We start from the raw sequence: 56,968 nt of genomic DNA, 5'->3' as shown, positions 1-56,968 counted from the left end.
GAGGTGGACGTCACGAAGGTGGCGCAGTTCCGCGACGCCCACAAGGCGGAGTTCCTCGAGAAGACCGGTTCGAAGCTCTCGTTCATGCCGTTCTTCGCCCTGGCGGCGTCCGAGGCGCTCAAGGCCCACCCGAAGATCAACTCGACCGTGGAGGGCGACGAGATCGTCTACCCGGAGTCCGAGAACGTCTCCATCGCGGTGGACACCGAGCGCGGCCTGCTGACCCCGGTCATCAAGGACGCAGCCTCGCTCGACCTGGCGCAGTTCTCGAAGTCCATCGCGGACCTGGCGGAGCGCACCCGGAACAACCAGCTCAAGCCCGACGAGCTCGCCGGCGGTACGTTCACGCTGACGAACACCGGTTCGCGTGGCGCGCTGTTCGACACCCCCGTGGTGTTCCTGCCGCAGTCGGCGATCCTCGGGACCGGCATCGTCACGAAGCGTCCCGCGGTCGTGAAGGTCGACGGCCAGGAAGCGATCGCGATCCGTTCGTTCGTCTACCTCGCGCTGTCGTACGACCACCGGATCATCGACGGTGCGGACGCCTCGCGCTACCTGGTCGCGGTCAAGAACCGCCTGGAAGCGGGCAACTTCGCCCCCAACCTCGGGTACTGACCCCAGCACCACGGCCGACGGCCCCGGTCCCCCTCGTGGGGAGCCGGGGCCGTTCCCGTTCCCGCTCCGGTTCGTCGGCGTCCGGGGGGGCGTCCGGGCGCGTCAGCCACCACCACCCGCACCGGTCCCGGCGTCCGTTCCGGCACCGAGCACGGACACCGCGGCGACGACCGTACCGATCGCGACGACGACACCGACCACGGCGCGGCGGAGCGGCAACCGCCGACCAGCACCGAGCGGGATGCCGCGCTCGACGACCTCGCGCAGTCGAGCCGCCGGGCCCGTCGTGTCGACCGGCGGGTCTGCCTCGACGAACACCAGGTCAGCCGGCGGCGGGGCCCACCGGAACGGCCGCGGAGGCGCCGCACCCCGGACCGCGTCGAGCGCCGCGCACACGGTGCTGCGGTCGCCGTCGAGCGCCGCGAGCAGCGCAGCGTCCACCTCGTCGCGACTCGGATCGCGCGGGTCGACACGGTCCCAGACGACCCGGGCAGCGAGTACGAGGACCCGTGCAGCATCGTCACCGGGCAGCTCCGTGCCGTCGCGGACGGCTCCAGCCGGGCGATCGCACAGCACCACGGCGCCCGCGTCGTCCACCAGGACGTCGTCGATCCCGGCGACGCCGAGCCGCACCGCGCCGTCCACGGCCGCGACGAGGAGCTCGAGCAGCGGCACGCAGAGGGTCACCGCGACCCCGGTCGTCGGGGTGCCGAGACGGTCCAGCGCCACCGGGAGCGGCGTGCCGCGTGGGCGGTCGAGCAGGGTCACGAGCCCGCCGGCCCCGGTCCGGCCCACCGCCTCGACGGGCACCAGGTGCCGGTGTCCGGTGGCGCACCGGTCCGCGGTCCAGGCCGCCACGGCAGCGTCGTCGGCCGGCGCGACCCAACGGTCGCTGCGGGCGTCGTCGACGCTCTGGTCGGTGCTCGGGTCCATGGTGACGAGCGTGGCGGAGGCGAGCCGGGCCTCCTGTCCGTCCTGCCCGGTCTGTGGACAACGCGTGTTCGCGCACAGCCGGACCGACTGCGGTCTCCCCCGGACCGCGGAGGCCGTATCCTGTCAGCATGGCACGCAGCACTTCCACAGACACGAAGGCGAAGGAGCCGGGGCGTCTCAAGCAGATGTTCCAGGTCTTCCAGATGACCCGACGGGCCGACCCGTCGTCCGTCTGGTGGTTCGCCCTCGCATTCGTCGGCCCCGTCGTCCTCGGCATCGTGCTGGCGCTGGTGCTCCCGGGCCAGAACTGGCTCGCGATGATCCTGTGGATCGTCGCCGGTGTCCTGATGGGCGTGCTGCTCTTCCTCATCGTCCTCGGCCGGCTGGCCGAGCGGGCGGCGTACTCGCAGATCGAGGGCCAGCCCGGCGCCGTCGGTGCGGTGCTCTCCAACTCGCTGCGTCGGCAGTGGCGCTCCAGCGAGATGCCCGTCGCCGTGCACGGTCGCTCGCAGTCCGCGGTCTACCGCGCGGTAGGGCGCCCCGGCGTCGTCCTCATCACCGAGGGCCAGCGCGGCAACCTGAAGCGTCAGGTCGACGAAGAGCGTCGCAAGGTGCAGCGCATCGTCCCGAACGTCGCGGTCCACGTGGTCAGCGTCGGTGACGGCGACGACACCCTCACGCTGCACAAGCTCCCCCGTGCCATGAACAAGTTCAAGAAGTCGCTCAACCGCAACGAGGTCCTGGCCGTCGCGAACCGCCTCGACTCGCTCACGCAGAGCCCAGCCGCGGCGATCCCGAAGGGCATGGACCCGATGCGTGCCCGTGCCGGACGTCCGCGCTGACCCGTCCCCGAACCACCACGCAGAACGCCCCCGACCGTGCCAGGTCGGGGGCGTTCTGCAGTCTGCGTGCGGTGCGGTGCGGTGCGGTCGGTGCGGTCGGTGGCGCAAGCCGGGCGCACCGTGCGCCTTCGGCCACTTGGTGCGAGGTTGCCCGCTCGGTGCGAGCCTGTCGCGCTGCACCGAGCGGGCAACCTCGCACGTGCCGACGAACCTCGCACGGTGCGCAGCAGCACCCCGCCGCACCCCGGCGACGAACCTCGCACCGTGCGCCGCCGCACCCCGCCGCACTAGACGCCGGTCAGCGGCGGACGAGCACCGTGCCGGCGATGCGGTCGTGCGCACCGCGGCTGTCCCGGTCGATGATGAGCGCCGGCACCACCAGGCAGAGCAGGACGGTCCGGACGACCGGACGCCACACCCCCACGTAGCCCCCGCGCATCGGCACGACGCGCAGCCCGACGCAGATGTGCCCGAACGACCCGGACAGCAGGCAGATGAAGAGCACCTGGAGCGCGGCGAAGATCGCCAACTGCACCCACGAGTGCGCGATGTCCCCGGAACCGTTCACCGGCGACCAGACCCCGGTCACGTAGGCGATGAGGTCAGCGAGGGCGCCGTCGATGAGCAGGGCGACGATCCGCCGTCCGATCCGCCCGACGCTGCGGGGTCCTTCCTCCGGCAGACCGAGGTCCTTGCCCGGCCAGCCGTCGGGGTGCTCGGAGGGCGCGGACGGACTGGAGGAGCTGCGGGCCATGCCCCCAAGCGTAGGCGACCTGCCGCCCGTAACACGCCCGAAACAATTCAGTCACGTCCGGGAAACCCCGTGTCAATAGCCTCGTCGGAGGTGCCTTGATCGGTACCTCCGACATCACCCAACCCATTGGAGATCGGCCCCCATGTTCAGCGATTCCTCCGAGGTCCTGGCCTTCATCAAGGACACCGACGTCAAGTTCCTCGACATCCGATTCACGGACCTGCCGGGTGTGCAGCAGCACTTCAACATCCCCGCCTCGACCGTCGACGAGGACTTCTTCTCGGTCGGCCAGCTCTTCGACGGCTCCTCGATCCGCGGGTTCGCGTCGATCCACGAGTCCGACATGCAGCTGATCCCCGATGTGACCACCGCCTACGTGGACCAGTTCCGCGCCGAGCGCACGCTCATCATGATCTTCGACATCTACAACCCGCGGAACGGCGAGATCTACGGCCGCGACCCGCGCCAGGTGGCGAAGAAGGCCGAGAAGTACCTCGCGTCGACGGGCATCGCGGACACCGCGTTCTTCGCCCCCGAGGCCGAGTTCTACATCTTCGACGACGTCCGCTACTCCGTCACCCAGAACGAGTCGTTCTACGCGGTCGACTCCGAAGAGGGCGCCTGGAACACCGGTCGTGACGAAGAGGGCGGCAACCTCGCCAACAAGACCCCGTACAAGGGCGGCTACTTCCCCGTGTCGCCGGTCGACAAGACCGCCGACCTGCGCGACGACATCACCCTCAAGCTGATCGACGCGGGCTTCGAGCTCGAGCGCTCGCACCACGAGGTGGGCACCGGCGGCCAGCAGGAGATCAACTACAAGTTCGACACGATGGTCCACGCCGCGGACGACATCCTGAAGTTCAAGTACATCGTCAAGAACACGGCGGACCAGTGGGGCAAGGTCGCCACGTTCATGCCGAAGCCGCTCTTCGGCGACAACGGCTCGGGCATGCACACCCACCAGTCGCTCTGGTCGGACGGCAAGCCGCTCTTCTACGACGAGAACGGCTACGGCGGCCTGTCCGACCTGGCCCGTTGGTACATCGGCGGTCTGCTGAAGCACGCTCCGGCGCTGCTCGCTTTCACCAACCCGTCGATCAACTCGTACCACCGGCTGGTCAAGGGCTTCGAGGCCCCGGTCAACCTGGTCTACTCGGCTGGCAACCGCTCGGCTGCGATCCGCATCCCGATCACGGGCACCAACCCGAAGGCCAAGCGCATCGAGTTCCGCGCGCCGGACGCCTCGGGCAACCCGTACCTCGCCTTCGCCGCGCAGCTGATGGCGGGCCTCGACGGCATCCAGAACCGCATCGAGCCGCACGAGCCCGTCGACAAGGACCTCTACGAGCTCCCGCCCGAGGAAGCAAAGGGCATCCCGCAGGTCCCCGGCTCCCTCGACGAGGCGCTCGACTTCCTCGAGGCGGACCACGAGTTCCTCACGAAGGGCAACGTCTTCACCGAGGACCTCATCCAGACTTGGATCGACTACAAGCGTGAGAACGAGATCCTCCCGCTGGCACAGCGCCCGCACCCGTTCGAGTACGAGCTGTACTTCGGCGTCTGATCCTCGCTGACACACGAAGGCCCCGCACCGTCAGGTGCGGGGCCTTCGCCGTGCCGGTCACGTTTCGGGGTGGGCGACACCTCACGGGCTGCGCCGGCCGTGAGGTGTCGCTCAGCGCGTGACGACGCGGCCTCCGTGAGCGCGGGGTACGGACGCGACCGCCTGGAGGCCCGGTGCCGGTCCGGCGGGCCGGCACCGGGCCTCCCGGCTGGTCGCGACGCACGTTCCTTCCCATCGCACCCGGACTGGGAAGCCGAATCGGGCGTACCTGGTCGAAACTTCCGACCAGGTACGCCCGTTTCGACCACCTGTGCTCGATCCGACCCGGCACCGCGCACACGGGAACGGGGCCCGTGCCGCCCGGCACGGACCCCGCTTCGCGAACGGTGACTAGCGAGCCGTGGCCAACGAGTCGTTCGTCCCCGCTGCGACGCTCACGGGTGCACCCGTGACCGGCGTGGGCCGCCCCAGGGAACGGACAGTCCACCCCGCTTTGACCCAGTCGTGGACCGGGAGGCAGTTGCGCGCATCGATCACGACGCGGCGACCGACGAGGTCACCGAGAGCGACCGGGTCGGCGGTGATGATCTCGTCCCACTCGGTGAGCACCAGGACGACGTCGGCGCCCTCGATCGCGTCCGCCATCGACGCGGCGTAGCTCAGCGTCGGGAACGAGCGCTTCGCCGGCTCCATCGCCTCGGGGTCCCAGAGGGTGACCTGGGCGCCGCGCAGGTGCAGCGCGGCGGCCACGTTGAGCGCCGGGGAGTCCCGCACGTCGTCGGTCAGGGGCTTGAACGCAGCGCCGACCACGGCCACGCGACGGTTCAGCACCGATCCCCCGGCCGAGTCGATCGCCATGTCGATGACCCGCTGTCGCTGGCCCATGTTGATCTCGTCGACCTGCTGCATGAGGCCGACGACCTGGCCCGCACCGATCTCGTTCGCGCGGTACATGAGCGCCCGGATGTCCTTCGGCAGGCACCCGCCGCCGAACCCGAGGCCGGCGTTCAGGAACTTCCGGCCGATGCGGGCGTCGTGCCCGAGGGCATCGGCGAGCGTCGACACGTCGGCGCCCGTGATCGCGCACATCTCGGAGATCGCGTTGATGAACGAGATCTTCGTGGCGAGGAACGCGTTGGCGCTCACCTTGACGAGCTCCGCGGTGGCGAGGTCGGTAGTGATGACCGGGGTGCCCTCGCTGATCGGCGCGGCGTAGACCTCGCGGATGACGGCGTCGGCAGCCTCGGACGCGCCGCCCCAGACCAGGCGGTCCGGGTGCAGGGTGTCCTCGACGGCCTTGCCCTCGCGGAGGAACTCCGGGTTCCAGATGAGCTCGGCGTCGATCCCCGAGGGGGTGAACTCGCAGACGATGCCGCGCAGTCGCGCCGCAGTGCCGACCGGGACCGTCGACTTGCCGACGATGAGTCCCGGGTGGGTGAGGTTCTCGGCGACGCCGCGGGTGGCGCTCTCGACGTAGGCCAGGTTGGCGGCGTGCGAGCCCGCCTTCTGCGGAGTGCCGACGCAGACGAAGTGGACGTCCGCGGCGGCGACGGCCGAGGCGATGTCGGCGGTGAACCGGAGCTTGCCGCTCGCGACGTGCTTCGTGATGAGCTCGGGCAGGCCGGGTTCGAAGAACGGGACCTCGCCGGCGGACAACGCGGCGAGCTTCGCCGGGTCGACGTCCACGCCGATGGTCTCGAAGCCCATCTCGGCCATGGCGGCCGCGTGGGTGGCACCGAGGTAGCCGGTGCCGATGACGCTGATGACGGGTGCGGGACGGGTGTCGGCCTGGTCGGGCGACTTCTTGGACGCGGTCATGGCGTGACCTCCTGCAGGTCGTAGTCGATGTCGTTGCGCTTGATGCCCTCGGCGAAGGCCGCCAGGGAGTCGGCTCGCGAGTTGAGTCGCCAGTCGTTCGTGGTGCGTGTGCCGTCGACGATCGTGGTCGCGGTCTCGCTGAAGTACGCGAAGCCGATGATGTCCGAGTTGGCGGGGTCGGCCAGGGCGTCGAAGAGCGAGTTGATCCACTGGGTCTTCTGGGGGTTCGAGACGCTGCCCCCGGTCTCGGTGGCCCCGATCTCGTTGAGCACGATGCCCTTGCCCGGCGCGACCTGCCGGATCTGGGCGAGCGTCGCACCGAAGGTGTTCTCGAAGGTCGGCTGCTCGGTGGCGTCACGGTAGTAGCCGCTCATGCCGACCCAGTCGACGTACTCGGCACCCGGGTAGTAGTTCTGCATGTACTCGAGCGTCTGGTACTTCGCGTTGCCGAGCTTGTCGATGCGCGACGGCGACCAGTCCCAGATGGCGTACTGGTTCGCGCCGTTGGCCTGGAAGACGTTCCAGACGTGCTGCCACATCGCGGTGTACGAGCCGGCGGCGTTCTGCTGCTTCGCGGATTCGGACCAGTTGTACCACTGGCCGTTCATCTCGTGGTCGAACCGGATGACGAGCGGCTGGCCGTTCGCCGCCAGGGCCTTGGCGTACTGCGTCAGGTAGGCGTCGAACTTGCCGGAGATGACGTCCTCGTTGGTGTAGCCCTCGACGTACGGCTCGTCGTTGCCCGTCTTCGCGGGCACCGACTCCCACGTCATCATCGGCAGACGACCGTTCGCCCACGAGCGCTGGACCGCGTTCTGGTTGAAGTCCTGGTCGAAGCCCTGGAAGAAGCCGACCATGTTCGTCGCCTTCCCCACCTCTTGCGAGACCTGGTCGTACTCGGACCAGTTGAACGGGGACTGCGCCGTGTACAGGCCGTACCAGCGGGACTGCTGCCCGAGGATGTCCGCCTTGGTCGGGACCGCCACTGGCGTGGTGCCCGGGTCGGTCGACGGGCCGGGGTTCGGGTTCGTGACCCCACCGGAGCCACCACCCGAGCCGCCGGAGCCGCCACTCGAACCCGACCCACCGGCCGAGCTACCGCCGGAACCGGAGCCGGAACCCGACCCGGACCCGTTGTCGGAGACGGCGGACCCGCCGGTCCCGGAACCCGAGCCGGAGCCCGAGGTGCCGGCCCCGTTCGCACCGGAACCCGACGCGTTGACGGAGGACGAGCCTCCCGAGCCCTTCGCGGAACCGAGCTGGGACTGGAGCGACGCGACCTGCGCCTTGAGCTCCGTGATCTGGTCGCCACGCGACCCGGCCTGGGCGGTGCGGGAGTCGAGCTTGCCCTCGAGCGCCCAGATGCGGTCCTGGGCAGCGTCGAGCTGCGTCTGCAGTTCGGCGGCCGACACCTTCTTGGCCTTCGGGGCGGTGACCCCGAGGGCCTGGTGCACGGCGGTGGAGACGGGGCCGGCCGGGGAGACCCAGACCGACCAGGTGATGAGCGCGAGGGCGAGCACGATGGCGGTCGTGCCGACGGCCGTCCAGCGGGCGTGCTTGCTCGACTGCGCCCACCAGGTACTGGAGGAGCGGATGATGTCAGACAATGAGGAAGGCCTCCAGGACGAAGATCGCGATGCCGATGCAGTACGGGATCGCGGCGTACGGGTTGTACCGGCGGGCCTTCACGGGGGCGGTCCGTGGGGCTGTGGGCTGCACTGCTGCTGCGGCAGCGGCCTCGCGCCGGGTCGCGAGCACGGTCGTGGTGGAGTTGGTGGTGGCGTCGGCCCCGAAGAGCTCGTCGAACGCGCGATCCACGGCCACCTGGTCACTCCCGAGCGGCACGCGTCCGTCGACGGCCCGGGCACGGTCCGCGGCGTCGATCGGGCTGACCGGGGTCTGGGTGCCGAAGGACGACGGCTGCGCGGCGTCGGACGGGTCCTCCTGCATCGGACCGCCGGCATAAGCGCCGGCGCGGGTCCCCCAGCCGGACGCGTGCGCCAGGCGGAAGAAGCCGATGAGCCGGATCGGCATGAGGAAGAACGTCGACACGATGATGAACATCGGCAGGCGGAAGAAGTCACTCGGCTTCTCGGCCAGGTGGCGCATCTGCCGGATGGCCATGCTGAGCACCGACGAGACGACCATCAGGGCGGCGACGTAGACGAAGCCCGTCGAGAAGCCGTACTGCGACAGGATGCCCTGGTACAGGTTCTCGCCCTCCCCGGTGAAGGCCCGGTAGATCCAGCCGGCGATCACACCGAAGAGCATGAACGGCAGGATGATGTCGGTGATGAAGAACGCCGCGAGCACCGGGGCGTGACCGAGCATCCACGGCAGCATGCGCAACGTGTTGTACTGCGAGCCACGGGCCCAGCGGAGCTGCTGCTTGAACAGCTTCTTCACCTGCAGCGGAGCGTCCGTGTAGACCAGCGAGGTGTACTGGTAGACGGTCCGGTACCCCTCCTTGAGCGTGAGGTTCGTGAGCGTGCGGTCGTCGGAGACCTCGAGGAACACACCCATGAACTTCTCGTGCATGAACTTGTCCATGACGCGCATCAGGATGCTCCGCCGGAAGGCGATCGTGCGCCCGGGCAGGCAGCCGATCTGCCCGAGGACGCTCTGCGCGGGCATCGAGTAGAGCGCTCGCGAGTTCTCGAGCCAGTCGGCCCAGCGGGTGATCCAGCTGCGCTCGGGTTCGAGGATGCGCTGCCGGGTCGTGACACCGCCGACGGACTCGTCGGCGAACGGCTTGAGGAGTTCCTCGAGCGCGCCGGGGGTCCAGACGGTGTCCGAGTCGACGAGCACCGTGATGTCGCCGTTGGACATCTCGGTGCCGACCTTGACGGCGTTGCGCTTGCCCGGGATGGGCGTGTGGGTCCAGCGGACGAGCGGAGCGAACTCGTCGCAGACGGCTTCGAGCGCCTCGTTGCGGGCGCCGTTGATGACGACGATGATCTCGCCGGGTCGCTGCTCGACCATGCGACCGATGACGTCGCGGAACAGGTCGAGCGGTTCGTCCACGACGGGGACGACGACGCTGGTGGTACCGACGAAGGTGCCGGTGAACGGGCGGTAACGGGCGGAGATGACGACCTTGACCAACCAGAGCAACCAGATCACCGCGGAGTACACGGCGAACAGGTAGAACTCGGGGTGGCCTTCGACCATCTGCCTGATCTGCAGAATGAAGGTGAACACTGATCCCTGCTTCAACGTTCGAGGTGGAGATTCCGCGACGTTGGGGAATCAGGGTCGGTTCGGGTGACCCCATTGACGCAGAAACCTGAACCCCAGCGCAACGCGACCCCCGTCCGGGGGCGTTTCGAACGCGTTACGGGGTACACACTTGTCCCCATCTCCACCGGGACCGGTGGTCCCCCCTCGTGCTGACAGCACTCCTGCGGACCGCGTTCACCCTGTCACTCACCCTGGTGGACGTCGAACACTGCCGGGAGGCGCGGATCACCACCCCGGGAAACCCCTGTTCACGACATGGTCACCGGGCGAGTCGGCGCGGACCTCTGGCACGTCTGCCGGCGGCCCGGCGCGTGATGGTCACGGCGCGGTAACGACCGGCCCGTCTGTCCGGATCGGGGTACAGTCCGAAACGAACGGGGGACGGTGAGCGACACGGGGAATTAACCTGCGACGACTCGTCACCTTCGCGTCCAGGGAGCACGCCCGGGCGTGTCGGTGCGGCGTCAGGCGCCGTAGAACTCGCGCTCGAAGACCTGTCGTGCACGTCGGGTGACGCCGAGGTAGTCCTCTTCGAGCTCGCTCGCCGAGCCGGGCGGGTACTCCATCAGCCGTGCGACGCCCTCGAGCTGGACGCGGTCGACGGGCAGGACGTCGGTGGTCTTCCCCGACCAGAGCACCAGCGCACTGCGCGTCCGCGAGGCGAAACGCCAGGCAGCCCCGAGCCGCTCGCCGTCGTCGGCACTGACGAACCCGGCGGCCACGGCGCCGTCGAGCGCCTCGAGTGTCGAGGTCGTGCGGAGCGCGGGGAACTCGAGGGCGTGCTGCAGCTGCAGGAGCTGGACGAACCACTCGACGTCGCTGAGCGATCCGCGCCCGAGCTTCAGGTGACGAGCCGGATCGGCCCCGCGTGGCAGTCGCTCGGACTCGACGCGGGCCTTGATGCGGCGGACCTCGCGCACCTCGTTCTCGTCGATCCGTTCCGGGTAGCGCGTGCGGTCGGCCAGGTGCTCGAAGTCCCGGAGCAGCTGGGCGTCGCCGACCGCGCCACGGGCACGGAGCAGCGCTTGCGCCTCCCACGTCAGCGACCACCGGGCGTAGTAGGCGCCGTAGGACTCGAGGGTGCGCGCCACCGGGCCGTTCTTCCCCTCGGGGCGCAGGTCGATGTCGAGGTCGAGCGGGTGGACGGTGTCCTCGGTGAGCCGGTTCAGCTCGCGCACGATGGTCTGTGCCGTCCGGGAGGCCACCTCGGTCGCCAGGTCCGGCGCGCGGTACACGTAGAGCACGTCGGCGTCGGAGCCGAAGCCGAGCTCACGTCCGCCGTAGCGGCCCATCGCGATGATCCCGAACTCGAAGTCCGCGGGGGCGTCCCGTCGGGCGAGCGCGAGGGCCCCGGCGAGCGTCGCCTCGGTCACGTCGCTGAGTGCAGCGCCCAGGGCGTCCACGTCGAGGTGGCCGAGCACCGCGGCCATACCGAGGCGCAGGGTCTCGCGGCGGCGCGCCGAGCGCAGCAGGCTGGCCGCACCGTCGACGTCGTTGCCGTGCCGCGCGGTCGTCGCGGTCATCTCGGCGAGCAACGAGTCCATCGGGCGGGCACGCAGGAGCGACTCGGGCTCGTCGAGCCAGGCGACGGCCTCCGGGAACCGCTCGAGCAGACCGGACAGGAACGCCGACTCCGACAGCACGGTGGTCAGCGAGTGCGCAGCCCCGGACGAGTCGCGGAGCATCCGGAGGAACCAGCTGGACTCCCCCAGGGTGTCGCTGAGCCGTCGGAACGCCAGCAGGGCCCGGTCGGGCGCCGGCCCCTCGGCCATCCACCGCAGGAGCACCGGCAGCAGGTTGCGCTGGATCGCCGCACGTCGGCTCGTGCCCTGTGTGAGCGCCCGGATGTGCCGCAGCGCACCGGGCGGGTCGACGAACCCGACGCCTGCGAGCCGGTCGACGACCTGGTCGTCGGTCAGCACGATCTCGCCCTCGGTCGTGGCGACGGCGGACAGCAGCGGACGGTAGAACAGCCGCTCGTGCAGGCCGCGGACCTCGAGCTTGACCGCACGCCACCGGGTCTCGAGGGCCGAGGCCGAGGTGGCCAGACCGCTCGACCGGGCGAGGACGCGGAGTTCTTCCTCGTCGGTCGGCATCAGGTGCGTCCGCTGCAGTCGGCGGAGCTGGATGCGGTGCTCGAGGACCCGGAGGAGCGCGTAGTCCGGACCGAAGTGGGCGGCCTCGGCGCGTCCGACGTACCCGGCGGCGGTCAGGGCGTCCATCGCCTCGAGGGTGGAACGGACGCGCACGGACTCGTCGTCACGACCGTGCACGAGCTGCAGGAGCTGCACGGTGAACTCGACGTCGCGCAGGCCGCCCGGACCGAGCTTGAGCTGCCGGTCGACCTCGCCGTCGGGGATGTGGTCGGTGACGCGCTCGCGCATCCGCTGCACCGACTCGACGAACCCGGGGCGCGCCGACGAGCTCCAGACGAACGGTGCGACGGCCTCGGCGTAGCGCGCACCGAGGTCGGCCGAGCCGGCGATCGGCCGGGCCTTGAGGAGCGCCTGGAACTCCCACGACTTCGCCCAGCGCTCGTAGTACGCGACGTGCGAGTCGAGCGTGCGGACGAGGGCACCGTCCTTGCCCTCCGGTCGCAGGTTCGCGTCCACCTCCCACAGACCGGGTTCGGCGGCCAGGTCGGTGATCGCGTGGGTCGCGGCGATCGCGATCCGCGTCGAGATGCGGACGGCACGGTCGGTGTCGATGTCGTCGGTGGCCTCGGTGACGAAGATCACGTCGACGTCGCTGACGTAGTTGAGCTCGCGTGCGCCGGCCTTGCCCATCGCGATCACCGCGAGCGGGGTCGCAGCGACGTCGGCGGCCGGGAACGGCACCTCGCGCCGGGCGACGTCGACCGCGGCGTCGAGCGCTGCCCCGGCCAGGTCGGCCAGTCCGGCAGCGACGGCCGGGAACGCCTCGGTCGGCGACGAGTGCAGCACGTCGTACAGGGCGATCTGCGCGAGGTGCCGGCGGTACCGCACCCGCAGGCACATCCGTGCGTCCTCGCCGGTGGCGCCGTCGATCGCCTCGAGCAGGGACGCCGTGTACCGCTCCTGCGACCAGGGTGCGACGACGGGCTCGAGCAGCAGTGCGAGCTCGGCAGGACGACGGTGCAGGAACTCGCCGAGACCGACCGAGGCGCCGAGCAGGCGGATCAGCCGCTCCGTCGCGGCCTCGTCCGTCAGGACGGGGCGGAGCTCGTCCGGAGCACGCTCCAACAGCCGTTCCAGCAGCCGCAGCGCGCCGTCGGGATCCGCGGTGATGCCCCAGAGCGCCGGTGTGCCGCTGACCGGCAGCGGCACGACGGAGCCGAACCGCGCCTCCAGGTCGGCGATCCGCTCCAGGCTCTCCGACAGCTCGGCGAAGCCCAGGCGGGCCAACTCGGAACGCGACGACGTCGTCCGACCGGTCATGTGGTGCGCTCGCTCAGAGGGCGCCGAGGTTGGTGTCGAGCTCGAACGGCGTGACCTGGTCGCGGTAGCGCTTCCACTCCTGGCGCTTGTTGAGGAGCACGAAGTTGAACACGTGCTCGCCGAGGGTCTCGGCGACGAGCTCGGAGTCCTCCATCAGGCTGAGGGCGTGGTCGAGGCTCGACGGCAGCTGGCTGTACCCGAGGGCACGACGCTCGGCGTCGGTCAGGCTCCAGACGTCGTGCTCGGCCTCGGCGGGCAGCTCGTACTCTTCCTCGATGCCCTTGAGCCCCGCAGCGAGCAGCAGCGAGTACGCCAGGTACGGGTTCGCCGCCGAGTCGATGCCGCGGTACTCGATGCGCGAGGACTGCCCCTTGTTGGGCTTGTACAGCGGCACGCGCACGAGCGCCGAACGGTTGTTGTGGCCCCACGTCACGAAGGACGGGGCCTCGTCGCCACCCCAGAGGCGCTTGTACGAGTTCACGAACTGGTTCGTCACCGCGGTGATCTCCGGTGCGTGCTTGAGCACACCGGCGATGAAGTGCTTGGCGGTGCGGGACAGCTGGTACTCGCCGCCGGCCTCGTAGAACGCGTTCTGGTCGCCCTCGAAGAGCGAGACGTGCGTGTGCATGCCCGAACCCGGCTGGCCGGAGATCGGCTTCGGCATGAACGTCGCGTAGACGCCCTGCTCGATAGCGACCTCTTTCACGACCGTGCGGAAGGTCATGATGTTGTCCGCCATCGTCAGTGCGTCGGCGTAGCGGAGGTCGATCTCGTTCTGGCCCGGGCCGGCCTCGTGGTGGCTGAACTCCACCGAGATGCCGAGGTCCTCGAGCATCCGGACGGAACGGCGACGGAAGTCGTGCGCGCTGCCACCGGGGACGTTGTCGAAGTAGCCGGCCTGGTCGACGGGCTGCGGCCCGCCGTCCTTCCACTCGCGGCTCTTGAGCAGGTAGAACTCGATCTCGGGGTGCGTGTAGAACGTGAAGCCACGCTCGCTCGCCCGGGCCAGCGTGCGCTTCAGCACGTTGCGCGGGTCGGCGACTGCGGGCTGGCCGTCCGGCGTCGTGATGTCGCAGAACATCCGCGCGGTCGGGTCGACCTCGCCGCGCCACGGCAGGATCTGGAACGTCGAGGGGTCCGGGTGCGCGAGCACGTCGGCCTCGTACGAGCGGGACAGGCCCTCGATAGCGGAGCCGTCGAACCCGATGCCCTCGGCGAAGGCGCCCTCGACCTCGGCCGGGGCGATCGCCACCGACTTCAGCGTCCCGATGACGTCCGTGAACCAGAGTCGGATGAACTTGATGCCGCGCTCCTCGATGGTGCGGAGCACGAAGTCCGTCTGCTTGTCCATGCACGACCTTTCCGTGTATCGGGTGGCCGCGGGCGGGCCTCGTCCCAGGCTAGTGGTCCCGCGGCGTGCGCGGGGCCGTGCGACGCGTCAGTGGTCCGTCACCGTGCCGTCACCGGTGCGTCACTGGTCGTCGGCGTCCCACTTCTCGTTGTTCGCCGCGATCCGGTCGAGCGCGTGCTGCGCTTCCTCGCGCGTGTCGAACGGGCCGATGCGGTCACGCTGCGGGGACTGCGGACCCTGCTCGACCTGACCGGTCTTGTCGTTGAACCACCACTGGGACTCGATGCGTTCGTCGCTCATGCCGCCCACCGTACCCAGGTGACGGCCTGGAGGCCCGGTGCCGGCCCGGCGGACCGGCACCGGGCCTCCAGGCGGTCACGCCCACCCCGTCGGGCCGCACCGGAGGGCGGTCACGCCCACACCGTCGGGCCGCACCGTAGGGCGGTTGCGCTCGGCGCGTCGCGCCGCGGCTAGAGTGGTCGGCATGCCCCGGGACGAACACGGACACCTGACCGCCGGCCGCGTCTCCCCGCTCCGGACCGTCCCGAAGGACATCGAACGCCCGGAGTACGTCGGCAAGGTCGAACCGCACGAGCACGGCCTCGGTGACACGTACTCCCCCGACGAGGTCGAGCGCATCCGCACCGCCGGCCGCATCGCGTCCCAGGCCATCGACGCCGTCGGCGCGGCGATCCGTCCCGGCGTGACCACCGACGAACTCGACCGCATCGGCCACGACTTCGTCGTCGCACACGGCGCCTACCCGTCGACGCTCGGGTACCGCGGCTACCCGAAGTCACTGTGCTCGAGCCTCAACGAGGTCATCTGCCACGGCATCCCCGACGACACCGTCCTGCAGGAGGGCGACCTCGTCAACATCGACATCACCGCCTACAAGGACGGGATGCACGGCGACACGAACCGCACGTTCATCGTCGGACAGGCGTCGCAGGAGGTGTCGGACCTGGTGACGCGGACCGAAGAGGCGCTCCGACGCGGCATCAAGGCCGTGGCCCCCGGCCGGCAGGTGAACGTCATCGACCGCGCCATCGAGGCGTACGCGAAGCGCTTCGGCTACGGCGTCGTCCGCGACTACACCGGCCACGGCGTCGGTCGTGCCTTCCACTCCGGCCTGATCATCCCGCACTACGACGCGCCGCAGTACGACGACGTCATCGAGCAGGGCATGGTGTTCACCATCGAGCCCATGTTGACCCTCGGCGGGATCGAGGCCGACATCTGGTCCGACGACTGGACGGTCTCGACGCGCGACAAGTCGTGGACCGCGCAGTTCGAGCACACCCTCGTCGTCACCGAACGCGGCGCGGAGCTCCTCACCGTCTCCTGACCGGATCCGTCTCCCTGACGGGACCCTCTTCCTGACCGGGCACTCCGGCAGGCAACCGAAAGGCACGACAACCTCATGACCTCCCTCGCAGTCGGCGTCGACATCGGTGGTACGGGCATCAAGGGCGCGATCGTCGACGTCGCGTCCGGTGAACTGACCACGGACCGCATCAAGAAGGCCACCCCGGAGGGCGGGAAGCCCCACGACATCACCGCCGTCGTCGCCTCGATCCTCGACGAGCTCGCCCCCGCGGCCGACGTCCCCGTCGGCGTGTGCTTCCCCGCGATCGTGCGGGACGGCAAGACCATGTCTGCTGCGAACGTCTCGAAGAAGTGGATCGGCTTCGAGGCCGAAGCGCTGTTCGAGAAGGAGCTCGGCCGCGCGATCCACTTCGTCAACGACGCCGACGCCGCCGGGTTCGCCGAGCAGCAGTTCGGCGCGGCGAAGGGCAAGGACGGCCTGGTGATCGTCACGACGCTCGGCACCGGGATCGGCAGCGCACTCATCAACGACGGTGTGCTCATCGTGAACTCGGAGCTCGGACACCTGGAGATCGACGGGCACGACGCCGAGTCGCGCGCGTCCTTCGCTGCCAAGGAGCGCGACGACCTGTCGTGGAAGCACTGGGCGAAGCGCCTGCAGACCTACTACTCGACGCTCGAGGCCCTGCTCTCCCCCGAGCTCTTCGTCGTCGGCGGCGGCGTGTCGAAGCAGTACGAGGAGTTCCTGCCGCTGCTCGACCTGCAGGCGGAGATCATCCCCGCGACGCTGCGCAACAACGCCGGCATCATCGGCGCCGCGACCCTGGCTGCCCGGAGCGCCTGACCCGGCGATCGGTCGGACGGTCGAGCCCGCTCACACCGGCCCGCACCGTGCGGCGTGGGAGTCGTTCGGTGCGGTTCGACGCGCCCGGCCGCTGGCGCCGAGGTTCCACGACTCGCCGTATGCGGTGCGCCGAGGTTCCACGGAGCCCCCTCGTGCGCGCCGACATGCCGAGATCTCGGAACCTCGGGGCACGGGCGGGGGCGCGGGCCGGCACGGGCACGGGCACGGGCACGGGGCCGGCACGGGCACGGGCACGGGGCCGGCACGGGCACGGGCGCGGGGCCGGTAGACTCGGACCTGCGAATGGGTCGGTGAGACGGTCGCGTCACTCCCCCGGGAGTGCCGAGGAACGTCCGGGCTCCACAGAGCAGGGCGGTGGGTAACACCCACCCGGAGCAATCCGCGAGACAGTGCCACAGAAAGCAGACCGCCGGCGGCAACGTCGGTAAGGGTGAAACGGTGGTGTAAGAGACCACCAGGGGTCCGGGTGACCGGATCCGCTCGGTAAACCTCGCCCGGAGCAAGGTCAGACAGAGGACGCTGAGGCTGCTCGCCGAGTCCTCGGGTAGACCGCTGGAGGCCGACGGCAACGTCGGTCCGAGAGAGATGGCCGTCACCGCCGTGCAAGCGGCGGGACAGAACCCGGCGTACGGCCGGCCCATTCGCCCCACTTCCACGAGACCCGTGCTCGACGCACGGTGCGGCGCTCGCGATCCCGTGCGAGGTTGCACGCTCGGTGCAGCGCCACAATGCCGCACCGAGCGTGCAACCTCGCACCAGGCGACGGACCCCGCACCGTGCGCCCCCGCGCCGCCACACCCCGTGCCGCCACATCCCGCACCGCGCACCACAGACGGGAGGCGCGGTGCCAGCTGGCTCCGCGCCTGCCGCCGGCAGCGTGCGAGCGCCTACAGCCCGGACTCGGCCGTCCGCACCAGGATCGCGTCGCTGTCCGGGCACAGCACCACGTCGTCCGGCGCGGCCCGGCGGATGTCCTGCAGGTCGGAGTTGTTCAGCGCCACGCCCGACGCCGTCGACACCCCACCCTGCAGCAGCGACGCACCGAAGCCGTAGCGGGCCCGCTGCCGGTCGTAGAGCGCGAGCAGCTCGGCCGGCACCTTCGCGGCGACGTCGGCCCGGGCCTGCTCGGCAGAGGCACGGTCGGACGACAGCCGCGCGATCTCGGCGTCACGCTCGGCGACCAGGCCGGAGCGGGCGGCCTCGACGTCGGCGAGCTGCGCCTCGATGTCGCCGACCCGGGCGCGGAGGCCGTCGAGGTTCTCCATGACCTCGAGCTCGGCGGTCTCGAGGCCACCGATGCGGCGCTGGAGCGACTCGAGCTCGTTCTGGAGCCCGGCCGCGTCCTTCGAGTTCGACACGTTCTGCAGCATCGTGGTGTCGCGCTCGACGCGGGCCTGCGCGGTGGCGGTGTCGGACTCGAGGCGGGCGAGTTCGCGTTCGGCGTCCTCGACCAGGCCGGTGGCGGCGACGAGTTCGCTGCGCAGCCCGGCGGCCTTGGTGCCGAGTCCGGTGAGCTGGTCGCCCTTCTGCAGCGACGTGATGCGGTGCGCGATGCGGGTGACGTCGTTGTCGAGTCGTTGGACGTCGAGGAGGATGACCTGGTCCTCGGGTGCTGCCTTCATGGTCAGACTCCTTCAGTGGGGGTGGTGGGTTCGGCCGCCGGCAGGACGGCGAAGTCCCACGGGTCGGTGCGGAGGTCGCTCACGGTGACCCGGACGCCCGCGGTCTGGCGCAGTTGCGCGGCCGCGACGTCGAGCCAGAGCCACTCGGTGGCCCAGTGCGAGGTGTCGATGAGGGCGGGACCGCCGCCGAGCAGCGCCTGTTCGCGGAACTCGGACGCCGGGTGGTGGCGGAGGTCGCTCGTGATGTACACGTCGGCAGCGAGGACGGCCGGGTGGCCGAGCAGCGAGTCCCCCGCGCCGGCGCACAGTGCCACGGTGCGGACGGGCTGGTCGAAGTCGCCGGACACCCGGACCCCGGTCGCGGTGGGCGGCAGCAGGTCGACGAGCTTCCGTGCCAGGGCGCCGAGGGTCGTGCCCTCGGCGAGGACCCCGACGCGGCCGATGCCCGTCGCGTCGTCGGTGCCGGCGTCGAGCGGTCGCTGGTCGGTCAGGCCGATCCGGTCGGCGAGCACGGCCGAGGTCCCCGTGGTGACGACGTCGGCGTTGGTGTGGGCCGCGATCAGGGCGCTGCCACCGCGCACGAGGGTCGCGAGGACGCTGCCCTTGTACGTCGACTCGGCGATCGTCGTCACGCCGCGCAGGAGCAACGGGTGGTGCGTGAGCAGGAGCCCGGCACCGAGCTCGACCGCTTCACGTGCGGTCGCGGGGACGGCGTCGACGGCCAGGTGGACGTGCTCGACGGTGGCGTCCGGGTCGCCGGCGACCAGTCCGACGGCGTCCCACGACTCGGCTCCTGCGGCGGGCCACAGGTCTTCGATCACGGCCTGGAGTTCGCGGAGCGTCGGCATCCGGTCAGTCTACCGAGGCGACCGCGTCGGCACCGGCAGCCGGTCCGCGCGGGGTGATCCGGGCCTCCCGGTCAGCGGCGACCGAGCGCACGGAGCAGGCCGGCGACGAGTCGCGACCACCAGCCGGGCCGGGCCGGCTCGTCGGTGCCGGTTTCGGTGCCGGTTTCGGTGTCGACGCTCGCCGGGGCGGCCGTCTCGACGACGGGTACGGCGATCACGTCCGGCAGCACGACGGGCGTGCTCGCGGTCGTGCCCTGGTGGGCGGTGAGGGCGGCCGCGAACGCGGCACGGTCGATGACCGTCGGCCCGGTGGCGGGCTGGACGAGCGGCGTGGGTCGCGTGTTCGCGGACACCGGCGACACGGCCGGGAGGCCCAGCACCGGTCGCACGGGCTCGTCGCGTTCCGGGGCGACCAGCGCCACGGCCGGGGTCGCCGTGACGACGTCGGCTGCCGGTGCGGCTGCTGCCGCCGGTGCGGGGCGGACCACGGCCACCGCGGGAGCGGGGGCAACGCCGGTCACGACGGCGACCGGAGCGGTCGCGGCACGGCGGGCGGCTGCACGGTCGCGACGGTCCGACTCGGCGGCGGCGTCCTCGAGCAGGTCCGCGAAGACGGTCTGGGCGAAGGCGCGGGCTGCGGTGACCTCCGGGTCGTCCGCGCCGTCGACGGTGGCCTCCCAGGCGGCGAGGCGGGCGAGGTCCTCGTCGCGGCGACGGACCTCGTCCTCGAGCAGGACGATCCGCTCGATGGTGCTGCGACCGGTGGACGACGAGACCTGGATCGCGAGGTCCTCGATGCGCAGGGCGAGGCGCTCCGGCGGTTCGGGGAACGACGGTGCGCAGACGGCGGCGTGCCGGGCGCGGTCGCGGCGGAACGCGGGGGCTGCGGGCGCAGTGCTGGCTTCGGGCGCGGTGCTGGCTTCAGGCGCGGTGCTGGCTTCAGGCGCGGCGACTGCTGCAGCCGCGGTGCTGGGGTCCGGCGTCTGGACGGCGGTGGCGTCGGCCACGGCGCCGGGGCGCTGCACCGGGCCGGTGACGGGCGGGACCACGAGGTCCGCCACGTACGGCGTGCGCGTCGCCGGGGCGTCGCGGAGCCACTCCTCGACCTCGCGACCGAACGGGTCGACGAGGGGGGTGCGTGCACCGGACTGGGTCTCCATGTCCGAAGGATAAATATCGCACGCGCCGAAACTCGGGACATCCGCGGTGTGTCGCAGCAATCCCTGCCATATCGCCCCGAACGTGAACGGCGTGTCGCCCGTCGCCCCGGGGTCGGGTCAGAGCGTCTGCTCGAACGCGCCGAGGAGCTCCCGACCGGCGGGCCAGGCGCCGACACCGCTGGCGACGTTGACGTGGCCGAGCGGGCCGACCCGGAGCACCGCGGCCCCCATCGTCTCCGCGAACGCCAGAGCACGGTCGGCGGTGCAGTACGGGTCGTCGTCGCTCACCACCAGGCGGGTCGGAACGCGGGCCGCTGCGGTGCCGACCGGGATCGGGCGGGGCGCGGGGAACCCGGAGGCGGCCGCGGGGAAGCCCGGTGCCGCGGGGTCCGGCGGCGCGACGAGGAAGGCGCCGGCGACGGTGGGACCGGCGGCGGCTGCGGCGCCCGCGGCGGCTGCGGCGGCTGCGGCATCTGCGGCGTCTGCGGCGTCTGCGGCGTCTGCGGCGAGCCAGTCGGCGACGGCGAGCACGCCCAGGCTGTGCGCGACGAGCACCGGCGGTTCGGCGCACGACGCGACCGCGCGGGAGATGGCCTCTCGCCAGTCCCCCGGGTCCGGCTCACCCCAGGACGCCGGTGCGATGCGGACGGCGTCGTCGCCACGCTCCCGCTGCCAGACGGACTGCCAGTGCTCCGCGTCGGAGTTCCAGATCCCGGGCACGATCACCCACGGTCGAGGTCTGCTCACCCGGGCAGCGTAGCGAACCCCGGACGGACCTAGCGCTGCAGTGTGTCGCGCGGGTACTCGGAGAAGCGCGCTGCGTACGCCGCCGAGAACCGACCGAGGTGCGCGAAGCCCCACCGCATCGCCACGCTCGCCACGGTCAGGTCGCCCGTCGAAGCACGGCGGAGCTCCTCGCGCACCCGGTCGAGACGGATCCCGCGGAGCATCGCGTTCGGGGCCGTGCCGACCTGCCGCTGGAACGCCTGCTGCAGGCCGCGGACGCTCAGCCCGACGTGCTCGGCGACGTCGGTGGTCGAGATCGGCGTGTGCGCGAAGGCGTGCATGTACTCGACGGCCTCGCGGACACGGCCCGTGGCGCCCTGCGGCAGGGGGACGTCCGGGGCCAGCAGCTTGTGCGGGAACGTCCGGAGCAGGGACCGGGCAGTGTCCCGCGCGACCTCGGCCAGGGCGAGCGAACTGACCGACGCCCGACCGAGCACGACCGCCGCGGCACGCTGGACCTGCACGTTCCAGCCCCGCAGCTCGGCCGTGCGCGGCGTCGCCGTGTGGTCGAAGACGAGCGGACCCGGCTGCGCACCGTGGACCTCGGCCGCGACGCGCTCCAGGGCGGTGCGGTCGAACTGCACCAGGCTCTGTCGGACGTCCTGCAGGTCGAAGGCGAAGGGACGGCCGGTCGGGAACATCATCGGGGTGGCGGGCGTGAACGCGACCTCTTGCCGGCCGATGTCGACGCGCCCGCCGCCGTCCGTGATCCACATGACGACGTACTCGTCGCGGACGTCCAGCTCACCCTGCATCCGCGCGTCGAACCGGGTCGACCGGAACGACATCACGTCGTCGCCGACGACGCGGAAACGGTACGCGAACGGACGCTCCGTGCGGGTCGCGGTGAAGCCCACACTGGCGTAGGCGTCCTCGTACATGTGCACGGCAGCGTCGAGATCGGCCCCCGACGTCTCGAAGCTGATCCTGGGATCCGGTTCGGCTGTCATCGCGCGAATCGTGACACGGCGGCCAGGAACCCCGGGAATCCCCCGCGGCACCTTGCGGATTGTGGCCCACGGAGTGCGCGAGACGGACGAAGCGACGGGTCACGTGGTGGCGGTCAGTGACGGGCGCGCAGGACCGTCCACCGGTTCTCGTCGGCGATCCGCTCGTACCGCAGGTCGTCCACGACCATCCGGACCAGGGCGAGTCCGCGACCGCTCTCGGCGAGTCCGTCGGGCAACTCGGCCGACTCGGTGTCCACGGTGGCGGCGACGCCGTCATCGGAGAGCAGTGCGGCGAACCGGTCCGCTCCGATCTCGAGGCGCAGACGGCAGGAGACGCCCTCCGGGCGTGTCCCGTGCTCGATCACGTTCGAGGTGAGTTCGACGATCGCGAGCTCGAGGGCCATCCGGTCCTCGACGGAGACCGAGGGTTCGTGCTGCCACACGCCCGCCAGGAACTCGTGCACGGCGGACACGTCGTCCGGCGGGCACGACAACGCGAGCGTGTGCTCGGCGGCCGAGGCGGTCATCACCAGTCGGTGACCGCAGCGTCCCCGTCGGGGTACGTGCGGAGGATCTTGTCGATGTTGGAGAGCTGCAGGACCATCTGCACCTGCTCGGACGGCGCTGCGATGCGGAGGTCGCCGCCCGCCTGCCGCGCGGTCTTCAGGCTGCCGACCAGCGCGCCGAGCCCGGACGAGTCCATGAACTCGACACCGGAGAGCTCGACCACGACGCGGGCACGTCCGTTGTCGACGACCTTCGCGACCGCCTCGCGGAACTCGGGGGCGGACACCATGTTGAGGCGCCCGCTGCACTCGAGTACCGCGGTGTCGGGCTGCGCTTCGTGTACGACGATGTCCATGCCGGGTGGTCTCCTCTGATCGGTGCGCCTTGCAACCAGCAACCTACCGGCTCCGCCGCGTCAGGTCCCGCTGCGGTCCCGACGCGTCGCGGTGACCTGCACCACGACGGCTGCGGCCATGAGTGCCGCCATGACCCCGCCCATCGCCAGCGCGGTCCCGCCCAGCGCGCCGGCGAGCGGTGTCCCGAGGCCGCCGATCCCGAACGTCAGGCCGCCCTGCAGGGCCGCGGCCGTCCCCGGGTGCGCCGCCCCGACGTGCTGCGTCCGGGTCATCGCCGCGGGCAGCACGAAGCCCCACGCACCCGTGACGACCGCGAGGGCGCACCAGACCGGCACCGGACCGAGGTCGAGCAGCGCCGAGACGAGGACCGCCGCCGCGCCCGCGGTGCCGACGAGCAGTCCGACGGTGAGCAGGGAGTCCTCGGAGAACCGTCCGACGACCCGGCCGAACACCAGCGTGGTGACGATCATCATCGAGGCGTTCGTGGCGAAGACCAGCGTGTACATGCCCTCGGAGAACCCGAACTGGGTCTGGAACACGAACGAGCTGGTCGCGATGTACGCGAAGAACCCCACGGTGGACAGCACCCCGCTCAGCACGTAGGCCCGGAACCGCGGGATCGCCAGCAGTTCGCGGATGCGTCGACCGTTCGCGGCGAAGCCCACGCCCCCGCGTCGCTCCGGCGGCAGGGTCTCGCGGAACCGCAGCACCACCATCGCGAAGAACAGCGCGCCGAGCACCGCGAGCACGACGAACATGATCCGCCACGTGCCGAACGTCAGCACGGCGCCTCCGGCCAGCGGTGCCACGACGGGGCCGATGGCGTTGATCGCGGCGAGCGTGCCGAAGACCTTCGCCATCCGCGTCCCGCTCGCCACGTCCGACACCATCGCCCGGCCGGCGACCGCTCCGGCCGCTCCGCCGAGCCCCTGGGCGATCCGGGCGAGGACGAACGTGACGACGTCCGGCGCGAGGGCGCACCCGACCGAGGCGAGCGCGAACACCGCGGTGCCGACGACGAGCATCGGCCGCCGGCCGATCCCGTCGCTGACGGGTCCGACGAGCAACTGCCCGACCGCGAAGGCGACGAGGAACGCCGTGAGCGACAGCTGCACGGCACCGGGGGTCGTGCCGAGGTCGTGGGCGATCTGCGGGAGCGCCGGGATGTACATGTCGGTGGCGAACGGCGACACCCCGACGATCAGGGCCAGCGGCACGATCGGCGGCAGGGTGGTCGTGGTCGGTTTCCGGGTGCGCTCCGTCGTCACGACCGACACGCTACGCGCACCCGAATCGATTCGACGGGGGTACGGCGCGCCGCTCACCTCCGCCGAGCGGTCGCGAACCGTCGCGCGGCGACCGGGCAGCCGACGTCGCGTGACCGCTCGGCGGTGCAGCCCTGGACGTGCGCGGCGCCGGACGGGAGGCCCGGGACAGCGCCGCCACGGGCCTCCCGTCCGCCACCGCGAGCGGTCACGGCGCGCCGCTCACGTCCGCCGAGTGGTCGCGAACCGTCGCGCGGCGACGACGGAGCCGACGGTTCGTGACCACTCGACGGTGCGGGGCTGCCGGCGTCAGCCGGTGTTCTGCAGGCCGGCGGCGATCCCGTTCACGGTGAGCAGGAGCAGACGGTGGTCGGCGTCCGTCGGGTCGGTGCTGCCCGTCGTCCGGATGGACCGGAGCGCGCGGAGCTGCAGGTGCGACAGGGCGTCGACGTAGGGGCTGCGCAGGCGCACGGCCCGAGCCAGGACCGGACGGTCCTCGAGCACGTCGCTGCCACCCGAGATCCGGAGCACCCAGTCACGGGTCCGCGTCATCTCGTCGAGCACCTTGGCGGCGAGGTCGTCGCGGTCCGCGAGCTCGAGGTACCGGCGGGCGATGTGCTCGTCGGTCTTCGCGAGCGACATCTCGACGTTCTTGATCATCGCGCCGAACAGCGGCCACTCGGCGTAGGCGGCACGCAGGACGTCGACGTCACCGACCGCCTCGAGCGCGGAGCCGAGCCCGTACCAACCGGCCAGGTTGATCCGCGCCTGGGTCCACGAGAACACCCACGGGATCGCCCGGAGGTCCTCGAGCGACTCGACCGACAGCCCGCGGCGGGCCGGGCGGGAGCCGAGCGGGAGCAGCCCGATCTCCTCCATCGGGGTGACCCGTGCGAACCACGGAGCGAACCCGTCCGCCTTGACCAGCTCGTAGAACGCGACGCGCGAGACGTCGTCCAGCTGCTGCGCGAGGTCGGCGAACCGGGTGGCCGCAGCGGCCGTGCGCGCCTCGTTGGACGGCGATGACGCGAACAGGGTGGCCGAGGCCATCTGCTCGAGGTGACGGGCCGCGATGTCCTGGTCGCCGTACTGCGCGAAGATGACCTCGCCCTGCTCGGTGAGCTTCAGGCGACCGTCGATCGATCCCGGCGGCTGCGCGAGGACGGCCTCGTTGGCCGGCCCGCCGCCGCGGCCGAGCGAACCGCCGCGGCCGTGGAACAGGGTGAGCTCGACCTCGTTGTCCCGCGCCCAGTCGGCGATGCGCGCCTGGGCGTCGTAGAGCGCCAGGTTCGCGGAGACCGGACCGACGTCCTTCGACGAGTCCGAGTAGCCGAGCATGACCTCGAGCCGACGGCCGGTCGCGGCCAGACGACGCTGGAACGTCTCGGTGCGGACGGCCTCGTCGAGGATGTCGACGCTGGCGTGCAGGTCGGCGAAGGTCTCGAACAGCGGGATGACGTCGAGCACCGGCGCGGCCTCGGGCGAGCCGAGTGCGGCGACGGCGAGTTCGTGCACGTTCGCCAGGTCCGCCGCCGACTGCGTGAAGGACACGATGTACCGACTGGCGGCACGGACCCCGTAGCGGTCCTGCAGGTCGGCGATGGTCCGGAAGACCGCGAGGACCTCTTCGGTGGTCTCGCTCAGCGCGCCGCCGGCCCGGATCTCCGCCAGGGCCGTGCGGTGCACCTGCGAGTGCTGCCGGACCTCGAGCTCGGCCAGGTGGAACCCGAAGGTCTCGACCTGCCAGATGAGGTTCTGCAGCTCACCGTTCGCCGGCCGGATCGCGCCGGCGGCGACGAGCGACGCCTGGATCGTCCGGAGGTCGGCGAGCAGGGCGTCCGGGCCGTCGTACGCGAGCGGCGTCGTGCCCTGGCGGGTGGCGTCGATGCGCGCGGCGGTGAACAGGAGCGCGCGGCGGTGGGTCTCGTTCGGGGCGCGGACGCCGATGCGCTCGGCGATGCCCGGGTCGAGTGACTCCTGCGCCGCCACGAGCGCGGTAAGCCCGGCGTCGGCCGGGGTGTCGCTCGCGTCGAGGGTCAGGGCGCTGCCGATGCGGGTGGTGGCACGGGTGAGCCCGATCAGGATGTGCTCGGCCGCGATCTCCGCAGCCTGGCGCGTGATGTCGGCGGTCACGTGCGGGTTGCCGTCGCGGTCGCCACCGATCCAGGTGCCGAACCGCACGAACGCGGGCGCCGTCACCGGTGCGCGCCCGGCGTCGTCGCCCTGCAGCCGGTCGTCGAGCAGCCGGTACACCTGCGGGACGATCTCGAACAGCGTCTGGTCGAAGACGCTCATGGCGGTGCGGACCTCGTCGAGCGGGGTCGGGCGGGTCGTGCGGAGCGGCGAGGTGCGCAGGAGCGTCGTGATCTCCTCGAGCAGCCGTCGCTCGTTCTCGGCACGTGCCGTGGCGTTCTTCGAGCGGTCGCGCTCGTCGATGAGGTCCGTGATGCGACGCACGCCCGTGGTGACCGCACGACGGCGGGCCTCGGTCGGGTGTGCGGTCAGCACCGGGTGGAACCGCAGCGTCCGGAGTCGCTCGGCCGCCTCGGCCTCGCCGACCTCGGCCACGAGTTCCGCGTAGGTCGCGGGGAACGAGTCACCGGCCAGGCCGCCGTCGTCGCCGCGCTGCCGGAGCACCCGCACGCGGTGGTGCTCCTCGGCCAGGTTCGTGAGGTGGAAGTACGTCGTGAAGGCCTGCGCCACCGCTTCGGCACGCTCGGCCGACATCGCGGACACGAGGGTCTGCGCGCGGGCAGCACCCTCCGCGTGGTCGCCCTCGTAGGCGTCGATCACGGCCGCACGCAGCGACTCCACGTCACGCAGCAGCTCGTCGCCACCGTTCTCGCGCAGCACCCGGCCGAGCAGGTTGCCGAGGTAGCGCACGTCGGCGCGCAGGTCACTGTCGACCGCGCCGCTGACGTCGTCCCGAGCGCGCTCATGGCGCGCCGATCCGTCGATCGCCGTCATGGGGTCCTTTCGGGGTCGTCCGGGAACACCGTCCCGGCTCCGAGCAGCGTATCGGCCCTCGGCCACCCGTGACGTCGACCGTCCGGACGGACCAGCGGGCAGGGCACCCGGAACGCGCACGCGCGCGCAGCGCGGGCCTGCAGGAGGGACGCCGGGATCGCGACGCGTGGCGGGAGCACCCCTGCAGTTGCGACGCGGTCCGCGATCCCGGCGGGTCTGTGGTCGGCGCGGATCGGCTCGGTTCAGCTCGGATCAGCGCGGATCGGCGCGGTTCAGCTCGGTTCGGCGAGCTGGGCCTGCGCGGCGGAGTGGACCTCGACGATCTGCACCCGCGCCGAGCGGCGGTCGGTCAGCGGCGACGTCCAGGGCACGATGACCTGTTCCTCGTCGCCGTCGTCGAGCCGGGCGAGCCAGACACCGGCGATCGCGTCGATCTCGGTCATCGTCGCGGCCACCGCGGTCGCGGCCCCGTTCGCGCGGACGATCGCCAGGTTGTCGACCGCGTGGTCGGCGTTCATGTGCCGGAGGACCGCTCGGCGCGCCTCGTCGTCGAAGGGCTCGGTCACGCGGTCACCGCCACGTCGCCGGCTCCGTCGGTCACCGGGCGACGCCGGGCATCGAGCCCCTCGAGCAGGCCGTTGTTGAGCGAGTACGCCAGTTCGACCTCGGCGATGACCCGCTCCTGCTCCTCGGCCGTCCACGGTGCCGCGTCGAGCTGCGCACGGTAGGTGTCCTTGAAGGCACTCGGGTCCGCGACCTGGTCGAAGATGTAGAACAGGACGCCGTTCGTGTCGAAGCCGAACTGGTCGGAGAGCATCCGACCGATCATCTGCCCGCCGGACAGATCGCCGAGGTACCGCGTGTAGTGGTGCGCGACGAAGCCGCCCGGCCACTCGGCCGCGACCTCGTTGAGTCGCCGCACGTACGCCGTCGTGGCGGGGAGCGGGCAGACCAGCTCGGACCAGTCCGGGCCGATCAGGTACTCGAGGTCGGCGCGGATGGCCGGCATCCGGGTGAGCTGCGAGGTGACGAACGGTGCCGCCACCGGGTGGTCCGCCATCCGTTCGGCTGCACGTTCGAGGGCGTCGTAGACGAACGAGTACTGTCCGAGCAACGCCGCGTAGTCGGCGACGTCGCACTTCCCGCCGAGCAGGTCGTGCATGAAGCCGTTCCCGGCCGAGGAACCGTGCGAGCGACGCGTGCGCTTGCGCAGCAGCTCGGAGAACGGGATGACGGTCGTGTCCATGAGGTAAGGCTAACCTTAGTTCGACAAACGTCAAGCAGGAGAGAGGACGCTCGTACCGATGAGCTCCAAGCCCAAACGCCCCCAGCACGTCTTCGTCGTCGACCGGACCGAGCGACTGTCGCCCCACATGGTGCGCGTCCACCTCGGTGGCCCGGCCTTCGACGACTTCGTGGGCACGGCCGACCCGGACAAGCTGGCCGCCACCGACAAGTACGTCAAGCTCCTGCTCGCCAAGCCGTCGCTCGGCCTCGAGCCCCCGTACGACCTCGAGGAACTGCGCGAGACGCTGCCGAAGCAGGACCGACCGGCCCGCCGGACCTACACGGTGCGGGCCGTCGACCACTCGGCGAAGACGATCGCCGTCGACTTCGTCGTGCACGGCGACGACGGGCTCGCCGGGCCCTGGGCCGCAGCGGCGCAGCCGGGCGACAGGCTCGCGCTGTCCGGTCCCGGCGGTGGCTACGCGCCCGCCGACGACCCGGACGTCACCCACGTCCTGCTCGGCGACGACAGTGCCCTGCCGGCCATCGGCGCCGCGCTGGAGTCGATGTCCGACACGGCCACGGGCGTCGCCCTGGTCGAGGTCGCCGGCCCTGCCGACGAGCAGGAGATCGCGCACCCGGCCGGGGTCGACCTGCGGTGGCTGCACCGCGACGCCACCGGCGCCCAGCCGGGCACGCTCCTGCTGGACGCGGCCCGGGCGCTGCCCCCTGCCTCCCGGCCGGTCCAGGTGTTCGCACACGGCGAGCGGACCGCGATGAAGGCGATCCGTCGGCTGCTGCAGGACGACTGGGGGCTGGAGAAGCGCGAGATGTCGCTGTCGGCCTACTGGGCGCTCGGCCGCGGTGAGGACCAGTTCCAGGAGGAGAAGCGCGAGCCGGTCGGCGTGATCTTCACCGACTGACGGGTCTCGGCCTGCACGGTTCTTCCCAGAGCGGTTGCGGTGGGAAGCGGGAACGGGCGTACCTGGTCGTCCCAACCGACCAGGTACGCCCGTTCCCGGCAGGGACGCACCGGTCCGGCACGGGTGCGCCCGGTCCCGGCAGGTACGCCCGGTCCCGGCAGGTACGCCCGGTTCTTCCCAGAGCGGTTGCGGTGGGAAGCGGGAACGGGCGTACCTGGTCGTCCCAACCGACCAGGTACGCCCGTTTCCGGCAGGTACGCACCGGTCCGGCACGGGTGCGCCCGGTTTCGGCAGGGACGCCCGGTTCTTCCCAGAGCGGTTGCGGTGGGAAGCGGGAACGGGCGTACCTGGTCGTTCCAACCGACCAGGTACGCCCGTTCCCGGCAGGTACGCACCGGTCCGGCACGGGTGCGCGGGTGCGCAGGGCTGCCGGGAGGCCCGGGGCACGTCGGTGGGTCCGGTTAGCGTTCCGGGCATGGTCACCTCGTCGTGCTGCGTGCCGGGTTGCGCAGGTCCCGCTGCGGACGCGCTCGCGGGCGTGCCCCTGTGCGCGACGCACGTCACGCTGGTGACCGAGTTCGCGGCCGAGCACGTCGGCGTCGAGGACACCCTGCCAGGCCCGTGCCCGGTGTGCGGATCCCGTGTCGGGGTGCGGTTCCCGACGGCGTTCGTCTGCGCACGGTGCGAGTGGCAGTGGGGCGACGTGCCCGACGGCGACCTCGCTCCCCCGCGGGTCGACGTCGTGTACTACCTGCGGATGCGCGACGACTTCGGCGACCGGGTGAAGATCGGCACCACGATGAACCCGAGGCAGCGGCTGGCCGCGATCCCGCACCAGGACCTCCTGGCGTTCGAGCGGGGCGACCGGTCACTCGAACGTCGGCGGCACGCGCAGTTCGCGGCCACCCGGTACCCCGGCACCGAGTGGTTCCGGGCGACACCGGAGCTGCTCGCGCACGTCGACGCCGTCGCCGCCGGTGTGGACGACCCGTGGGACCTGCACGCCCGGTGGACGAGCGAGGCACTCGCCCTGCGCGGCTGACCGAGCGGACCGGAACGCGTCCGCGCCAGCGGCCCGCCCACGCCGGCAGCCCGCCCACGTCGGCGGCCCGCCCAGGCCGGTCAGGCCGCGCGGAGCATCCGGTCGGCGGTGCGCAGGGACAGCGCCATGATCGTCAGCGCCGGGTTCGCGATGACGGCGCTCGGGAACACCGAGTTGTCGGCGATCCACAGATTCGGGACGTCCCACGAGCGGCCGTCCGGGTCGACGACCGAGGTCTCGCGGTCCGCGCCCATGCGGGCCGTGCCGATGGTGTGTGCGGTGCGCTCGAGGACCCGGACGTCCTTGCCGCCGGCGGCCTCGACGATGGTCGTCATGGTGCGGACCGCGTGGCGGCGGATCGCGTCCTCGTTCGCGCCCGGGGTGAACGAGACCCGGGCGCGTGGCACGCCGTGCTCGTCGACCTCGTCCGCGAGGACCAGCCGGTTGTCGTCGTAGGGCAGGCACTCGGCGTTGATGCCGACGCCCGCGGAGTGCGGGTAGTCCTGCAGCGCCCGCACGAGCTCCGCGCCGCGCAGGCCGCCGCCCCGGATGAGCGTGTTGGCGAAGGTCTGCGGCTGCACGCCGAGGCTCTGGATCAGGTACCCGCCGGCGAAGTCCGCGTCGGCGGGGCGGACGAAGTCCTCGGTGATGATCGACGACGGGTAGCCACGGTAGGAGCGCATCGACTCGTCGAACCGTGCCCAGACCTGGGTGGCGCCGTGCGCGGTGAAGTTCCGGCCGACCTGGCCGTTGCCGTTCGCGAGCCCGGTGTGCAGCAGCAGGCGCGGGGTCTCGATGCCGCCGGCGGCGAGCACGAGGGCCCGGCATCGCTGCCGGTGTTCGCGGCCGTCGTGGGTGTACAGCACGGCGCTGACCTCGCCGGAAGCATCGAGCTCGATGCCGTGCACGAACGAGTCCGGCCGGATCTCGGCGCCGAACGCCACCGCGGCGGGCAGGTAGGTGGTGTCCATCGAGACCTTCGCGCCGTTGCGGCAGCCCTGGTGGCACGAGCCGCAGGAGACGCATGCGTGCCGCAGGCCGTGGTGCTCCTGGTGGCGGTCCTCGGTGGTCAGCCCGACGGGGGCGTCGGTCGCCGTGATGCCGGCGGCCGCTGCCCCGCGCATCATCATGTCCGACGAGGCGTTGCGCGCCGGCGGACGCATCCGGTAGCGGCGCGACGGGTCCCACGGGTAGTGCTCGGGGCCGGCGACCCCGACGTCGTGTTCGACCTGCTCGATCCACCCGGTGAGCTCGGCGTGGCTGATCGGCCAGTCCTCGCCGACACCGGACGCGGAGCGGAGCGACAGGTCGTGCGTGCTCGGACGCGGGGTGAACGCGCCCCAGTGCAGCGTCGAACCACCGACTCCGGTGCCGCTGTTGTTCGGGCCGAACGCCGTCGGTGCGCCGCCGCCACTCAGCCGCTCGTCCATCCAGTTGATGTCCCCGGGGGCGGCGACCTCGTCGGGCACGTGCTCGCCCGGCTCGGTGTTGCGACCGGCCTCGAGGGCGACGACCCGCAGGCCACGTCGGGCCAGGGAGGCCAGCAGGGGCGCTCCGCCGGCTCCGGTGCCGACGACCACCACGTCGACGACGTCGTCCGTGCCGTAGGTGCGCTGTCCGTCGAGTCTCATCGTGCTGCTTCCGTCGTCGTGGTGCCGTCGTGCGTGCTGTCGTGGGTGCCGTCGTGCGTGTCGTCGCGGGTGCGCTCGCGGCGGTCGGGTGCCGCTGGCTCCCAGGCCTCGCGCTGGTCGGCGGCGAGCAACTGGAAGCCCTGCTTGCGGACGCCGTCGCCCCCGTTCGCGAAGCCGTCGAAGTCGATGGCCGCCATCGTCGCGGGGTGCGCGAGCCAGTGCTTCACGAGGTCGACGCTGGCGTCCTCGTACCAAGCGCGCAGCTGTGCTGCATCCATCACGGCATCGGGCACACCGTCGGCGCCGTACCGACCGGCGGCCACGTCCTGCAGGGCACTGTCCAGCGCGCCGTCCTGCGCCGGCCCGGCGAGCACGTCGAGCGCTGCCCGGTACGCCTCGAGGTCGGTGGGCATGCCGTCGACCCGCCATCCGTCACCGAGCCCCGCGGCGAGCTGGTCGTCGACGCGCAGGGCGAGGTCCACCTGACCGTCGCCGGGCTGCGGCACGACGATGCGCGCGATCGCACGGAGGGTGTCGAGTTGCCGAGCAGTGAGCGCTCGCGGTTCGGCGGTCGGGTCGTCGGGCAGCGCCCGGGCCGCCAACAGGGAGCGCATGCGCGCGCTGACCCGCGGCGAGGCGATCACCCGTGCCTGCTCGACGGGCACGACGGGCGCCCCGGTGAACCGGCGGGTCCAGAAGTCGCGGATGCGGTCCGCCACCGCCTCGGGCTGCTCCCACGGCAGCAGGTGGGCAGCACCCTCGACGACGTGGAGCTCCGAGTCGGGCCAGTGCGGCAGCGTCAGGCGCCGCTGTGCCTCGGCGTCGAGGTCGCCGTCCTCGGCACCGGCGAGCACGAGTGCCGGCACGGGGTTCGTGGCCGCGTCGGACCAGTCCTCGCGGCTGCCGCGCGTGAGCCACGCCGTCCACGCACCGGGATCGGCGCGCTCGACGTCCTGCACGGCCGTCGTGTGTCGCTCGGGCGACAGGGTGGACGCGGTGTTCCCGTCGACGAACTCGGCGGCGTGGGCCGCGCTGATCGGGCCGTCCGCCGCCCAGGACAGCATCGCCGCGCGGCGGTCGTCGTCCATCGGTTCGGGCGCCAGCGGCGAGGCCGCGAGCAGCACCACGGCGCGCAACCCGAACAGGCCGTTCGCGCCGGACATCGTGCGGTCGGCGACGACCGTGGCGACCTTGCCCCCCATGGAGTGACCGACCAGTACCCACCCGCTCGCGCCGCTGGCGCCGATCGCGCGCTCGACGAGGACGGCCATCTCCTCGACGGTGGTGCCGGACGACGCCGGGCTGCGGCCGAAGCCGGGCAGGTCGATCCCGATGAGTTCGAGGTCGTCGCGGATCAGGGCGCGGCGGAGCAGGGCGAACTCCTCGGAGCTCGCCCCCAACGCGTGGAGGCAGAACGCAGGGGTCACTCCTCTTGCCTACCGGTCGCTCCGCGGCGGACCCAGGCGGGGTGTACCCCGTCGGCCGGTCTTGTCCCCCGATCGGTCACCGTGCGTACGCGTCCACGAAGAGATCGCCGCGGATCTCCCGCAGGGTGTCGGCGAGCCGATCGACGGTCCGGCCGGAGATGCCGGACACCTGCAGGTCGTACGGACCGAGCGCCGGCAGGCGTCCGGTGCGGATGCGCACGACCTCCCAGCCGACGGCGCGGACGGCGCGGTCCTTCCTGCGGTCGGTGTCCTGCCGCGGGCCGACGTGCTCGAGGCCGTGGCGGCCGGTCGAGTCGTACTCGATCGCGACGCGGAGCTCGGGCAGGATGATGTCCGGCCAGACCTCGACGTGGTCGAAGAACGGCCGGTCGAGGCGGATCGCGGAGTGGTCGTAGGTGAACGCGAACCGGTCGGACAGCGCCGCGCGGAGCTCGGCCTCGACCGCGGACGCCGTCGCCGGGGCGCAGACGCTCGTGAAGGACTCGCCCGAGGGCAGCCGCGGGGTCTTCGGGCAGACCGTGCGGGGCACCGGCTGACTCGGACGTCGCGGCGTGCCCGGTGCCGGTCGACGTGCGCGGGTGCGGCTCGAGGCGACGACACCCGCCGGGGTGCCGCGGGAGGGCGCGGCCGGCAGGGTCTGGCGACCGGTGGCCCGGACGACACGCTGCGGGACCGGTACCTGCGACGGCCAGTCGGACGGCAGGACCGGCCAGCGCTGGGGCTGCGCCTGCACCGCGCACTCCGGGCACCACACCGAGCGCCGGCGTTCACGACCCGGTCGGGACCGCTGTTCGGACGGCGTGGCGACGAAGACGTGGCCGACGTCGCACTCCCACGTCAGCAGGACCTCGGCCGCCGGCGGGACCTGGGTCAGGACGACGCCGTGGTTCCAGTCCGGGTGGTACTGCCGGATGAGCACCGGGTACGGCGCCCAGTCGGCGCGGAACTGACCGACGGCGTACGGCACCGCCTCGCCGCGCGACCACTGTCGGCGGCGCCACCACGCGTCGACGGGTTCGGCCACGTCCACACGCTAGGCACCGCCACCGACACTGCGGGAAACCGGGGTGCACTCAGCCCGCGAGGGCCTGCTTCGCGTACGCGACGAGCGCGTTCGCGTGGCCGTGGCCGAGCCCGTGCTCGGTCTTCAGCCAGGCGACGACCTGCATGTGCGGGTGGTCGTCGAGCTGCTCGGCGACCAGGTCGAGCCACTCCTGGACCGGGCGGCCGTACGTCTGCTCGATGCTCGGGAAGTACGACGCCGGCCCCTTCGCCGTGCTGCCGTCCGCCGGGGGCGCTGGAGCGGTCACGCGGTGCGCTGTCATGGCAGAACAGTACTGCGCACCCGGCGTCACGGAACGTCATGCGCGCGGCGACTGTGACGCAGCGTTCCGCCCCGTAGCGGTGTGTTGCACGGTGCGTTGTCCAGGCACCGCGACCCTTCTACGGTCGCGACATGACCGACACCAGAACGGGACTGCCCCGCGACGCGACCAGCGCCGTCGCCGGCACCGACGGGGTCGACGCGACCGGCGTCGACCACGCGGCCGGAGCGCCGGACGCACCACGGGCCTCCCGGCCGACCGTCGCGAGCGACCCGACCGTCGCGAGCGACGCAACCGACGCGAGCGACCCGACCGACACGTCCGTCGACGCCGCCGGACGCGCCGCGCTCGACCGACCCGTCCTCCCGCTGCGGCACCCGCTGCGCTGGATCGCCGCGGCCGTCGTGCTGGTCGTGCTCCTGAACTTCGTCGAGACGCTGTTCACGAACGAGTCGTGGGGCTGGCCGGCCGTCGGGAAGTGGTTGTTCAGCCCGGCGATCCTGACCGGCCTGCAGCTCACACTCGTCGCGACGGCGCTGAGCGCGGTCATCAGCTTCACCGGCGGCATCGTCGTCGCGATCGCCCGGCTCTCGCGCAACCCGGTGCTGTCCGGGTTGGCGTGGGGCTACGTCTGGCTGTTCCGCTCCGTGCCGCTCATCCTCGTGCTCGTCTTCCTGTACAACCTCGGGTCGCTGTACCCGACGATCGGCATCGGGATCCCGTTCGGGCCGCAGGTCGAGGTCACCACGACCAACGTCCTCGGCGACCTGGCCATCGGGGTGATCGGCCTGAGCCTGAGTGAGATCGCCTACGCCTCCGAGATCGTCCGCGCCGGCGTGCTCGCCGTCGACCACGGCCAGCACGAGGCCGCGCAGGCCCTCGGACTCCCCCGACGACGCCAGTTCGTGCGGGTGATCCTGCCGCAGGCACTGCGGTCGATCGTGCCGGCGTTCGTGAACCAGGTCGTCGGGCTGCTCAAGGCGTCGTCGCTGCTGTTCTACGTGTCGCTGCTCGACCTGTTCGGGGTGGTGCAGAACCTGTCGAGCACCTACCCGACCGACATCATCCCGCTGCTCGTGGTCGCGACGCTCTGGTACCTCGCGCTCACCAGCGCGGTGTCGGTCGTGCAGTACTACGTCGAGCGGTGGACCGCCCGCGGCTCGGTGCGGGCGTTGCCGCCCACGCCGTTCCAGCGGGTGCGGGCCGCCGTGCGTCGCGGTTCCGGACGTGGGTCGGGACGGCCTGGAGGCCCGGATCGCCCCCGGCAGGCCACCTCCGCCGCGCGCGTGGTCGCGTCCGGCCCCGCTTCCACCATCGACGACAGGACCATCTGATGAGCGCAGCGATCAGCATCCACGGAGCCGTCAAGGCGTTCGGTGACACGGTCGTCGTCGACGGCGTCGACCTGTCGTTGCCGTCCGGGAGTGTCACCGTGGTGCTCGGCCCGTCGGGGTCCGGCAAGTCCACGCTGCTGCGTGCGATCAACCACCTCGAACCGCTCGACCGCGGCGTCGTCACGGTCGGCGGCGAGACGATCGGCGTCCGGCTCCGGACCGGGCGCGATGGGGTCCCCCGCTACAAGGAGCTGCCCGAGCGCCTGATCCTGCGGCAGCGGTCGCGGATCGGTTTCGTGTTCCAGCACTTCAACCTGTTCCCGCACCTGACCGCACTCGAGAACGTGGCCGAGGGGCCCATCGCCGCCGGGGTCCCCCGTGCCGTGGCGCGCGACCGTGCGGCGGCTCTGCTCGAGCGCGTCGGACTCGGTGACCGTGGCGACACCCGGCCGCGGCAGCTCTCCGGCGGGCAGCAGCAGCGCGTGGCCATCGCGCGGGCGCTGGCGCTCGAACCGTCGGTCGTGCTGCTCGACGAACCGACCTCGGCACTCGACCCGGAGCTCGTCGGCGAGGTGCTCGGGGTCATCCGGGGGTTGGCGGACACGGGCACCACGCTCGTCATCGTCACGCACGAGATCGCCTTCGCCCGCGAGGTCGCCGACCACGTCGTGTTCCTCGACCACGGCCGCATCGTCGAGCAGGGCTCCCCCGCCCAGGTGCTCGACGATCCGCAGCACGCTCGCACGCGGGACTTCCTGTCCCGCGTCCGCTGACGCCGTCCCCTCGACGTTCCTTCTTCCCCTTCCACCTTCCCCTTCCACCCGATCCCAGGAGAACCATGTCCCCCACCACCCCCGCACGCTGGCGGAACCGCGCCGGCGCCCTCGTCCTCGCCACCGGAGTCGTCGTCGCCCTCGCCGGGTGCGCCACGTCGGCGACGGCCGGCTCCGGCTCGGGCTCCGGCGCGTCGGACGGCACGGTCACGATCGGCGCCGCGTCGAACGGTGCCGCCACCGAGACGAAGGTCACCGTCGACGCGGACGAGAAGCTGCACGACGAACTCCCCGCGTCGATCAAGAAGTCCGGCAAGCTCGTCGTCGGCATCGGTGCGCTGCCCGCCGGGTTCCCGCCGCTCGCGTTCACCGGCGACGACCAGAAGACGCTGACCGGCTCCGAGCCGGACCTCGGCAGGCTCGTCGCCGCGAAGCTCGGCCTCGAGGCCCAGGTGCAGAACGCCACGTGGGACAACCTGTTCGTCGGGATCGACGGCGGCAAGTACGACGCCGGGTTCTCGAACATCACGGTGACCGAGCAGCGCAAGGAGAAGTACGACTTCGCCTCGTACCGCCAGGACAACCTCGCGCTGCAGGTGCCGGAGGACTCCTCGTTGACGTTCGACGGCGACCCGTCCGTGCTCGCCGGCAAGACCGTCGCCGTCAGTTCCGGCACCAACCAGGAACTCATCCTGCTCGGCTGGAAGGCCGACCTCGCGAAGCAGGGCAAGACGATCACGATCAAGTACTACCCGGACGGCAACGCCGTGAAGCTGGCACTCGACTCCGGCAAGATCGACGCGTACTTCGGGCCGAACCCGACGGTCGCGTACCAGAACACGTTGAGCGCGGACGGCGCGAACCCGACGAAGACGGCCGGCACGTTCTCCGGCGCGGGCGGGGACCTGCAGGGGCTCATCGCGGCGACGACGAAGAAGGACAGTGGGCTCGCCGAGCCCATCGCGGACGCCATCGACGAGCTGATCGACGACGGCACGTACGCGAAGTGGCTGGGGTCGTACAACCTGTCGAACGAGGCCGTGGAGCACTCCGAGGTCAACCCCGAGGGGCTGCCGCTCGACGCGAGCTGAGCCGGGTTCGTCGGGTCCGAACGACTCGGAACGACTCCCTCGATGTCGCACGACGTCGAGGGAGTCGTTCTGTGCGCGCGCGGGTGGTCGGCGCCGATGCGGAACGACATCGTCGACGTCGCACGACGACCACGATGTCGCTCGTTGCGCGCGCATCGTCCGACATTCCACGAGGTGATCGACGCGTGCATCGTCGGAACATGCACACGCACTCGATGCTTGTGCATAGGACGACGATCCACCTGGCGATCAACGGGTGGATCGTCGGAACATGCACACGCACCGGCCGCACGCGCACCGACCCCGAACGACATCGTCGACGTCGCACGACGACCACGGTGTCGCTCGTTGCACGCGCCACCGGTTGCACGCGCGCACGAACGACGAGCCCGATGTCGTGCGACATCGAGCTCGTCGTTCCGGGTCGATACGGACCAGTACGGTCAGCGCATCCCAGCACTCACCCCGGCACCCACGCCAGCCCCGGCACGCGCAGCACCAGCACCCGCACCACCACCACCAGCACCCCGCGCCGCCCACTCCGCCGCGAGCAGCTCGTACGAACGCACCCGGGCGTCGTGGTCGTGCGTGATCGTCGTCACCAGGAGCTCGTCCGCGCCGGTCGCCCGCTGCAGGACCTCGAGGCGGTCCGCGACGGCCGCAGCGTCGCCGACGAACCGGGTGGCGAGCCGATCGGCGACCGACGCTGCCTCCGCCGCATCGAGCGGCGCAGCCCGTGCCGAGGTCGGCGTCGGGTACTCGATCGCCCCGACGCCGGAGCGGATCGAGTGCACCCACTCCGCGTACCCGAGCGACAGCTCCGCGGCCTCGGCCTCCGTGCGCCCGACGACGACGTCCGCCGACACGATGACGTGCGGTGCCTCGAGCACCCCCGGGCGGAACGCGTCGCGGTAGGCCTGCACCGACGCCAGGACCGTGCCGGGCGACGTGTGGTAGTTCGCGCCGTACGGCAGTCCGAGTGCTCCGGCGACCCGGGCGCTCTCACCGCCGGTCGACCCGTGGATCCACAGTTCGACGGACGCTCCTGCTGCCGGCGGCGCCTCGACCACGGTGCCGTCCCGCGACCAGGTGCCGGCGAACAGCCCCCGGATGAGCGACAGTTCGCCCTCGAACCGGTCGACGTCACCGGGGACGCGTCCGAGCAGCTCCCCTTGCAGGGCGAACCGGCTGCCCGGTGCAATGTGGAAGTCGAACGGTGCGGGCACGAGCAGTCCGTCGACGACCTCGTCCGAACGGGGCGCGAGCGACGGCGGCTTGGGGGTGCCGGGTGCCGGCGCCCCGGAGCGGCCGAGCCCGAGGTCGATCCGCGGCCCGTACAGCGCCGCGAGCGTGCCGAAGGTCTCGGCGATCTGCAGCCCGCGGACGTTGCCGACGAGCGTCGCCGCACTGCCGACCCGGATCGTCGACGTGGCCGCGGCGACCGCCCCGATCACGATGGTCGGCGCGCTGCCCGCGACACCGGGGTTGAGGTGGTGCTCCGCGAGCCAGTACCGGGCGTACCCGGCACGTTCCGCGGCGACGGCCAGGTCGACGGTGCGGTGCAGCGCCGTGGTTGCGGACGACCCGGCGGTGACCGGCACCAGGTCGAGCACCGAGAGCGGGACGGAGCGAGCGGCGCTCACGAGGCGTCCTTCCACGCGCCGGTCAGCTGGTCGAGCCGGGTGTCGGCCCCGAAGACGATGCCGTGCACGTCCGTCGCCGGCGCGATGATGCTGGTGAGTTCGTGCACCGGGACGAAGTCGACCTGGGACGCGATGCGCTGCTGGATCTCCCCGAAGGTGGCCGACCGGTCGGACGCCGACGACTGCGACAGCTCCTTCGTGAAGAGCGCGTCGAGCGTCTTGTCCGATGCACCGATCGACTGGGCACCCGAGCTGGAGAACTTCGACCGCAGGACGTCACCGTCGGCGCGCGAGCTGTTGTCCCACGACAGGTCCCAGTCGCCGCTCGTCAGGTTGGCGAGGTACTGCGGCACGGTCCCGCTCTCGAGCGTGACGCCGACACCGACCTTCCCGAGCTCCTGCTGGATCAGCTCGAGGGACGTCTGGTTCGGTCCGAAGTTCGTGATCCAGACGAGCTTGAGCTGCAGCTTCGTACCGTCCTTCGAGCGGATGCCGTCGGAGCCCTTCTCCCAGCCAGCGGCGTCGAGCGCCTTCTTCGCTGCGGCGGGGTCGTACGCGGCCGAACCCGACGACGTGTCCGCGTACCCGGGCGTCGTCGACCCGAGGAGCGAGTCCGCGACCTTGAACAAGTCGTTCAGCGAGGTGTCGCGGACCGCCTTCGGGTCGACGGCCTGTGCGATCGCCTTCCGGACTGCGAGGTCCGACACGATCGGCCGCTTCTGGTTGAACGTCAGACCGAACACCTGGCCCGGGTTGGCCCGGGTCACGAGGTCGTACTGCGCCTGCAGGGTGTCGACGTCGCTCGGCTGCACGCTGCTGATCGCGTCGAGCTGCCCGGACTGCAGGCTGCCGGTGCGGACGCTCGCCTCGGGCACGACCTGGAACGTGACCTTCGACAGGTGCGCTGCCCCGGAGCCGCCGCGGGCTGCGGGACCCCAGTCGTAGTCCTTTCGCTTCGTCAGGATCGTGGACGTGTTCTTCGTGTACGACTGCAGCGTGAACGGTCCGGTCCCGATCACGGCCTTCCCGTCGGCGCGGTCCTCGAACGGGGTCTCGGTGGTCTTCGGGGCGACGATGCCGAGGGCGACCGACGACGTGGCGTTCGGGAACGCCGCGTTTGGCGCCCCGAAGTCGACCTCGACCGTGTCGTCGTCGACGACCTTCGTCCCCTCGTAGCCGGAGAAGTACGCGGCGGCCGTGCTCGACGCACCGGCCGAGGCGATGTCATCGAAGGTGTCCTTGACGGCCGTCGCGTCGAACGCGGTGCCGTCCGAGAACGTGACACCGGAGCGCAGGTCGAACGTGAACGCGGTGGCGTCGGCGTTCGCCGAGTACTTCGTCGCGAGCCACGGCTTGAGCGAGCCGTCGGACGGGTCCTGCCAGAGCAGCGAGTCGACGAGCTGCCGCGTGATCGCGAGCGTGTCGTTGCCCGCGCCGGTACCCGTCGGGTTGAGCGTGATCGGGTCGTTCGCGATGGCGTACGTGAGCGAGCCGCCGTCGACGGGCTTCGACGACGAGGAGGTCGACGCGGTACCGCCCGACGAGCAGCCCGCCATGACCAGGGCCGCCGCGGTGCCGGCCGCGATCGCGGCCACCAGACGGAACGGGGTGCGGTGGGTGGTCATGAGACTCCTTCAGTGGTGGGGACACGCCGGGATCGTCCCGGGATCGCGTCGAGCAGTGCGCGCGTGTACTCGTGCTGCGGGTCGTGCAGCACCTGCGCCACGTCGCCGTGCTCCACGACGCGGCCGCCCCGCAGGACGGACACCTCGTGCGCGATGCGACGGACGACGGCGAGGTCGTGCGAGATGAACAGGTAGGAGACGCCGAGCGTCGACTGCAGCTCCGCGAGCAGGTCGAGGATCTGCGCCTGGACGGACACGTCGAGTGCGGAGACGGGTTCGTCGAGGACGATGAACGACGGGTCGAGTGCGAGCGCGCGGGCGATCGCCACACGCTGCCGCTGTCCGCCGGAGAGCTCCGCCGGTCGACGACCGAGCACGGACGACGGCAGCGCGACGAGGTCGAGCAGCTCCGCCGCCCGAGCCGTACGGGACCGCCGGGTGCCGATGCCGAAGGCCGCGAGCGGGTCCGCGATCACCGCCCCCACCGACAACCGCGGGTGCAGCGCCGCGTACGGGTTCTGCTGCACGACCTGCGCCTGCCGCCGGTACGCCCGCAGCGCGGCACCGCGGGCTCCGCCCACGTCGGCACCGTCGAACCGCACGCTGCCGGCGTCCGGGCGTTCGAGTCCGAGCACGAGGCGCGCGGTGGTCGACTTGCCCGACCCGGACTCCCCCACCAGCGCCAGGGTGCGGCCCCGCGGGACGGTCACGTCCACCCCGTCGACGGCGGTCACGCGGTCGAAGGACTTCCGCAGTCCGGTCGCGACGACGAGTGGGTCGCCGTCTGCCGGGAGGCCCGTGCGGACCCCCACGGACGCGGTCACGTCGTCGAGACTGGGCGCCGCTGCGATCAGCGCGCGCGTGTACGGCTCACGGGGTGCGCCGAGCACCTCGGCCGGGGTGCCCTGCTCGACGATCCGCCCCTCGGACATCACGACGATGCGGTCGGCCCGGTCAGCGGCGACCCCGAGGTCGTGTGTGATGAACAGCACGCTCGTGCCCCGTTCGGCGACGAGCCTGTCCAGGTGGTCGAGGATCGTCCGCTGGACCGTGACGTCGAGCGCGCTCGTCGGTTCGTCCGCGACGAGCAGCTCCGGGTCGCCGATCAGGGCGATCGCGATGAGCACCCGCTGCCGCATCCCGCCGGAGAGCTCGTGCGGGTACTGCCGCGCGCGGAGCTCGGGACGGTCGATGCCGGCACGGCGGAGCTCCTCGACGGCGCGTTCCCGGGCCTCGGCGTCGGTGGCGAGTCCGTGGATCCGGAGCACCTCGGCGACCTGGGTGCCGATCCGCGTCACGGGGTTGAGCGACACCGTCGGGTCCTGTGGCACGAAGCCGATCCGGACGCCGCGCACGGACCGCACCTGGCGGTCGGTCGCGGTGACCAGGTCGAGGTCCCCGGTTCCGTCGGCCGCCCCGGAGAGCCGCACCGTGCCTCCCGTCAGGTCCGCCGCTGCGGGCAGGAGCCGGAGGACCGCGTGCGCCGTCGTCGACTTGCCCGAACCGGACTCGCCGACGATGGCGACGCGCTCGCCGCGGCCGACCTCGAGCGAGACGCCGTGGAGGGCGGTGCGCGCACTGCTGCCGCGGCCGTAGGTGACGGTCAGGTCCTGGATGCTGAGCAGGCTCATCGGACGGCCCTCCGTTCGGTGTCGAGCGCACGGGCGACGCGGTTGCCGGCGAGCACCGTGACGGCGATCACCAGGCCGGGGATGGTCGTGAGCCACCACGAGGACGCGATGTAGTCGCGCCCGGTGGCGACGAGGGAACCCCACTCGGGCTGCGGTGGCTGCGCGCCGTAGCCGAGGAAGCTCAGGCTGGAGACGGCGAGGATCGCGGTGCCGAACTCGAGGGCGGCGAGCACCAGGACGGGACCGGCCGCGTTCGGCAGCACGTGCACGAGCAGCACGCGCCACCAGCGGTTGCCGTTCGCGCTCGCGGCCTCGACGTACGGCGCGGTGCGGACCCGGACGACCTCGGAACGCATGATGCGCGCGATCGTGGCGATGCTCGCGACGCCGACCGCCACCGCGACGTTCACGGTACCGAAGCCGAGCACGGTGACGATCGTCAGCGAGAGCAGCAGGCTCGGGATCGCGAGCAGGACGTCGGCGACGCGCATGAGCACGGCGTCGACGACCCCGCCGACGAAGCCGGCGACGAGCCCGATGAGCGAGCCGCCGACCAGGCCGATGACGATCGCGAGGACCGCGGCCTGCAGCGTGAGCGCGGTGCCGTGCACGACGCGGGCGTACAGGTCGCGGCCGAGCTGGTCGGTGCCGAACCAGTGCGCGGCGTCGGGAGCGGTGAGCTTGGCGGCCGGATCGGCGGCGAGCGGGTCGTGGTGGGTGAGCGCTCCGGGCAGGAGCGCGGCGAGGACGACGAGGGCGAGCCAGACGATGGCGATGGTGAGGGTCGGACGGGCGACGAGCGCGCGGAGCGCTGTCGTCGTGCCGCCGGGGACGCGGTCGCTGACGAGCGACGCGGGGCGGCCGATGGCGAGCTGCGTGGTCTCGGTCATGCGGGGACCGCCTTCGGTTCGGTGGCGCTGGACGAGGTGGCGCCGGGCGTCTCTCCCGGTGTCGCTCCGTCGTGGTCGCGGAGCTTCCGACGGCTGCCGGCGACCACGACGCGCGGGTCGAGCAGCGGGTACACGAGGTCGACGACCAGGTTCACGACGACGAAGATCGCGGCGGCGAGCAGCACGATGCCCTGCACGACGGGGATGTCCTGCTGCTGCACGGCGGTGGCGGTGACCCGGCCGAGGCCCGGGCGGGAGAACACCGTCTCGGTGACGACGGTGCCGGAGAACAGCTGCCCGACGATGAGTCCCGTCACGGTGAGTGCGGGCAGCGCAGCGTTCTTGAGCGCGTGCCGGAGCTGTACCCGCCAGCGCCCGGCGCCCTTGGCGTACGCGGTGTCCACGTACGGCTCGCGGAGGGTCTGGACGAGGGACTTCGACAGCAGCTGGGCGATCGTGGCACCGGTCGGCAGCGCCAGGGTGATCGCCGGCAGGACGACCGACGCCGGGCCCTCGCCACCGAACGCCGGGAACACGTGCAGCCCGAACGAGAACCACTGCACCAGCAGCAGCGCGAACCAGAACCCGGGGACCGCCACGCCGATCGGGGGCAGCTGGAGCAGGAACTGGCCGAGGGCTCGGTTCCGGGTCCACGTCGCGAGGACCGCGATCCCGCCGCCGAACACGATCGCGAGCACGAGGCCGGCGACCGCGATCTGGGCGGTCGGCGCGATCGCTTCGCCGATGACGTCGGCGACCGGTCGACCGACGCCGATCGAGCGGCCGAGGTCGCCGGTGAGCAGGGCGCCGAGGTGCTGGACGTACTGCACGAGCACCGGCTGGTCGAGGCTGTACTGGTGCCGGAGCGCGTCGAGCTGCGCCGCCGTGACGTCGGTGGCGTCCGGGCCGACCATGATGCGGGCCGGGTCGCTCGGCAGCACGTAGAGGACGAAGAACGAGATCGTCCACGCCGCCCAGAGCACGAGCACGGCCTGTCCGATGCGGGAGAGCACGTAGCGGGTCATGCAGCCACCGCCGTCCGGGCGCGCGTCCATCCGAGCGCCGGTGCGACCTTCGCCACGACGTCCGAGACGATCTGCTCGTACTCGTCACCGGCGAACTCGTAGGGCAGCTCGATCCGGAACTCGTCGACCTCGGCGAGCGTGGCGTCGTGCACGAGCTGCTCGACGATCTGCTCGGCGGGCCCCACCAGGTCGGCGGAGAACAGGGTCCGGCGCGGTCCCTGGGGCGCGGTCTGCCGTGCGAGACGGGACTCGTACCAGGTGCGGTACCGCTCGCGCGAGACCCGGTCGGCCGAGTCGGTCGGTACGACGCACCGGCCCCAGGCCACGCGGGGCGTTCGCCCGGTCGGCAGCGCGGCGCGGTACGCCGCGAGCTGGTTCCGCTGAGCGGTGCCGTAGTCGTCGGTGCCCTCGCCCGAGGTGAGGTTGCCGAGCAGCAGGTTGAGCCCGGAGCTGCCGGCGAACGCGGCCGACCGGAGCGACCCGCCGCCGTACCAGACCCGGTCGACCAGACCCGGCGCGTAGGGCTGCAACCGGGGGCGCTGGACGTTCCCGGGGCTCTGGATGACGGTGTCGTCCGCGCCGAGGAACGCGCCGCGCAGGTTCTCGACGAACCGGGAGACCCGCCCGTACCCGCGGTCGAACGCGCGCCAGTCGCCGTCGAACACCAGGTCGCCGAGGATCTCGGCGTGCGGCGACCCGGTGGACAGCCCGACCTGCAGCCGACCGTGCGCCAGGACGTCGGCGAGCGAGAAGTCCTCGGCCAGGCGGAAGGGACTCTCCCACCCGATCGGCACGACGGCGACGCCGAGCTCGATGGACGTGGTGCGCTGCGACGCTGCCGCCAGGAAGACCGCGGCCGAGCCGATGCCGTGCTCGAGGTGCCGGTGCCGGACCCAGGCGCCGTCAACGCCGAGCCGCTCGGCCGTGGCGAACAGGTCGAGGGTGGCCTCGAGGCCGTCGACGGGGGCGTCGTCCTCGAAGTTGCCGGGGACGAGGATCGCCAGGCTCGAGACCGTCACGCGAGCACCCCGGCGGACGCTGCCGCACGCACCGGACCCGCCGCAGCGGCCGTGCGTGCGGCGGCCGAACGGTCGCGGATCGTGCCGGGCAGGTCGAGCGTCTGCCGGAGGGTCGCACCCTCGTCGTAGGACTGCCGGTAGACACCGCGCTCCTGCAGCAGCGGGACGACCGTGTCGACGAACTCGTCGAGGCCGTACGGGTTGGTGTGCGGCACGACGACGAACCCGTCGGTGGCGCGCTCCTGCACGTACCGGTCGATCTCGGCGGCGATGTGCGACGCCGTCCCGACGAACCCGCCGCGGGTCGAGGCGCGGATGACGAGGTCGCGGATGGACAGGTGCTCGGCCTCGGCCAGGTCCCGCCAGGACTGCACCAGGGCGGGGACGTCGCGGGTGTGCCGTGCGCGCCCGCGGGTGATCGCGGTGCCCTCGTAGTCGGGCTCGATCGTCGGCAGCGGACCGTCGACGTCGTACGACGACAGGTCGCGGTTCCAGACCTGCTCGAGGAACGCGATCGCCGTGGCCGGGCTGACCTGGGCCCGACGGATGGCGTTCGACCGTTCTTCGGCGTCCTCCGCCGACGACCCGATCACGAACGTCGCGCCGGGCAGGATCTGCAGTTCGTCCTTCGATCGTCCGACCCGTTCGAGCCGCTCGGTCACGTCGCGGTAGAACGACTGCGCGTCGTCGAACTCGGTGTGCAGCGAGAAGATCACCTCGGCGTTCGTGGCGGCGAGGTCGCGCCCCTCGTCGGAGTCACCGGCCTGCACGATCACCGGGTGCCGCTGCGGACTGCGGGGCACCGGGAACGTACCGGTGACGTCGAACTGCGCGCCGTGGTGGTCGACGTCGCGGATGCGCGACCGGTCGGCGAACACGCCGTCCGCCAGCGCGCCGCCCGCGGCGGTGCCGGCGACGACGGCGTCGGCCTGCCACGAGTCCCAGAGTTCGCGGGACAGCGCGATGAACTCGGCGGCCCGCGTGTACCGGTCGGCGTGGTCGAGGAACCCGCCGCGGCGGAAGTTCGCGCCGTGGAACGCGTCCGAGCTCGTCACGACGTTCCACCCGGCACGGCCGTCGGTCAGGTGGTCGAGCGTGGCGAGCTGCTTCGCGAGTTCCACGGGCTCGTTGAACGTCGTCTGCAGGGTGCCGACCAGACCGATGTGGTCGGTGACCCCGGCCAGGGCGGCCAGGACCGCGAGGGTGTTCGGGCGCCCGACGACGTCGAGGTCGTGGATGCGCCCCTTCTGCTCGCGGAGCCGCAGGCCCTCGGCGAGGAACAGGAAGTCGAAGAACCCGCGCTCGGCGTTGCGCGCGAAGTGCTCGAACGACGAGAACGCGATCTGGCTCTCGGCGCGGTCGTCGCTCCAGATCGTGGTGTTGTTCACGCCGGGGAAGTGTGCGGCGAGGTGGACCTGACGCTTGGTGCTCATGCTGAGACCTCCACGGAGACGGAACCGGCGGGTGCGGACGCGTACCGGCTGACCGCCGGGGCGATGCCGAGCCGCGTGCGCAGGTCGGCGGTGGGACGGGACGCCACGTCGGCGCGGAGCCCGGCGGTGACGAGGGCGGGGACGAGCTGCCTGGCGATGGCGGTGCTGTCGATCGGGATGCGCAGGGGGCGGAGCCGGACGCCGGCGAAGCCGAGGCCCCGCAGGTCCCCGATCAGCGACACGAGTTCGGGCACCGTCGTCGCGAGCACGGACGTGTCCGACCCGGAGCCGACGGCGTACGGGGCACTGGCAGCGGCGTCGAGCGCGGCGAGCTCGTCGACCGCGGCAGCGGTCGAGGACCCGATCAGCACCGCGAGGTCGGCGAGGACCGGGCGACGGACGTCCGACCCGGCCACCTGCTCGGCGTCACGGACGAGTGCCAGGGTGTCCCGCGCCTCCCGTCCGTCGTAGCCGGGCGTGACCAGCACGACGTCCGCAGCGTCCACGGCGAACGCGGCAGCGTCGGCGCGGTGGGCCAGGGCGAAGACCGGCGGCCGGCCCTGCGGCGACCGCGGCACGATCGACGCGCCGTGCACGGACAGGTGGCGGCCCGCGTACTCGGCGTTGTGGATCCGGTCGCGGTCGATGAAGCGGCCGGTCGTGACGTCGCGGATGATCGCGTCGTCGTCCCAGCTGTCCCAGAGGCGCGACACGACCTCGGCGGCCTCGCGGGCCTCGTCGAACAGGTCGGCGGCGGTGTCGCCGCCGGGGCGGCGGCCGAACAGGGCCGCCTCGCGGGTCGTCGGGCTCACCTGGATCCGCCACCCGGCTCGCCCGAGCGAGACGTGGTCGAGGGTCTGGAGGCCCGTGGCGACGTGGAACGGCTCGGTGTGCGTCACCGAGACGGTCGGCACCAGACCGACGGCGCGGGTCGCGGGGGCGACCGCGTTCGCGACGAGGAGGGCGTCGAGCCGTCCGACGACGGTCGTGGTGTCGAGGTCGTGGTCGGCAGCCGTCGGGCCGGCGGTGAACGAGTCCTCGATGGTGACGGCGTCGATGCCGAGCCGGTCCTGCTCGACGACGACGTCGCGCCAGTGCCGGAGGCTCGACAGGCGCTGCGCGGCCGGGCCGGCGACGCGCCAGGCGGCGTGGTGCCAGCCGGCGCCCTGCAGCGCGGTGACGAGGGTGATGCGGTCGGGCATGGCAGTCCTCCTAGTGGGTGTGCGCGGCGTGGGCGGCGGCGGCCGGGGTCGCGTCGGCGGGGGCCGCGTCGCCCGGGGTCGCGTGGGCGGGGGCCGCGTCGGCCGGGTTCGCGTGGGCGGGGGTCGCGTCGGCGCCGAACTTGAAGCCGAGCCGGCCGTGCGCGAACCCACCGCCGGCGCGGATGGCCGTGGCGACCCAGGCGGCCTCGGCGAGTTCGGCCTCGGTCGCACCGGCCGTCACCGCGCGCTGGCTGTGGCCGTCGATGCAGTAGACGCACTGCGTGGTGATGCCGACGGCGAGGGCGATGAGCTCGCGGTACTTGAGCGGGATCGCGCGGCCCTCGGCCTGGAACACCGACTCGTCGAACTGGACGAAGGCCTTGAGGATGTCCGGGGTCTGCTGCTTGTAGACCTTCGTGAAGGTCTTGTCCTGTTCGCGGTCGAGGTAGTCGGTCATGTCGGCGACGCTAGGGCGGTCGGGGCCCCGAGGCGACGGGTGTTGCGGACCGTGACCGGCGGTGTCGCCGTGTGACACGGGCGGCGGTGCCCCGTGTCACACGGCGTCACGCGGGCGCCGGGCGCCGGGCGCCGGTCGCCGGTGTGGTGCGAGGTTCCGTACTCGGTGCGAGGCCGCGCGGATCGCACGGTCTCCGGAACCTCGCACCGTTCGGCGCCGACCGCGCACGGTGCGAGGTCAGAGCCCCCGGGCCCGCGCCGCGAACCGCCCGCGCAACGTCACGTCTTCGTACGACCGGTGGAACACCCCGCGGCGCTGCAGGATCGGCACGAGCTCGTCCACGACGGTCTCGAGGCCCCGCGGGAACTCGTCGATCATCAGGTTGAAGCCGTCGGCGGCACCGGTGCGGTACCAGTCCTCGATGGTGTCGGCGGCCTGTTCGGGCGTGCCGACCACGATCCGGGCGCCGTACCCGCCGAAGCCCCGCAGCACGTCCCGCAACGAGGTGTTGTTGGCGCGCACCCACCGCACGACCGTCTCGTGGTAGCCGAGCGAGGGCCCGTAGGTGACCGGGTCGACCTCGCGGTCGAGGACCGCCGACGGGATCGGCGCGTCCGGCTCGAGCCCCGACAGGTCGGCGTCGAGGTGCGTGCCGAGCGCCCGGAGCGAGTAACCGTCCGGCGCGAGGGCCTCGAGCTCGTCGAACCGGCGCTGCGCCTCGGCCTCGGTGCTGCCGAGCACGAGCGACAGTCCGGGCACGACGGCGACGTCGGCCGAGCTCCGGCCGTACGTCCCGGCGGCGACCTTGACCGCACGCAGGTGCTCGCGGGCGGGTTCCGGCGTCAGCTCGACGGCGAAGACGCCCTCGGCGACCCGCGCCGCCAGGTCACGACCGTGCGGCGATCCCCCGGCCTGGAACACGACCGGGTGCCCCTGCACGGACGGCGGGACCCGGAGCACGCCCTCGAGGTCGAGGAACTCGCCGTGGTGGACGACCGGCTCCCCCGTCGCGGCGGACCGCCAGAGCGCCGTCACGAGGTCCACGAACTCCCTCGCGCGGGCGTACCGCTCGGGCCGGTCGGGGTTCGTCGCGACACCGAAGTTGGCGGAGACCGAGCGGTCGTAGGTGGTGACGGCGTTCCAGGCGACGCGCCCGCCGGACACCGTGTCCAGCGACAGCAGCCGCTCGGCGACGTCGAACGGGTCGTTGTACGTCGTCGACGCGGTGCCGACCAACCCGAGGTGGCTCGTCGCGTCGGCGATCGCCCCGAGCGCCACGAACGGCTCGAGCAGTCCGTAGGCGCGGACGTTCGGGTCGCCGAACGCCGGGTGGTCGGCGAAGAAGACCATGTCGAGCAGGCCGCGTTCGGCGGTGCGCCCGAGGTCGCCCCAGAACGCCGCCGTGAGCAGGTCGGTCGGGTCGACGTCCTGGGTGCGCCATGCCGCCGGACGCTGCCCGAACCCCTGCAGGTTCACGCCGAGGATCAGGCCGGCGTCGCCGCCAGCGCCCGTCACGCGGTCACCGCCGCGGCGTCCGGCACGGCCAGCCCGAGCAGGGCGCGGAGCGTCGGTCGCGTCGGTCGCGTCGGTCGTGGAGGTCGCGTCACGGTCGACCGGGAGGCCCGGTGCGGCTCCGCCCCGTCCGTCGCCCCCGGCAGCGGTGCGAGCGGGTGCGCCGCGCCCCCGAGCACGAGGTCCGCCCCGGGTACGTCGACGTCGTGCCAGGCCGCGAGGACGGGTTCGCCCTGCCGGCTCGACGGCGTCGTGAGCGGTCCCCGGACGCGGTAGCCGTCCGGCCCGCCGTCGTGGTCGAGCGGTCGGATCCGGTCGGTGTGCGCGAAGATCCCCGACGTGCGGTCCCCGACGATGCTGTCGAGCGGCCAGGTGCGCCACAGCCCGCGGAGCACCTCGGCGAACTCGGCAGGGTCGTGCGGTGCGCCGGTGCTCGGGGCTCCGGTGCTCGGGGCTCTGGTGCTCGGTGCGCCGTGATCCCGGGCGCCGACGACGATGCCCACCCGGCCCTCCAGGACGTGGTCGAGCGAGAGCACTCGACGGGCGACGTTGTACGGGTGCTCGCGGGTCGGTGCCACGGCGACGAGGAACCCGTGCTCCGGCAGGGCACGGCCGAGGGTGAGCGCCGCGGTCGTCGGGTCGAGTCGGTGGCCGGTGCTCGTCGCCGCGTCGAGGCGGTCGGTGCCGATCGCCACGACGGCGGCTCCGGAACCGACGATGCGGACCGCGAGTCGGGCGATGCCGCCGGGTGTGGCGGCCGCCGCGGCGAGGTCCGCGTCGGGTACGGCGACGACGAGTGGTGCGGGGGCGCTGGGCGCGGTGGTCACGGTGGTCCTCCCGTTCGAGGTGCGCAGAACGGCCCGCCACGGTCACCTCCCCAGCGTCCGTGGCGAGCCGGTGCACCGACCGTAGGTGCTCACCTCGGCACGCTGCACGCAGGTGTCGGCGGGTTGCGCCCCGTGACGGTCCGTTACGGCGGAGCGGTCTGCCGTCAGCGGTCCAGCGGACTCGCGCCGTTGACGAGCAGGTCGGCGACGATGCGGCGCTTGTGCACGCGCGGGTTGTGCGACGCCAGGGTGCGGGCGTTCCGCCAGTGCCGGTCGAGGCCGAGCGAGCGGAACGTCCCCGAGGACCCGAGCGCGTCGAACACCAGCGTCGTCGCGTCGAGCACCGCGTCGGTGACGATGGTCTGCGCGCGCGCCACCGCGACCCAGCTGCGCTCGAGCGCCGCACGCAGCGTCGGGTCCGTCGACGGGTCCGCACCGGCCGCACGCAGGGCGGTGTGCCGGTCGACAGCCGCGTCCACCGGGCCGAGGCTCGCGGCGAACGCGGCGTCGGCGGCGTGCACCCGGGCGTCGACGGTGCCGATCACGCCCAGCAGCTCCGGATCGTGGGTCGGATCCGCCGCGGTGCCGTTGTGGTGTCCGCGCGCCCGGGACCGCAGCGCCTCGACGCCCTCGCGCAGGGCAGCGCGGCCGATGCCGACCAGGATCGCGTGCATCACCGTCTGGTAGTACTGCTCCTGGTACGGGTACCGGGTCGCGTACGGCAGCACCCGCTCGTCGGGCACCGGCACGTCGGTGTAGGTCACGCTCCCGCTGCCGGTGATCCGCTGGCCGAAGCCGTCCCAGTCGTCGCCGATCAGCACACCGGGGTCGGAGGCGTCGACGAGCGCGACGGACTTCGCGCCGGTGTCGTCGACCGCCAGCACCGTGATCCACCGGGCGTACACGCTGCCCGTCGAGTAGAACTTCCGACCGGTCAACCGCCAGGACCCGTCCGGGTCGCGGACGATCCGCGTGGTGAGGTCGACCCCGGTCGTGTTCGGCGACTCGCTCCACCCGCCGCCGACGAACTCGCCGTCGCCGAGCCGCGTGACGATCGCACGGTCGAACGCGGTGCCTTCGGCGTGCACGCGGTCCTCGACGAACGAGAAGTGGTTCCGCCACACGTGCGCCAGGTTCGGGTCGACCTCGGCGATCTCGGCGATCGCCCGGAAGACGTCGGACAGACGGGCACCGACCCCGCCCCACGCGACCGGCGTCCGCCACCGTGCGAAGCCGGCGTCGACGAGCCAACCGAGCTGGTCCGTGGCGAGACGCTCCTCGCGCTCCCGTTGGCGGGCGTCGAGACCGATCCGCTCGATGACGGGCCGGAGCGGCGCGATCAGCGCGTCGTAGCGGTCGTCGGCCGGGAGCTCACTCGGACACATGGCGGCACGCTACCCAGGTGCGCGCGGCGAGCGGCAGGGCGACGCAACGCGGGGCAACCGAGCGCAACCGGACGTCACACGGTGCGCGGACGGCCTCACCACACGATGCGCGCGAACTCGTCGCGGAGCCGTCGGGCCCGGCCCGGGTTGACCTGCTCGACCCACCCGATGCGCCCGAGCAGGTGCGCCCGGAACTCCGGGTGTCCCGCACGGTTCTGCGAGGCCGGCCCGTGCACCGCGGCCGTTGTGCAGGACGGCGTGCAGCCGGTCGACCTCGCGGCGCCCTGGTGAGGTCCGCTCGTTGACGACGACGCCCGTGACCGACTGCCGGACCCCGCGGCGCCGCACCCGGGTCTTCGACGGGTTGAGGCGGTGCCCTTGCTCGGTCACGATCCGGTCGACGCCCCGCAGGAACGCGTCCGGTCGCGCGGCCAGCTGGTCTCCCCCGCTGAACGTCAGGTCGTCGGCGTAGCGGGTGTACACCGCGTCGACGGCGCCGGCCCACCCGACCAGCCGGGCGTCGAGGTGCCGGAGCGAGGTGTTCGCCAGCGCGGGCGACGTCGGTGCCCCCTGGGGCAGGTGCGCCGTCGCCAGCGCCTGGCGGAGCGCGTGGCGCTCCTCCGGCGAGCCACCGGCGGGCATCGCGCTGAGCACGTGCACCGGAACCCGGTGGGTGCACAGCCCGGTCAGCACGTGCGCGAGCGGTTCAGCGAACCCAGCGGCCCGGAAGACGCCGTAGACCGTCGGGGCGCTGACGCTCGCGAAGAACGTCGTGAGGTCGGCGGTGACCACGACCTGCTGGCCGGTGTGCACGGCCGCTCCCGTGACGACGCTCCGCCCGGCCACGAACCCGTGCGCGGCGTCGTGCACGGGCAACATCGTCAGGAGTTCGTCGAGGATCGTCCGTTGCGTGCGGCGGAGCACGTCCATCGGCTTCTCGAGCAGGCGCGGTGCTCGACCGGGTCGGGTGATCCACTCGTGCCGGTAGTGGTGGAGCGGGCTCGAAGGCCCGGAGCGACGGTTCCACGCGCGGGTGTCGGCGAGCCAGAGCAACCGGCCGACGGTGAGGTCGAGTGCCCGGGCGAGCTCGGGCAGGGTGTCGACGAGCAACGGACTCGCGGTCTCCGGACGGGCACGCACCGCGGTGGCCCGGCGGACGAGCACGCGGACCGGTCGGCGGTCTTCGCGCGACCGGTGCAGCGCCACGAGCCGGGGTGCGACGGCCAGCACGGCGGCGAGCTGGCGCGGAGCGTCCACCGGTGGCCGGGGGTACGCCTCGAGCGCGGCGGCGACCGCGAGCCCGACGTACGCGCGCTCGACGCCGACGACCACGTACCCGACGGCCGTCAGCTCGTCCGGCTCCCACCGCTCGGCCGTCAGGAACGCATCTGCCAGCGCCGCGGTGACGACGGAGAGGGGCGTGGGGTTCCCGGAGGACCTGTCGGTGCCTCCGTGCAGCGGCGCGCGCGGAGCGCGCTCGCCTGCTCGGGGCGTGTCGTCCTGCTGGTCCTGCGTGCCCCGGGGTGACCCCGGAGAGGTCGACGCGTCACGCGCGCCGGCCGCCTCCCCCGGGAACTCCACGCGCTCACCCTACGGCTGGCCCCCGACGCGCGCACCACCCCGGTCCGTGCCAGGATCGCCGGATGGTCTCGTACTTCCTGAGCCACGCCGAGGTCGTCGTGGAACCCGCCGTCGCGATCGAGTCGTGGGGGCTCTCCGCCGCGGGACGCGCACGCGCAGCGCGGTCGGGTCCGCTGTCCTGGGATCCGGGCGTCCGGACACTCGTGTCGAGCACGGAGCGCAAGGCCGTCGAGACCGCCGAGCTGCTCGGGGCCGCGGTCGGGCTCGTGCCCGCGCAGGAACCCGTGCTCGGCGAGATCGACCGCAGCGCGACGGGCTACCTGCCGCCGGCCGAGTTCGAGGGTGTCGTCGACCGGTTCTTCGCGGAGCCGACCCGATCGGTCCGCGGATGGGAGCGAGCCGTCGACGCCCAGGCCCGCATCGTCGGAGCGGTCCGGCGGCTCACTGCGGCGGGCGACGCGACCATCGTGTCGCACGGTGCGGTCGGGGCGCTGCTCCTCGCCGACCTGACGGGAGCGCCGGTGTCACGCGCGCTCGACCAACCCGGCATGGGCAGCGTGTTCGCGTTCGATGCGCGGGCGTGGCGGGCGACGAGCACCTGGCAGCGCGTGCCCTCCGGCTGACGCGCACGCCGACCGCCGACGCCGAACGACACCGTGGACGTCGCACGACATCGGCCCTGTCGGTCCCGCGCGGCTGCAACGACCCGCGCGCGCAACGTACGACGTCCTCGACGTCGTACGACATCGACCTCGTCGTTCGGCGTCGACCGGGGCGGGAGTGCGCGGCCCCGAGCGACACCGGTCAGACGGGCAGCCGCTCCCCCGCTTCGACCGCGACGTCGAGCCGGTTCTCGGCCGGCGGCAGCGGGCACGTGGCGTGCGCGGTGTACGCGCACGGCAGGTTCGTGGCGCGGTTGAAGTCGATCCGGGTCGCGCCGGCGGCATCCGGGGCGGCGATGTCCAGGCTCCGGTTCGCGGCGTAGGTCGTGACGCCACTGGTGCGGTCGGTGAACAGGACGTGCAGACCGTCGCCGTGCCCGTTGAACGCGAGCAACGACCGCGGCCCGTCGAGGTCGAAGGTGAGGACGCCCGGCGCTGCGTACACGTGCTGCAGCCCGTCGACGACCGAGCCGACGGGGACCTCGCGCGGTTCGTCGAACGGTTCGAAGTGCGCGTCGACGACGAACCGGTCCGACGGCTCGTACGTCGGGGTGCCGGGGTACTCGGTCCGGGTCGGGTTGCCCGGGTGCCGGGGCCGGATGACGTCACTGCCGCCACGACGGGCGACCTCGATCACGACGGTCTCGTCGCCGTCCTGCCACACGACGTTCGTGCTCGAGCGCTCGGGCAGTGGTCCGAAGCGGTGGGTGCCGGTGACCGGCTGCCCGTCGACCGTGATGGTCTCGCCGTCCGCGAGCTCGACGACGGGTCCGTCCTCGCCCGTCGACCACGTGCCCGGAACGTCGTCGAACCGCTCGGGCGTGCTCGTCAGCCACCGGATGCTCGTGATGGCGAGGAAGCCGTGCTCGCTCGCCCGGGCTCGTTCGTGGGCGTCGTGCCAGGCCGCCCACTCGGTGTTGGAGTCGGGTGCGGTCGGCGTCGTCGTGCTCATGCCCCCGACGCTACGACGCCCGGGCCGCGAACGCGACGTCCCCGTCGCGCGACGTCACGCGCACGGCCGACCCGAGGCCCTGGACGGTCCCGCTCACCAGGGGTGGGCGATGCTGCGGACGTGCACCGGGCCTCCCGGTCGACGCCCCGTACCGACGCCGGCGCCGCGGCCGACGGGGGCAGGCACGGCGAGGTCGGCCTGCAGCACCGCGCAGGCGGCGCCACGGGCCACCGAGGCCTCGCCGAAGGCGGTCGCTGCGACCGTCGGGAACGGTCCGTTCGGCAGCCGGACCGCGAGCCGCTCGCGGACGGCCGCGATGAAGACGTCGCCGCCGGCGAGGGCCGCGCTGCCACCGATCACGACGCGTGGCACGTCGAGCAACTCGACGACGTGGGCGAGCGCGGATCCGAGGGCGGCGCCGGCCTCGGCGACCAGCGGCGCTGCGGACGGCGTCGCGCAGAGCCGCTCGAACGCGTGCCGGACGTCGCTGGCGCGGTCGAGCGGGATGCCCCTGGGGAGCAGCCCGGCGTCGATCCCGCGCCGGACTTGCTGCAGGGGCTGGCAGGCTTCCCAGACCTCGGTCCAGCGCCCGTGCGCCTCGACGGGCATGCCACCGAACTCGCCGGCGTTGCCGGTCGCGCCGCGGACCACCTCGCCCGCGGCGACCGTCGCGGCGCTGATGCCGTGGCCGAGGAACACGGAGACCAGGTCGTCGGCACCGGCAGCGGACCAGACCTCGCCGAGGGCGCTCGCGACGCCGTCCTTCTCGAGCCGCACGGGCAGCCCCGTCCGGGCGGCGAGCTCGTCGGTGACCGGCAACGACCACCAGGCGGGCAACTGCGCGGGGGTGCCCATCCGGACGCCGTCGGGGTCGATCGAGCCGGGGACGGCGAGGCCGATGCCGGCAGGGGCGGGCACGCCGGTGCGCGAACGGGCCCGACTGCCGTCGCCGCGGACCCGGTGCACCGCCGCCGCCATCGTGTCGAGCGTCCGCGCCGGGTCGTCCGTCGCGTCCAGGTCGACGTGCTCGACGGCCAGCACGGCTCCGGTCAGGTCGGTGCGCACGACGACGAGGTGCGCCGGGTCGAGGTGGACCCCGATCGCCGACCGCGACCCCGCGACGACCTCGAGTCGTCGCC

General features: G+C 72.3%; 49 protein-coding genes and 1 other RNA gene (2 of these 50 running past the window's edge). 12 read left to right on the top strand and 38 right to left on the bottom strand.

All coding sequences use genetic code 11. The annotated features are described in order from the left end of the window. Nucleotides 1-615 carry the end of a 2-oxoglutarate dehydrogenase, E2 component, dihydrolipoamide succinyltransferase gene (gene sucB / locus HQQ88_RS01795; RefSeq protein ID WP_173168476.1) on the top strand. The gene continues 879 nt to the left of window position 1, outside the view, so the window shows 615 of its 1,494 coding nt (coding positions 880-1,494); its start codon lies off the left edge, out of view; the stop codon is at nucleotides 613-615. 102 nt (nucleotides 616-717) lie between these two features. Here the strand turns inward: sucB and HQQ88_RS01790 are convergent, their stop codons facing one another. Further along, complete coding sequence (locus HQQ88_RS01790; protein ID WP_173168475.1) at nucleotides 718-1,548, bottom strand: hypothetical protein; 831 nt, start codon at nucleotides 1,546-1,548, stop codon at nucleotides 718-720. A gap of 128 nt (nucleotides 1,549-1,676) precedes the next feature. Between HQQ88_RS01790 and HQQ88_RS01785 the strand changes: the two genes are divergently transcribed. Next, nucleotides 1,677-2,390 carry a DUF4191 domain-containing protein gene (locus HQQ88_RS01785; protein WP_111087017.1) on the top strand — a complete coding sequence of 238 codons (714 nt, stop codon included), beginning with the start codon at nucleotides 1,677-1,679 and terminating at the stop codon, nucleotides 2,388-2,390. 298 nt (nucleotides 2,391-2,688) lie between these two features. On the opposite strand, the gene HQQ88_RS01780 is transcribed toward HQQ88_RS01785, so the two are convergent. Beyond that, a complete protein-coding gene (locus HQQ88_RS01780; protein ID WP_123292673.1) occupies nucleotides 2,689-3,144 on the bottom strand; it encodes an RDD family protein in 456 nt (151 codons plus the stop codon). 142 nt (nucleotides 3,145-3,286) lie between these two features. Here HQQ88_RS01780 and glnA (HQQ88_RS01775) point away from each other — a divergent pair, with 142 nt between their 5' ends. Continuing rightward, entirely contained in the window at nucleotides 3,287-4,711 is a 1,425-nt protein-coding gene (glnA, locus tag HQQ88_RS01775; protein ID WP_111087015.1) for a type I glutamate--ammonia ligase, read from the top strand. A gap of 390 nt (nucleotides 4,712-5,101) precedes the next feature. Here glnA (HQQ88_RS01775) and HQQ88_RS01770 read toward each other — a convergent pair whose 3' ends face one another. The 6 genes from HQQ88_RS01770 to HQQ88_RS01745 all read right to left on the bottom strand — a co-directional run bounded on the left by HQQ88_RS01770 (nucleotide 5,102) and on the right by HQQ88_RS01745 (nucleotide 14,836). Next, complete coding sequence (locus HQQ88_RS01770; RefSeq protein WP_173168474.1) at nucleotides 5,102-6,529, bottom strand: UDP-glucose/GDP-mannose dehydrogenase family protein; 1,428 nt, start codon at nucleotides 6,527-6,529, stop codon at nucleotides 5,102-5,104. After that, nucleotides 6,526-8,136 carry a glycosyl hydrolase gene (locus HQQ88_RS01765; RefSeq protein ID WP_173168473.1) on the bottom strand — a complete coding sequence of 537 codons (1,611 nt, stop codon included), beginning with the start codon at nucleotides 8,134-8,136 and terminating at the stop codon, nucleotides 6,526-6,528. The genes HQQ88_RS01770 and HQQ88_RS01765 overlap by 4 nt, the downstream gene beginning before the upstream one ends. Continuing rightward, nucleotides 8,129-9,730: a glycosyltransferase family 2 protein gene (locus HQQ88_RS01760; RefSeq protein WP_173168472.1), complete on the bottom strand. Its 1,602-nt coding sequence runs from the start codon at nucleotides 9,728-9,730 to the stop codon at nucleotides 8,129-8,131. The genes HQQ88_RS01765 and HQQ88_RS01760 overlap by 8 nt, the downstream gene beginning before the upstream one ends. A gap of 503 nt (nucleotides 9,731-10,233) precedes the next feature. Then, nucleotides 10,234-13,185: a bifunctional [glutamine synthetase] adenylyltransferase/[glutamine synthetase]-adenylyl-L-tyrosine phosphorylase gene (locus HQQ88_RS01755; protein ID WP_173168471.1), complete on the bottom strand. Its 2,952-nt coding sequence runs from the start codon at nucleotides 13,183-13,185 to the stop codon at nucleotides 10,234-10,236. A gap of 13 nt (nucleotides 13,186-13,198) precedes the next feature. After that, on the bottom strand, nucleotides 13,199-14,536 hold the full coding sequence (glnA, locus tag HQQ88_RS01750; protein ID WP_111087010.1) for a type I glutamate--ammonia ligase: 1,338 nt from the start codon (nucleotides 14,534-14,536) through the stop codon (nucleotides 13,199-13,201). Nucleotides 14,537-14,656: 120 nt separating this feature from the next. Beyond that, nucleotides 14,657-14,836, bottom strand: coding sequence for an SPOR domain-containing protein (locus tag HQQ88_RS01745; protein WP_111087009.1), 180 nt, complete (start codon nucleotides 14,834-14,836; stop codon nucleotides 14,657-14,659). A 184-nt stretch (nucleotides 14,837-15,020) separates the two neighbouring features. Between HQQ88_RS01745 and map the strand changes: the two genes are divergently transcribed. From map to rnpB, 3 genes are all read left to right on the top strand, one after another. Beyond that, entirely contained in the window at nucleotides 15,021-15,884 is an 864-nt protein-coding gene (gene map / locus HQQ88_RS01740; protein ID WP_173168470.1) for a type I methionyl aminopeptidase, read from the top strand. Between the two features lie 75 nt (nucleotides 15,885-15,959). Continuing rightward, nucleotides 15,960-16,709: a polyphosphate--glucose phosphotransferase gene (ppgK, locus tag HQQ88_RS01735; protein WP_111087008.1), complete on the top strand. Its 750-nt coding sequence runs from the start codon at nucleotides 15,960-15,962 to the stop codon at nucleotides 16,707-16,709. Between the two features lie 304 nt (nucleotides 16,710-17,013). Continuing rightward, nucleotides 17,014-17,374, top strand: an RNA gene (gene rnpB / locus HQQ88_RS01730) — RNase P RNA component class A. A gap of 243 nt (nucleotides 17,375-17,617) precedes the next feature. On the opposite strand, the gene HQQ88_RS01725 is transcribed toward rnpB, so the two are convergent. The 11 genes from HQQ88_RS01725 to HQQ88_RS01675 form a co-directional block, all read right to left on the bottom strand. Then, entirely contained in the window at nucleotides 17,618-18,352 is a 735-nt protein-coding gene (locus HQQ88_RS01725; RefSeq protein ID WP_123292667.1) for a zinc ribbon domain-containing protein, read from the bottom strand. 2 nt (nucleotides 18,353-18,354) lie between these two features. After that, the gene (locus HQQ88_RS01720; RefSeq protein ID WP_173168469.1) at nucleotides 18,355-19,200 is read right to left on the bottom strand and encodes a Nif3-like dinuclear metal center hexameric protein; all 846 of its coding nucleotides are present in this window, start codon (nucleotides 19,198-19,200) and stop codon (nucleotides 18,355-18,357) included. Between the two features lie 71 nt (nucleotides 19,201-19,271). Further along, nucleotides 19,272-20,360 carry a hypothetical protein gene (locus tag HQQ88_RS01715; RefSeq protein ID WP_173168468.1) on the bottom strand — a complete coding sequence of 363 codons (1,089 nt, stop codon included), beginning with the start codon at nucleotides 20,358-20,360 and terminating at the stop codon, nucleotides 19,272-19,274. A gap of 117 nt (nucleotides 20,361-20,477) precedes the next feature. After that, a complete protein-coding gene (locus HQQ88_RS01710; RefSeq protein WP_173168467.1) occupies nucleotides 20,478-21,107 on the bottom strand; it encodes an alpha/beta hydrolase in 630 nt (209 codons plus the stop codon). 29 nt (nucleotides 21,108-21,136) lie between these two features. Continuing rightward, nucleotides 21,137-22,096, bottom strand: coding sequence for an AraC family transcriptional regulator (locus HQQ88_RS01705; protein WP_173168466.1), 960 nt, complete (start codon nucleotides 22,094-22,096; stop codon nucleotides 21,137-21,139). Nucleotides 22,097-22,209: 113 nt separating this feature from the next. Continuing rightward, on the bottom strand, nucleotides 22,210-22,623 hold the full coding sequence (locus tag HQQ88_RS01700; RefSeq protein ID WP_111085614.1) for an ATP-binding protein: 414 nt from the start codon (nucleotides 22,621-22,623) through the stop codon (nucleotides 22,210-22,212). Then, nucleotides 22,623-22,958 (bottom strand): STAS domain-containing protein, encoded by a 336-nt coding sequence (locus tag HQQ88_RS01695; protein ID WP_123292661.1) that lies wholly within the window; start codon nucleotides 22,956-22,958, stop codon nucleotides 22,623-22,625. The genes HQQ88_RS01700 and HQQ88_RS01695 overlap by 1 nt, the downstream gene beginning before the upstream one ends. Nucleotides 22,959-23,018: 60 nt before the next feature. Next, entirely contained in the window at nucleotides 23,019-24,227 is a 1,209-nt protein-coding gene (locus tag HQQ88_RS01690) for a multidrug effflux MFS transporter (RefSeq protein ID WP_367916964.1), read from the bottom strand. Nucleotides 24,228-24,533: 306 nt separating this feature from the next. Continuing rightward, nucleotides 24,534-27,191 (bottom strand): phosphoenolpyruvate carboxylase, encoded by a 2,658-nt coding sequence (locus HQQ88_RS01685; RefSeq protein WP_123340498.1) that lies wholly within the window; start codon nucleotides 27,189-27,191, stop codon nucleotides 24,534-24,536. A 272-nt stretch (nucleotides 27,192-27,463) separates the two neighbouring features. Beyond that, complete coding sequence (locus HQQ88_RS01680; RefSeq protein ID WP_367916963.1) at nucleotides 27,464-27,757, bottom strand: DUF2470 domain-containing protein; 294 nt, start codon at nucleotides 27,755-27,757, stop codon at nucleotides 27,464-27,466. After that, a complete protein-coding gene (locus tag HQQ88_RS01675; RefSeq protein WP_131920346.1) occupies nucleotides 27,754-28,437 on the bottom strand; it encodes a heme oxygenase (biliverdin-producing) in 684 nt (227 codons plus the stop codon). The genes HQQ88_RS01680 and HQQ88_RS01675 overlap by 4 nt, the downstream gene beginning before the upstream one ends. A 58-nt stretch (nucleotides 28,438-28,495) precedes the next feature. Here HQQ88_RS01675 and HQQ88_RS01670 point away from each other — a divergent pair, with 58 nt between their 5' ends. Beyond that, a complete protein-coding gene (locus tag HQQ88_RS01670) occupies nucleotides 28,496-29,341 on the top strand; it encodes a siderophore-interacting protein (protein ID WP_173168464.1) in 846 nt (281 codons plus the stop codon). A gap of 475 nt (nucleotides 29,342-29,816) precedes the next feature. Then, nucleotides 29,817-30,383, top strand: a complete 567-nt coding sequence (locus tag HQQ88_RS01665) for a GIY-YIG nuclease family protein (protein ID WP_173168463.1) — start codon at nucleotides 29,817-29,819, stop codon at nucleotides 30,381-30,383. A gap of 80 nt (nucleotides 30,384-30,463) precedes the next feature. Here the strand turns inward: HQQ88_RS01665 and HQQ88_RS01660 are convergent, their stop codons facing one another. The 4 genes from HQQ88_RS01660 to HQQ88_RS01645 form a co-directional block, all read right to left on the bottom strand. Then, entirely contained in the window at nucleotides 30,464-32,014 is a 1,551-nt protein-coding gene (locus HQQ88_RS01660; protein WP_173168462.1) for a GMC family oxidoreductase, read from the bottom strand. Then, a complete protein-coding gene (locus HQQ88_RS01655) occupies nucleotides 32,011-33,441 on the bottom strand; it encodes an alpha/beta fold hydrolase (RefSeq protein WP_173168461.1) in 1,431 nt (476 codons plus the stop codon). The genes HQQ88_RS01660 and HQQ88_RS01655 overlap by 4 nt, the downstream gene beginning before the upstream one ends. A gap of 76 nt (nucleotides 33,442-33,517) precedes the next feature. Continuing rightward, the gene (locus HQQ88_RS01650; RefSeq protein ID WP_173168460.1) at nucleotides 33,518-34,486 is read right to left on the bottom strand and encodes a hypothetical protein; all 969 of its coding nucleotides are present in this window, start codon (nucleotides 34,484-34,486) and stop codon (nucleotides 33,518-33,520) included. Nucleotides 34,487-34,535: 49 nt separating this feature from the next. Next, a complete protein-coding gene (locus tag HQQ88_RS01645; protein WP_173168459.1) occupies nucleotides 34,536-34,787 on the bottom strand; it encodes a DUF4287 domain-containing protein in 252 nt (83 codons plus the stop codon). A 131-nt stretch (nucleotides 34,788-34,918) separates the two neighbouring features. Here HQQ88_RS01645 and HQQ88_RS01640 point away from each other — a divergent pair, with 131 nt between their 5' ends. The 3 genes from HQQ88_RS01640 to HQQ88_RS01630 all read left to right on the top strand — a co-directional run bounded on the left by HQQ88_RS01640 (nucleotide 34,919) and on the right by HQQ88_RS01630 (nucleotide 37,985). After that, a complete protein-coding gene (locus HQQ88_RS01640; RefSeq protein WP_254066821.1) occupies nucleotides 34,919-36,121 on the top strand; it encodes an amino acid ABC transporter permease in 1,203 nt (400 codons plus the stop codon). Then, nucleotides 36,121-36,894: an amino acid ABC transporter ATP-binding protein gene (locus tag HQQ88_RS01635; RefSeq protein ID WP_123292652.1), complete on the top strand. Its 774-nt coding sequence runs from the start codon at nucleotides 36,121-36,123 to the stop codon at nucleotides 36,892-36,894. Before HQQ88_RS01640 ends, HQQ88_RS01635 begins: the two co-directional genes overlap by 1 nt. A 65-nt stretch (nucleotides 36,895-36,959) precedes the next feature. Beyond that, on the top strand, nucleotides 36,960-37,985 hold the full coding sequence (locus tag HQQ88_RS01630; protein ID WP_173168458.1) for a transporter substrate-binding domain-containing protein: 1,026 nt from the start codon (nucleotides 36,960-36,962) through the stop codon (nucleotides 37,983-37,985). 443 nt (nucleotides 37,986-38,428) lie between these two features. Here HQQ88_RS01630 and HQQ88_RS01625 read toward each other — a convergent pair whose 3' ends face one another. From HQQ88_RS01625 to HQQ88_RS19320, 13 genes are all read right to left on the bottom strand, one after another. Continuing rightward, entirely contained in the window at nucleotides 38,429-39,628 is a 1,200-nt protein-coding gene (locus HQQ88_RS01625; RefSeq protein ID WP_173168457.1) for an LLM class flavin-dependent oxidoreductase, read from the bottom strand. After that, nucleotides 39,625-41,253, bottom strand: a complete 1,629-nt coding sequence (locus tag HQQ88_RS01620; protein WP_254066820.1) for an ABC transporter substrate-binding protein — start codon at nucleotides 41,251-41,253, stop codon at nucleotides 39,625-39,627. The genes HQQ88_RS01625 and HQQ88_RS01620 overlap by 4 nt, the downstream gene beginning before the upstream one ends. Continuing rightward, complete coding sequence (locus HQQ88_RS01615) at nucleotides 41,250-42,884, bottom strand: ABC transporter ATP-binding protein (RefSeq protein ID WP_173168456.1); 1,635 nt, start codon at nucleotides 42,882-42,884, stop codon at nucleotides 41,250-41,252. Before HQQ88_RS01615 ends, HQQ88_RS01620 begins: the two co-directional genes overlap by 4 nt. Then, nucleotides 42,881-43,774 (bottom strand): ABC transporter permease, encoded by an 894-nt coding sequence (locus tag HQQ88_RS01610; RefSeq protein WP_123292647.1) that lies wholly within the window; start codon nucleotides 43,772-43,774, stop codon nucleotides 42,881-42,883. The genes HQQ88_RS01615 and HQQ88_RS01610 overlap by 4 nt, the downstream gene beginning before the upstream one ends. Beyond that, nucleotides 43,771-44,799, bottom strand: a complete 1,029-nt coding sequence (locus HQQ88_RS01605; RefSeq protein WP_173168455.1) for an ABC transporter permease — start codon at nucleotides 44,797-44,799, stop codon at nucleotides 43,771-43,773. The genes HQQ88_RS01610 and HQQ88_RS01605 overlap by 4 nt, the downstream gene beginning before the upstream one ends. Continuing rightward, the gene (locus HQQ88_RS01600; protein WP_173168454.1) at nucleotides 44,796-45,818 is read right to left on the bottom strand and encodes an LLM class flavin-dependent oxidoreductase; all 1,023 of its coding nucleotides are present in this window, start codon (nucleotides 45,816-45,818) and stop codon (nucleotides 44,796-44,798) included. The genes HQQ88_RS01605 and HQQ88_RS01600 overlap by 4 nt, the downstream gene beginning before the upstream one ends. Further along, a complete protein-coding gene (locus tag HQQ88_RS01595) occupies nucleotides 45,815-47,251 on the bottom strand; it encodes an NtaA/DmoA family FMN-dependent monooxygenase (protein ID WP_173168453.1) in 1,437 nt (478 codons plus the stop codon). The genes HQQ88_RS01600 and HQQ88_RS01595 overlap by 4 nt, the downstream gene beginning before the upstream one ends. After that, complete coding sequence (locus HQQ88_RS01590) at nucleotides 47,248-48,453, bottom strand: LLM class flavin-dependent oxidoreductase (protein WP_173168452.1); 1,206 nt, start codon at nucleotides 48,451-48,453, stop codon at nucleotides 47,248-47,250. Before HQQ88_RS01590 ends, HQQ88_RS01595 begins: the two co-directional genes overlap by 4 nt. Before the next feature lie 10 nt (nucleotides 48,454-48,463). Then, nucleotides 48,464-48,910: a carboxymuconolactone decarboxylase family protein gene (locus HQQ88_RS01585; protein ID WP_173168451.1), complete on the bottom strand. Its 447-nt coding sequence runs from the start codon at nucleotides 48,908-48,910 to the stop codon at nucleotides 48,464-48,466. 237 nt (nucleotides 48,911-49,147) lie between these two features. Further along, nucleotides 49,148-50,425: an NtaA/DmoA family FMN-dependent monooxygenase gene (locus tag HQQ88_RS01580; RefSeq protein ID WP_216833896.1), complete on the bottom strand. Its 1,278-nt coding sequence runs from the start codon at nucleotides 50,423-50,425 to the stop codon at nucleotides 49,148-49,150. Then, nucleotides 50,422-51,249, bottom strand: a complete 828-nt coding sequence (locus HQQ88_RS01575) for an LLM class flavin-dependent oxidoreductase (RefSeq protein WP_173168450.1) — start codon at nucleotides 51,247-51,249, stop codon at nucleotides 50,422-50,424. Before HQQ88_RS01575 ends, HQQ88_RS01580 begins: the two co-directional genes overlap by 4 nt. Before the next feature lie 164 nt (nucleotides 51,250-51,413). Next, nucleotides 51,414-52,634, bottom strand: a complete 1,221-nt coding sequence (locus HQQ88_RS01570) for an acyl-CoA dehydrogenase family protein (protein ID WP_173168449.1) — start codon at nucleotides 52,632-52,634, stop codon at nucleotides 51,414-51,416. 9 nt (nucleotides 52,635-52,643) lie between these two features. Further along, complete coding sequence (locus HQQ88_RS19320) at nucleotides 52,644-54,215, bottom strand: reverse transcriptase family protein (protein ID WP_173168448.1); 1,572 nt, start codon at nucleotides 54,213-54,215, stop codon at nucleotides 52,644-52,646. Between the two features lie 62 nt (nucleotides 54,216-54,277). Here HQQ88_RS19320 and HQQ88_RS01560 point away from each other — a divergent pair, with 62 nt between their 5' ends. Beyond that, nucleotides 54,278-54,838, top strand: coding sequence for a histidine phosphatase family protein (locus HQQ88_RS01560; protein WP_173168447.1), 561 nt, complete (start codon nucleotides 54,278-54,280; stop codon nucleotides 54,836-54,838). Between the two features lie 181 nt (nucleotides 54,839-55,019). Here the strand turns inward: HQQ88_RS01560 and HQQ88_RS01555 are convergent, their stop codons facing one another. Beyond that, on the bottom strand, nucleotides 55,020-55,829 hold the full coding sequence (locus HQQ88_RS01555; protein ID WP_173168446.1) for a DUF1684 domain-containing protein: 810 nt from the start codon (nucleotides 55,827-55,829) through the stop codon (nucleotides 55,020-55,022). Nucleotides 55,830-55,922: 93 nt separating this feature from the next. Continuing rightward, nucleotides 55,923-56,968: the 3' portion of an ROK family transcriptional regulator gene (locus tag HQQ88_RS01550; RefSeq protein WP_173168445.1), read on the bottom strand. 235 nt of this gene lie beyond the right edge of the window; the window shows 1,046 of its 1,281 coding nt (coding positions 236-1,281); its start codon lies beyond the right edge, outside the window — the gene reads right to left on this strand; its stop codon occupies nucleotides 55,923-55,925.

Origin of the sequence: Curtobacterium sp. VKM Ac-2861, from assembly GCF_013204965.1 — a bacterium.
Taxonomy (GTDB): Bacteria; Actinomycetota; Actinomycetes; order Actinomycetales; family Microbacteriaceae; genus Curtobacterium.
Note: the sequence above shows the minus strand (reverse complement) of the source record. Positions and strands in the feature narration are given on the sequence as shown.

Excerpts from the sequence above, each read along its gene's own strand:
- glnA (WP_111087010.1), bottom strand. The coding sequence starts at position 14,536 with ATGGACAAGCAGACGGACTTCGTGCTCCGCACCATCGAGGAGCGCGGC.
- HQQ88_RS01780 (WP_123292673.1), bottom strand. The coding sequence starts at position 3,144 with ATGGCCCGCAGCTCCTCCAGTCCGTCCGCGCCCTCCGAGCACCCCGAC.
- ppgK (WP_111087008.1), top strand. The coding sequence starts at position 15,960 with ATGACCTCCCTCGCAGTCGGCGTCGACATCGGTGGTACGGGCATCAAG.
- map (WP_173168470.1), top strand. The coding sequence starts at position 15,021 with ATGCCCCGGGACGAACACGGACACCTGACCGCCGGCCGCGTCTCCCCG.
- HQQ88_RS01620 (WP_254066820.1), bottom strand. The coding sequence starts at position 41,253 with ATGACCACCCACCGCACCCCGTTCCGTCTGGTGGCCGCGATCGCGGCC.
- HQQ88_RS01640 (WP_254066821.1), top strand. The coding sequence starts at position 34,919 with ATGACCGACACCAGAACGGGACTGCCCCGCGACGCGACCAGCGCCGTC.
- HQQ88_RS01605 (WP_173168455.1), bottom strand. The coding sequence starts at position 44,799 with ATGACCCGCTACGTGCTCTCCCGCATCGGACAGGCCGTGCTCGTGCTC.
- HQQ88_RS01560 (WP_173168447.1), top strand. The coding sequence starts at position 54,278 with ATGGTCTCGTACTTCCTGAGCCACGCCGAGGTCGTCGTGGAACCCGCC.
- HQQ88_RS01610 (WP_123292647.1), bottom strand. The coding sequence starts at position 43,774 with ATGACCGAGACCACGCAGCTCGCCATCGGCCGCCCCGCGTCGCTCGTC.
- HQQ88_RS01630 (WP_173168458.1), top strand. The coding sequence starts at position 36,960 with ATGTCCCCCACCACCCCCGCACGCTGGCGGAACCGCGCCGGCGCCCTC.
- HQQ88_RS01660 (WP_173168462.1), bottom strand. The coding sequence starts at position 32,014 with ATGAGACTCGACGGACAGCGCACCTACGGCACGGACGACGTCGTCGAC.
- HQQ88_RS01770 (WP_173168474.1), bottom strand. The coding sequence starts at position 6,529 with ATGACCGCGTCCAAGAAGTCGCCCGACCAGGCCGACACCCGTCCCGCA.
- HQQ88_RS01585 (WP_173168451.1), bottom strand. The coding sequence starts at position 48,910 with ATGACCGACTACCTCGACCGCGAACAGGACAAGACCTTCACGAAGGTC.
- HQQ88_RS01790 (WP_173168475.1), bottom strand. The coding sequence starts at position 1,548 with ATGGACCCGAGCACCGACCAGAGCGTCGACGACGCCCGCAGCGACCGT.
- HQQ88_RS01685 (WP_123340498.1), bottom strand. The coding sequence starts at position 27,191 with ATGACGGCGATCGACGGATCGGCGCGCCATGAGCGCGCTCGGGACGAC.
- HQQ88_RS01715 (WP_173168468.1), bottom strand. The coding sequence starts at position 20,360 with ATGGAGACCCAGTCCGGTGCACGCACCCCCCTCGTCGACCCGTTCGGT.
- HQQ88_RS01755 (WP_173168471.1), bottom strand. The coding sequence starts at position 13,185 with ATGACCGGTCGGACGACGTCGTCGCGTTCCGAGTTGGCCCGCCTGGGC.
- HQQ88_RS01615 (WP_173168456.1), bottom strand. The coding sequence starts at position 42,884 with ATGAGCCTGCTCAGCATCCAGGACCTGACCGTCACCTACGGCCGCGGC.
- HQQ88_RS01705 (WP_173168466.1), bottom strand. The coding sequence starts at position 22,096 with ATGACAGCCGAACCGGATCCCAGGATCAGCTTCGAGACGTCGGGGGCC.
- HQQ88_RS01670 (WP_173168464.1), top strand. The coding sequence starts at position 28,496 with ATGAGCTCCAAGCCCAAACGCCCCCAGCACGTCTTCGTCGTCGACCGG.
- HQQ88_RS01590 (WP_173168452.1), bottom strand. The coding sequence starts at position 48,453 with ATGCCCGACCGCATCACCCTCGTCACCGCGCTGCAGGGCGCCGGCTGG.
- glnA (WP_111087015.1), top strand. The coding sequence starts at position 3,287 with ATGTTCAGCGATTCCTCCGAGGTCCTGGCCTTCATCAAGGACACCGAC.
- HQQ88_RS01720 (WP_173168469.1), bottom strand. The coding sequence starts at position 19,200 with ATGCCGACGCTCCGCGAACTCCAGGCCGTGATCGAAGACCTGTGGCCC.
- HQQ88_RS01725 (WP_123292667.1), bottom strand. The coding sequence starts at position 18,352 with ATGAAGGCAGCACCCGAGGACCAGGTCATCCTCCTCGACGTCCAACGA.
- HQQ88_RS01665 (WP_173168463.1), top strand. The coding sequence starts at position 29,817 with ATGGTCACCTCGTCGTGCTGCGTGCCGGGTTGCGCAGGTCCCGCTGCG.
- HQQ88_RS01695 (WP_123292661.1), bottom strand. The coding sequence starts at position 22,958 with ATGGACATCGTCGTACACGAAGCGCAGCCCGACACCGCGGTACTCGAG.
- HQQ88_RS01635 (WP_123292652.1), top strand. The coding sequence starts at position 36,121 with ATGAGCGCAGCGATCAGCATCCACGGAGCCGTCAAGGCGTTCGGTGAC.
- HQQ88_RS01785 (WP_111087017.1), top strand. The coding sequence starts at position 1,677 with ATGGCACGCAGCACTTCCACAGACACGAAGGCGAAGGAGCCGGGGCGT.
- HQQ88_RS01570 (WP_173168449.1), bottom strand. The coding sequence starts at position 52,634 with ATGTGTCCGAGTGAGCTCCCGGCCGACGACCGCTACGACGCGCTGATC.
- HQQ88_RS01595 (WP_173168453.1), bottom strand. The coding sequence starts at position 47,251 with ATGAGCACCAAGCGTCAGGTCCACCTCGCCGCACACTTCCCCGGCGTG.
- HQQ88_RS01745 (WP_111087009.1), bottom strand. The coding sequence starts at position 14,836 with ATGAGCGACGAACGCATCGAGTCCCAGTGGTGGTTCAACGACAAGACC.
- HQQ88_RS01675 (WP_131920346.1), bottom strand. The coding sequence starts at position 28,437 with ATGGACACGACCGTCATCCCGTTCTCCGAGCTGCTGCGCAAGCGCACG.
- HQQ88_RS01555 (WP_173168446.1), bottom strand. The coding sequence starts at position 55,829 with ATGAGCACGACGACGCCGACCGCACCCGACTCCAACACCGAGTGGGCG.
- HQQ88_RS01700 (WP_111085614.1), bottom strand. The coding sequence starts at position 22,623 with ATGACCGCCTCGGCCGCCGAGCACACGCTCGCGTTGTCGTGCCCGCCG.
- HQQ88_RS01645 (WP_173168459.1), bottom strand. The coding sequence starts at position 34,787 with ATGACAGCGCACCGCGTGACCGCTCCAGCGCCCCCGGCGGACGGCAGC.